Here is a 56,513-nt window from a genome sequence, read left to right on the forward strand (position 1 = left end):
ACCCGGGGGGTGCGGCTCACTCGCCGGGCGTGCCCCGCCGTCGTCCGGGGTTGACCGTGCCCAGCACCGCCCCGGGGGTGGCGCCGGCGGCGCGGGCGCGTTCCTGCAGCGTGTGCGCCTCGGCCTTGATCATCGGGTTCCGGGCACCGCAGAAGACGCACTCCACCTCATACCGGGTGGACACCGTAACGGTGGGGATGAAGAACAGGGTGAGTTTGCCTATGTCCTCGATCAGCCGGTGCGCCGCCGGATTCTGGCAGTGCCCGCAGATGAGGGTGACCGTGGCCAGCACGGTGCGGTAGGGCTTCACCCCGCCGATCAGAATCATGCCACCAGGGTACGCGCGCGGGCAGAGCCACGGGCCCGCTCGCGGGCCCTGACGCAGGTCAGGTCAGGTGCACCGGCCCGTTCGGGGTCTGCAACCGGGCGTGCAGGGTGGTGCTCGCCCCGGACTCGATACTCAGGTCCACCCCAAGCAGGTCCAGCACGCCGCGCACCCGATCGGGTTCCGGGTGCGTGGCTTGCACGCCGAGCAGTTCCACGGTGGGGAGGTCGCCCAGGGCCGGGTGGTCGGTGCTGCCCCAGTCGATCAGGAACGGAACCGCCGGGGAATGGGCCCGGGGGCGGGAGAGCCGCCAGTGCAACTCGGTGCCCTCCGGGGTGCGCCGCGACAGTGGTTCGATCGGGCCTGGGTCGTACCCATCGGCCCGGGCCCGCTCGATCACCGACTCCAGGTCCGGCGGGTGCACAGCGAAGGTGACCAGGCGGGCGTCGTCCAACGCATCGATGCCGAACGTGGTGATCGGTTCGGTGGACGGGCGGTCCGGGTCCGGCCCGATGATCTCCAAGTAGCCGCGGGTGCGCTGCCCGTCGACGGTGAAGGCGACCAGGTGGTTCGCGGTACCGCGGGGGTGCTTGCCCCCCGGCGCGGGGGCCACGCCGGTGCGTTCGGTGAACTCGGCCACCGCGGCGTTCAGGTCCGGTCCGGCGTACACCAGGTGGTCGAAGTGGGTCGGTACGGGTGCGTTCATAGCGGCCACCGTAGGCAGGGGCCGACGACGACGCACCGGATCCGGCTTCTGTCTCACCTGGCGGTTGGCGCACCCCGGGTTGCCGAGGGGGTCGGGGCGCGGCCTGGTCGCTGGGGCTACCGCAACAGGCTCCGCACCCCGCGCAGGGCCACCGACAGCGGTGCCAGGCCGGGGGAGTCGATCGCCAGGATGTCCGTCAGGGACTCCTCCACCCGGCCTACCGCGGCACCGATCTGCTCGGCCCAGTTCTCGATCCGAGCCGACGCCTCACCGTCCTCGGTCTCACGCATGATCACCGCGCTGAGCAACTCGGCGGTGGCGTAGAGGTCATCGCGCATCGAGGCCCGGGCCAGGGTGGCCCAGCGTTCGTCTCGCGGCAACCCGGCCACCTCGATGAGGAGATCGTCGATGCGGAACCGTTCCGAGACCGCGAAGTACAGTTCCGCGGACCGCTCCGGCGGGCACCCGGCCTCATCGGCGAGCTGGACCACGTCCAGCAGCGACAGGCTGGGCAACAACCCGGCGAACTGCTCGGCCAGTTCCTCCGGGACCCCCGCTTGCCGCATCTCCTCGGCACGGGCGTGGAAGCGCTCCAGTTCCGCCCCGCGCAGGAACTGCGGCAACTGGGCGCGCAGCGCCGTGACCCGCTCCGAGAAGCGTTCGACCTCCGCGGCCACGTCCAGTTGGTCGTGCCGCTGGTGGGCGAACCAGCGGGTGGCCCGGTCCAGCAACCTGCGGAAGGACAGGTACAACTCCGCCTGGGTGCCGGCGTCCACCTTGGTGTCCAACGCCTCAACCGCGCTGGTGAACTCGACCAGATCGAAAATCTCCCGGCTGGCTGCGTAGGCCCGCGCCACCTGCTCGCTGCTGGCGCCGGTCTCATCGGCAGCCCGGAACGCGAAGCTGATGCCACCGCGGTTGACCATCGAGTTCACCACCGTGTTGATGATGATCTCGGAGCGCAGCGGGTGGGCCTCGATCGCCTCGGCGTACTTCTCGCGCATGGCGGTGGGGAAGTACTCGGCCAGGGTCTTGCTGAACCAGGAGCCATCGGCGATGGAGGTCTGGGCCAGGTCGTCCTTCAGGGCGATCTTGGAGTAGGCCATCAGCACGCTGAACTCCGGCTGGGTGAGCCCGTGCCCGGCCTCGGCCCGGGCGTCCAGTTCCTCCTCATCGGGTAGGAACTCCAGCTCCCGGTCCAAGTCGCCACGCTTCTCCAACCACTGGATCAACCGGCGGTGCACCCCGAGCATCTGCGCGGACTGGGCGCGGGAGTTGGACAGCAACACGTTCTGTTCGTAGTTGTCCCGCAGCACCAGCTCGGCGACCTCATCGGTCATCGAGGCCAGCAGTTCGTTGCGCTCGGATCGGTCCAGACCCCCATCGCGCATCACTTCCCGCAGCGGGATCTTGATGTTGACCTCAAGGTCCGAACTGGACACGCCCGCAGAGTTGTCGATCGCGTCGGTGTTGATCTGCACCCCGTTCATCGCGGCCTCGATCCGGCCCAACTGGCTGGCCCCGAGGTTGCCGCCCTCGCCCACCACCTTGACGCGCAGGTCCCGCCCGTCCACGCGGATCGCGTCGTTGGCGCGGTCGCCGATGTCGCTGTGGGACTCGGCCGAGGACTTGATGTAGGTGCCGATCCCGCCGTTCCAGAGCAGGTCCACCGGCGCCAGGAGCATCGCCTTGATCAGCTCGGTCGGGGCCAGTTCGGTCACGTCCTCACCGAGTCCCAACGCGGCGCGTACCTGCGGGGTGATCTCGATGGACTTGGCGGTGCGCGGGTACACCCCACCCCCGTCGCTGATCAGGTCGGTGTCGTAGGACTCCCAGGTGGTGCGGGCCTCGGAGAACAGTCGCCTGCGTTCGGCGAAGGAGGTGGTGGCATCCGGGTCGGGGTCCAGGAATATGTGCCGGTGGTCGAAGGCGCCCACCAGGCGGATGTGTTCGGACAGGAGCATCCCGTTGCCGAAGACGTCCCCGCTCATGTCCCCGATGCCCACCACGGTGAAGTCCTCGGACTGGGTATCCATCCCCCGCTCGCGGAAGTGCCGCTTGACCGACTCCCAGGCGCCCCGCGCGGTGATGCCCATCGCCTTGTGGTCATACCCGGCCGAGCCACCGGAGGCGAAGGCGTCGTCGAGCCAGAACTCGTACTCGGCGGAGATCTCGTTGGCCACATCGGAGAAGGTGGCGGTGCCCTTGTCCGCAGCCACCACCAGGTAGGGATCGTCATCGTCGTGGCGCACCACCCGCTCCGGTGGCACTACGTCGTCGCCGCGGCGGTTGTCGGTCACGTCCAACATGCCGCGGATGAACGCCCGGTAGGAGGCCTCGCCCTCGGCGAGCCAGGCGTCCCGGTCTGCTGCCGGGTCGGGTAGTTGCTTGGCGTAGAAGCCGCCCTTGGAGCCGCCGGGCACGATCACCGCGTTCTTGACCATCTGAGCCTTGACCAGCCCGAGCACCTCGGTGCGGAAGTCCTCCCGGCGGTCGCTCCAGCGCAGCCCGCCGCGGGCCACCTTACCGAATCGCAGGTGCACCCCCTCCACCTGGGGGGAGTAGACCCAGATCTCCGCGGTGGGCACCGGGCTGGGGATGCCGGGCACCTGGGCGCAGTCGATCTTGAAGGAGATGTGCCCGACCGGGTTGCCCTCGGCGTCGGTGCAGAAGTAGTTGGTGCGCTGGGTCGCGCCGATCACACCCATGTAGGCGCGCACCATCCGGTCGTGGTCCAGACTCGGCACGTCGTCCAGGGCGGTGATGATCTCGGAGGTCAGTGTCTCCTCGGCCTGCCGCCGGGCGGTCATGTCCGTGCCCGCGGGGTGGTCCGGGTCGAACCGGGCCTCGAACAGGCGCACCAGTTTGGTAGCCAGTTCGGGGTTGGCCACCAGCCCGGCCTCCAGGTACTCCACCGAGAAGATCGAGCCAACCTGGCGCAGGTAGCGGGCGATGGTCCGCAGGACCACCACCTCGCGCCAGTCCAGCCCGGCGCTGAGCACGAGATGACCCAGCACGTCGCTCTCGGCCAGCCCGGCTCGCGTCGCCAGGAACGCCTCGGTGAAGCGGTGTTCCCGGTCATCGGTGACCCAGAGATCCTCGCTGCCGGCCCGCAGGCCGAAGTCGTACACGAACGCCTCCGCCTGGGTGTCGGTGGCACGGACCCGGAAGGGGCGCTCGTCCAGGACCTCCACACCAAGGTCGGTGAAGGTGCCCAGCACCTCGGTCAGGGACACCGGGCTGCGACGGTACACCTTGAGGCGTCGCTCACCCGGGTTGGCCTCCTCCGGGCGGTACAACGCCAAGGCGGTGTCGTCGTCGTCGGCCAACCCCTCCAGGGCGAGCAGGTCCGAGACCGCCGCGTCCGGGGAGACCATCTCCTTGTATGCCTCGGCGAACCGGCCGGTGTAGGTCGCGACCAGGTCGTAGGCCTGTTCTTGCGGTACCCGGTCCAGGGCGGCCTCGAGCACCTTCTCCTCCCAGGTGCGGGTGGCCCGCACCAGTTCGGACTGGATCTGCTCCACATCAACCTCGGGCAGCGCCCGTCCGTGCCGCACCCGCACCACGAAGTGCAACTGCGCCAGCGGGGAGTCGGCCACCCGGGTGGTGAACTCCACCGTCTCGGCCCGGTAGGCCTTGCGCAGCACGTGCTCCATCGCCAGGCGCACTGCGGTGTTGTACCGATCGCGCGGGATGAAGACCAGGGCGGAGACGAACCGGCCGAACTCATCGGTGCGCAGGAACAGTTTCGAGCGGCGCCGTTCCTGCAGGTACAGGACCTCCTGGGCGACCTCGGCCAACGTGGCCACGTCGGTCTGGAAGAGCTCGTCGCGCGGGAAGTTCTCCAGCACCTGCAGCAGATCCTTGCCGGAGTGGGAGTGGGCGCTGAACCCGCTGCGGTGCAACACCTCGCGCACCTTGTCGGCAGCGATCGGCAGGCGCAGCACCGACTCGGCGTAGGCCGATGAGGTGAGCATGCCCAGGAAGCGCCGCTCCCCGGTCACCGCACCGGATTCGTCGAATGTGCGGATACCGATGTAGTCCAGGTAGGTGGATTTGTGCACGGTGGCACGAGAGTTGGCCTTGGTGATCGTGAGCAACCGGGGCTCGCGCGCGGTGGCCTGGGCCTGCGGCTGCAGCCGGGTGTAGGGCTTCTCCGGTTCCCCGCGCAGGATGCCCAGCCCGCTCTCCGGTACCGGGCGCAGCACGTCCTCACCGTCGACGGTGTCCAGGCTGTACTCGCGGTAACCCAGGAAGGTGAAGTGGTCATCGGCGAGCCAGGTGAGGAACTCCCGGGTGGGCCCGACCTCGGCGGAGTCGACGGTGTGCGGCACACTCCGGACCAGGTCGGAGGTGATCTGCTGGCACTTCTGCCGCATCGCCTGCCAGTCCTGTACCGACTTGCGGACGTCCTCGAGCACCTCCTCCACCCTCTGCTGCAGGCGGTCGAGGCGGTCGGCGTCGGTGATCCGGTCCACCTCGAGGTGCATCCAGGACTCGGCGATGCCCTGATCCGCGGGCGGGCGTTCGCTGAGTACCTCGGTCAGGTTCCCGTCCCGGTCGCGCCGCACCATCAGTTGGGGGTGCACCACCAGGTGCACGGAGAGGCCCTCCCCGGCCGCGGCTGCGGTGAGGGAGTCGACCAGGAACGGCATGTCGTCGGTGCACACCAGGACCGAGGAGTGCGGGGAGGTCCACCCGTTGGCCTCGCGCTGGGGGGACAGCACCCGCACCAGGGTCTGCCCCTGCCGGCGGGTGCCGGCGAGTTCGTACATCGACTGCACCGCCCCGGCAAGGTTCGCCGGCTCACGTTCTGCCAGGTCCTCCGGAGCCACGTGCTCCAGTACTCGCGGCAACACCTCCGCTACGTGGTCCTGCCCCTGCTCGGCCGCCAGATCAGCAGCACCGCGAAGGATCTCGTCCCGATCGGGACTAGGTTCGCGCAGGATCGACTGGTTCATCTTCTACCCCTGATCGGTGTACTTCGGTGTACCTGTGGAGCCTATCGCTGATCAGCATGTCGGCAGCCCGAAGGGGGTGGCGGCGCCGGCGGAGGCCGGCGACGGCTGCCGTGCTCAGGTGCCGGGGTTGCGGGCCGCCGGCCAGGACGCTTACTCAGGCAGGGGTGTCCACCCAGGTGGAGCCCGCCGGCACCGGTTCCACCGTTCCACCGGTGAGCTCGGCGACCAGGGCGCCCAGCCCCTCGGATCGCTCCCCTGGCACTCCCAGACGCAGCGTGGCCGCGGCGGAGTAGGTGGTGTCGAGTACCTGCACACCCCGGGCCCGCAGGTCCGCCTCCACCTTCCCGGCGGTGGCGTGGTCCAGCTCCAGGGTGTACTCCATGAGCAGTTCCCGGGCCACCAGCCCGGCCTCGTCCAGGCCCGCCCGGACGGCGTCGGAGTAGGCGCGGATCAAGCCTCCGGTGCCCAGCAGCACCCCGCCGAACCAGCGGGTCACCACCGCCACCACGTCGGAGACCTCCCGGCCCCGCAGTACCTCCAGCATCGGTGCCCCGGCGGTTCCGGCCGGCTCGCCATCGTCGGAGGACCGTTGCACGCCCGCATCGGGACCGAGCACGAACGCCGAGCAGTGGTGAGCGGCATCCCAGTGCCGCTTGCGCAGCCCCTCGACGACGGTCCGGGCCGCCTCCTCGGTGCTCACCCGGGCCAGGGTGCACAGGAAGCGGGAGCGCTTGACCTCGATCTCCGCCTCACCGTCGGTGGCGAGGGTCAGGTATCGGGTGGTCACCGTTCCATTATCGCCCGTCCGACGCCCGAGCTCTGAGCCCCCGTGTTCGATCGGGATGCGCAGCGGTCGGGAGTTGTGCGCTGCTGCCGCCTACCGTGGTGCCGGCGCCGGGATGAGTTCCCACCGACCGTCGCGAAACTCCAGCCGGGCCTGGCGGCGGCCGAAGGGCTCCGGCGCGATCACGGCCAGCCCGTCCCAGATCTCCATGGCCGTGGGGGTGCAGACCACGTTGACGTAGTCCGGTCCGGGGCCACCGGGCCAGAACGCCCGGAAGAAGTGGCGGAACCGGATGGGTGCGTCCGCACCGACGATCTTGGCGTCGCATTCCAGCGTCACGCACGCCCGGCGCCGATCGTCCTGGAACACCAGCAGGCACCTCGCTGACCGCCGGATATGGGAGACCTTGCGGGAACCGGGATCGGTGCCGAACCAGAGCGTGCCGTCGGCAGCCCGGGCGACCGGCTCGATGACGCGGGCGACCGGGCCGCCGGGGGATTCGGTGATCATGAGGCAGTAGCGCTTGGCACGCACGATGCCCCACGCGCGGTCCACCATCGCCCGCGGGTCGGTGACCATCCGCCGCCTGGCCCAGCGCCGGTACAGCAGCCCGACCCGCCCGAAGAAACGTCGCCTCAGCCCACGCATGGTGACAGTGTCTCGCGCGTGGCCGGCCCCGTCCGCCTCGTCATCGGCCGGAGCCGCGACCGACTCATCACCGGAGTTCGCGCAGCGCGGATGTCATCACTCCGCCGGCATCACCGGTGTTCACCGTGCCCCGGGGTTCGATGAGCATGGCGAGCACTTCCTGCTCCGCGTACGGGCGGTGCTCCACACCGGCGGGGACGACGAAGGTGTCGTGCGGCCCCAGACGCACGTCGCCATCGCGCAGACTGATCGTCAACTCCCCGGACAGGACGTAGAACAACTCGTCCGTGGCGGGATGACTGTGCCAGACGAACTCCCCCATGATCTTGACCACTTTGAGGTCGTAGTCATTGATGCTGGCGAGCCGATGGGGCTGCCAGGGCTCGGCGATCTGGACCAGCGCGGTCAGCGCATTGCGCACCCCGCCGGCGAGATCTGGTTGCGGGACGTTCTCCACCACGTTCGCCTCCGTTGCGTCGCGCCGCGGCCACGGGGCCGGCGGCTGTGCCTCAGGTGATGCCGCACCATGTGTGCCGCGCCCCACCGTCCCATGCTATTTGCGGCGTTGCCCAAGGTTTGTACGACCGCTGGCGCCGGTGGGGTTGGTCGGGTCCGCCTCAAGGTGTGGGTTCTCCAGATCGGCATCGAGGGCGATCTGCAACCCCACGGCGGGCCCCATCGCCTTCCGGAACCGGGTGAGCAGCATGAACACCGTGAAAACCCGAAACTTCATGCCGTACTTGCCGGCCGGCGCTCGATTTGCGTGGTGGCGGTTCTTGCCGGCCACACCGGCCTGGTCACCGGTGTGATTCTGCACGCGATCGCCGGGGCCGGCCCTGCGACTCAGTCGCTCAGCACAGTTCCAAGGTGCGCGCCAGCGCCGCCACGCAGTCGGCCAGGAGCATCCGGTGCAGCCAGGCCCGCCAGATCTGCCAGGTCCGCACGCACCATCAGAGCCTCAGCCCTCCCGGCCCATCGGGGCCAGCGGCACCCGCTCGGGTGCCTGGGTGCGGGCCCGGACGGCGTCGTCGTCGGCCAGGGTGGACAGCGCCTCCTCCTCGGCCCGGGCCAGTGCCCGGTAGGAGTCGATCTCGGCGGCCCTGGTCTCGGCGTCCCAACCCAGTAACGGGGCGGCGATGTCGGCGATCTCGGGCAGCGCCGCCAAGCCGCGGTCGCGGGACTCATAGAACAGCCGGACCCGCCGCTGCAGGATGTCCTCCAGGTGCAGGGCTCCCTCGTGGGTGATCGCCCAGGCCACTTCCGCGCGCAGGTACGCAGGCGCGGCGGCCAGGGGCTCACCCAGGCCCGGGTCGTCCTGCACCGCTGCGCTGATCTGGGCCAGTTCGGTGCCGTAACGGCCCAGCAGGTGCTGCAACCGGTCACCGGTCCACCCGTGCCGGGCGCCGATCCGGCCGGCCTGGGCGGTGATCGCCTCCAGCCCGCTGGCGCCCACCAGCGGGGTGCGGGCGGTGACCGAGGGGCGGGCCTTGGCACGCTCGGGGCCGATCGCGTTATCCACCGCGTGCTCGGCCATCAGCCGGTACGAGGTGAGTTTGCCACCGGTGATCACCGTCATCCCCGGTGCCACCTCCAGCACGGTGTGGTCGCGGGAGATCTTGGTGGAGGCGGCGTCCTCGCTTGGCTGCACGAGCGGGCGCAGCCCGGCGTAGACACCGATGATGTCCTCGAAGGTCAACTCCGAGCGCAGCACCCCGTTGGCGTGCTCGAGCAGGTAGTCCACGTCCGGGCGGGTGGCCACCGGCCGCAGCGGCTCCTCGCTCCAGGGGGTGTCGGTGGTGCCGATGATCCAGTACCGCTGCCAGGGGATGATGAACAGCACCGACTTCTCGGTCCGCAGGAAGATCCCGGCCCTGCCCCGGATCCGGTGGCGCGGCACCACGATGTGGATGCCCTTGGACATCAGCACCCGCACCTTGGCCTCATCGGTGGCCAGGGCCTCGGTGTCCTCGGTCCACACCCCGGTGGCGTTGATGACGTGCTTGGCGTAGACGCGGTGACGCTGACCGGTCTCCAGGTCCACCACCTCGGCGCCGACCACGCGGGGGCCGTCCTTGATCAGGTCCACCATCTGGGTGCGCGAGGCGGCGTGAGCACCGTAGGACTGGGCGGTGCGGACCAGGGTGGTGACCAGCCGGGCGTCATCGACCCGGGCGTCGTAGAAGCGGATCGCACCGATGAGTTCGTCCGGGCGGATGTCGGGGAACAACTGCAGCGCGCCCCGCTTGGAGTAGTGCTTCTGCAGCGGCACCGCCCGCCCGCGGAATCCGGCCACGGCCATCGCGTCGTACATGCCCACCCCCACCGCGGAGTAGGCCCGTTCGATCACCCGGCGCTTCAGCGGCCACAGGAACGGTTGGGCCTGGACCAGGTGCGGGGCGGTGGTGGTCAGCAGCAGCGCGCGCTCCCGCAGCCCCTCGGCAACCAGTTTGAAATCCAGGTTGTACAGGTAGCGAAGCCCGCCATGTACCAGTTTCGATGACCAGGCGGAGGTACCGCCGGCCCAGTCCTGCATATCCACGATCCCGGTGCGCAGGCCCCGGGTGACGGCGTCCACCGCGACCCCGGCGCCGGTGACCCCACCGCCGATCACCAGCACGTCCAACTGCTCGGTACCCAGCGCGGCCAGAGCATCAGCCCTGCTTCGGGGGGTCAAGGCTGAGAACAAGGCAGTTCCTCCACGGCTCGCACGGACACGAGCCCGGGGTACACGCAACCCCGGGCCGGACTGTGCCCTATGTTTCTCCTAATCGCACCCTTTGTGCAACGCGGCCGCCCTGCCGAGCAACGTGGCCACCCCGCCGACCAAGGAGTCCCATGCCCGGCCCAGTCCTCCCCGGACCCGCCCCCACCGGCCTCTTCGAGGCCTACATCTTCGACATGGACGGCACGGTCTACCTGGGTGAGGAGATGCTGCCCGGGGCCACCCGGTTGATCACCGAACTGCGCCGGCGGGGACTGCCGGTGCGGTTCCTGTCCAACAACCCCACCAAGGACCCGGGGCAGTACGCCGAGAAACTGGACCGGCTCGGCCTGCCCACCGCCGAGGACGAGATCGTCAACACCGTGGTGACGATGACACGGTGGCTGCAGACCCATCACCCGCAGGCGAAGGTCTTCCCGATCGCCGAGGAGCCACTCGTGCGGGCGTTGGGTGAGGCCGGTATCGCGATCACCGACGATCCGGCCCAGATCGACATCGTGATCGCCTCCTACGACCGCACCTTCACCTACGCCAAACTGCAGATCGCCTTCGATGCGCTGTGGTTCCACGGCCGAGCGATCCTGGTCACCACCAACCCGGATCGGTACTGCCCCTTCCCGGGCGGACGCGGGGAACCCGACGCCGCCGCGATCGTCGCGGCGATCGAGGCGTGCACCGGGGTGAAGCTGAGCAAGAACGTGGGCAAGCCGGATCCGGACATGCTCACCGCCGCGCTCGCCGGCCTCGATGTGGACCCTGTCAACGCCCTGATGGTGGGGGACCGGTTGCACACCGACATCCGGATGGCGGCCGACGCCAGCATGCCTTCGGCGATGGTGCTGACCGGGGACTCCACGGCCGACGAGGTGGCCGACACCGAACCCGCCCACCGGCCCACGTATGTGCTGGACCGGGTGGACCACATCCTTCCTGCCGCCCTGCGGGCCGAACTCGGCTGGGTGGAATAGCCGGGTAGGGGGTGGTCGGCCTGCCGGCAGCACGGACGACGACGAGGTGCACCCCGCGTGCAGGATGCACGACGGCGGGGCTCACCTGAGGTCGCCTGTGCCGGTCTGGCGGCATGCCCGATCCCTGGCAGACTGTGGGCGTGCCTTCCTCGCCCGCGGTATCGGACCCCGATGGTGACCACGGCTCCACCGATATCGAGGCGGACGTGCGTCCTCGCCGCGACGGTGATCGGGTGACCGCGTCCGGTTACGAGGGTACCGACCGTGCCGGGAGCGCCGACGGTCGGCCCGCGACCGCCGCCGATGCCGTCCATGACATGGACGTGGTACCGCCGGGCTGGCATCGCAAACTGCTTCCGGCATTCGGGGTGAGCCTGTCGGCGTTCCTGCTCTTCGGCGTCGAGGTGGGTTGGCCCGGCCATGCGGTGCTGATCGCCAGCCTGGGGGCGGCCTACCTGGTGGACCGCGGCCTGGCCAAGGACCTGCTGCTGATCGGCGTGGGTATCACGATCGTGTCCACCACATCGGTGGCGGCCGACGTGAGTTGGGACCGGTTCTTCACGATCGGGATCGTGCTGGCGCTCGCGGTGGCCACCCCGTTCCTGATCGACCGGCTGATCTACCGGCGCAAGGCGATCCGGTTCCCCTGGCGGGGCCACCGCAAATGGACCCCGGTGCAGAAGGGATACATGCTGCTGGTCCCGTTCCTGGGCTGGCTGATCCTGCCGTTCTACTTCATCCGATCCGGGGCGTACCAGAACTGGCCGGCCATCACCGACACCAGCGAGTTGGTCCGCTTCTTCATCGGCGTGAACTACGTGGGCACCTGGGATGAACTGTTCTTCATCTGCACCTGCTTCGTGCTGCTGCGCCGCCACTTTCCGATGTGGACGGCCAACATCCTGCAGGCCATCATCTTCGTCTCCTTCCTCTACGAACTGGGCTACACCCACTGGGGCCCGCTGCTGACCGCACCGTTCGCGCTGCTGCAGGGCTACATCTTCACCAAGACCCGCTCGCTGACCTACGTGGTGATCGTGCACCTGCTCTTCGACGTCATCGTTTTCCTCGCGATCGTGCACTCCCACAACCCGGACTTCTTCCCCTACTTCCTGTACTGATCCCGCGTCCACCGCGCCGGGGTCCCCGGGATGAGCCACCGGATCACCAGCCGCTCGTTCGACAGCGGATTCGCCGGGGACTTCGCCGGCGGCGATGTCACAGTTGGGGCATACGGTCGATCTCGTTGCTGACGAAAGCCGAGGAGTGTCGATGACCGCTGTGTCCTGCCCGCCCGGGGGGAAGCGTGAACGGGCGGAGGCTGCGCCGTCGTCGGGTGTCGTGGGCGTGGGCGAGCCGGGACCGGCCGTTGAGCGGGGTAAGCTGGCCAGCATGCTGGGCGGTAGTGGTGAGGCGGCGTTCGACTTCGTCGACCTCTTCGCCGGCGTCGGCGGGTTCCACGCCGTCCTCGGCGCCCTGGGCGGGCGGGCCACATTCGCCTCCGAGATCGACCCGGGGGCCGCCCGGGTGTACCGCGACAACTGGAACATGGGCGTGCACGGGGACATCATCCCGCTCACCGCCGAACGCATGGACGTGCCCGACCATGACGTGCTGGCCGCCGGCTTCCCCTGCCAACCGTTCTCCAAGTCCGGCTTCCAGAAGGGGATGGAGGAGACCCGCGGCACGCTGTTCTTCAACATCGCCCGGGTGCTGGAAGAACGCCGGCCCACCGCGATCCTGCTGGAGAACGTGCGCAACCTGGCCGGGCCGCGGCACCGCGACACCTGGGCCACCATCATCCGCACCCTGCGGGACCTGGGCTACCAGGTCTCGACCACCCCCACGATCTTCTCCCCGCACCTGCTCCCACCCGAGCTGGGCGGACGCCCGCAGGTGCGTGACCGGGTCTTCATCACCGGAACCTACGTGGGGCCGCGCCGGGCGTGGGCGCAGTCCTGGGACGAGCCCGTGGTGCCCAACCGGCCGGTGGCCCGGCCCGACGGCGGCCTCTGGGACCCGCACCGGTGGGATCTGCGGTCCGATCTACCGCTGCTGAGCGAGGAGGAGATCCCGGACCTGCAGCGCTACCGGCTCAGCCCCACCGAGACCGAGTGGATCAGCGTGTGGGATGAGTTCGTGCAGATCATGCGCCCGCGGGTGGCCACGCTGCCGGGCTTTCCGATCTGGGCCGATGCGTTCCTGCCCGAGCCGCAGATCACGCAGGGGACCCCGCTGTGGAAGGCGAACTTCCTGCGGAAGAACGCCGAGTTCTACCGCAGCCACCAGCGGGTGCTGGACGGCTGGCTGCAGCGGCATCAGCACCTGGCCCACTTCCCGGCCTCGAGACGCAAACTCGAGTGGCAGGCCCAGGACGCCGAGTCGCTGGGGTCCACGATCATGCACTTCCGGCCCTCCGGGATCAGAGCCAAGAAGCCCACCTACGTGCCGGCCCTGGTCGCGATCACCCAGACCACCATCCTGGGGGACAAACGGCGCCGGCTGACCCCGCGCGAGGCCGCCCGGTTGCAGGGCCTGCCCGATGAGTTCACCTTCGGCGACCAGCCAGCAGCCGCCTCCTACCGGCAGATGGGCAACGGGGTGAACGTCGGGGCCGCCTACTACGTGCTGCGCCAACACCTGCTGCGCACCATCGATGACGTCGAGGACCGCTCACCCGGCCTGGCCCGCGCGGTGCGGCAGGCGCCGGCCAACCCCGATGTGGCGATGGCGCCCGGCTCGGCCCTGGCGCAGTCCGGCGTCGCCTGAGAACCAGGCATGGGCGCACAGGTGGTCGACCAGCTCGGCCCGGACGGCACGGTGGTCCAGGACACCGACGCCAGGATCCGCCCGGCCGAGCGCGTGGCGATCCTGGGGCGGTATCTGCCGGAGGTCTACGTGCAGCAGGTGGGCTCCGAGAAGGTGCTGATAGCCGGGGACAACGCGTTGCTGGTGCGGCAGGTGCACCATCTGGGCCATCCCTGGCCAGGGTTCAAGAAGCGGATCCAGATACCGAACCAGTGGATCGGCATCCATCACCTGCTCCGGGAAGGTGGGCTGCGGCCGCGCTTCGTCGGCCTCTACCACTACGAAGGCACCACGATCTTCGTGGACTTCGACCCCGACACCTACGTGGCGCGGAAGGCGAACAACTCCGCCGCGCACGTGTCCTCCAATGATCTGTTCCAGGCCCAGGCGCGTGGCTCCTTCAGCCGTCGGGACCGGAACGGTAACCGGCTCACCAGCGTGCGCGCGGACTCCTTCGCGCACTATCTGCGCACCGGCGACGTGGGGACCGATCCGCATCTGGAGGTCCTGCAGCAGTTCAACGAGGTATTCATCGACGGTCAACTGACCATGTCCAGCACCGCGGTGCAGCGGATGCACCGGGCCGCCTGGCCCGACAGGTTCCAGGGCGAGTGGCCCGGCTTCTACCTGGAGTACCGGCTGGAGGAGTTCCTCCACGCCGGCGGCCACACCGACCGGGTGCGGCACCTGAAGAACAAGACCCCCGGCGGGTTCGACTACGACCTGCAGTTCCGTGACGGTCCCACCGTCGCCCACTACGGGGACCTGAAGGCCTCCGACCATGTGCAGAAGGAGGCCCCGGGTAACGACGCCGCCTCGGTGCGGGCGTGCGTGCAGGAGTACGGCAAGTTCTGGTTCGTGCTCTATGAGCACCAGACCTGGAAGGCCAAGGACAACCAGAACGCCGCCACGATCGAATGGAACAGGTGGCGCCGGGACGCCGGGTACGTGGCCCGGAAGGGGTTCAACGAACTGTCCTACGCCGGCCGGTTCAAGGAAGCGGTCCGGTTCTTCTCCATGAAGGTGCTGGAGGTCAACACCGGCAACTTCCACACCGTGCTCGGCGACTTCGCCCAGGGCCGCCAGCCCAGCGGCGATGCCCGGGCGCTGAAGGTGATGATCCGTAAGGACCGGATCGACAACTTTCTGGTGCACAGCCACCAGGTGGAGGTCCCCGAACCCGAACCGCTCGCCCCGGGTCGGTTAACTCCCCGCGCCGACACCACGTTGTGGTGAGGCCGGCGGCCCGGTGCTGTCCCGGTCCCGGCCCATGATCACCGCGGCCGGGCCGCTGTCGCCGTACCGGAAGTCCGGCAGGAGCTCGACGAACCCGGCCCGCCGGTACAGCCGGCGTGCCGGGTTCGTCGGGGCCGTGGCCAGCAGGACGCGTTGGTGCCGGGTGGTGTGCAACAGGTGATGCAGGAGCATGCCCCCGGTGCCCCTGCCCTGGTGCTCGGGGGCCACCACCAGTTCGGCGAGTTCGAAGGCGTCCTGCATCCAATCCGCATGGTCGGCCGCCTGCAGGGTGGGACCGATCTGTTCGGGCCACCAGTGCCCGCGTTCGAAGGTGAATCCGAAAGCGAAGCCCACCGACCCTCCGTCCACCCGGGCCAGCAGCAGCCGCGCGCCGTGGTACTCGCGCATACACCGGGTGTAGGTGTCGGTGAACTGCCGGGTGACCGAGGCCGGGTAGCCGAACGCGGCGGCGTAGAGGGTGGTGACCTCGTCGGCGCCGGTCACCGCCTCGGCGCGGGTCAGGTCGACGATCACCTCCCGAACCCTAGTCCCATGTGGTGGGTGGCTCGCGGTCCCCGGCTTACCCGCGCCTGGACATGCCGCTCCCGGCACCGGGGAATGTCGCATTCCTGCACCGGCCACGCTTGTGCACACCTCGCCCCGTGGTGCCACGGCAGGGCATCTGGGCACGTACCCTCCTTGCGGGAAGGAGTGTGCATGGAAGCGATCGAACGGGAGCAGCGCACCGGGGATGCGCCGCTCGTGATCCGCAGGGTGCGGTTGCCAGGGCCGGTGGCAGCCGACGACGGCGTACCCGGCCGGGCCGGGAATGGTCACCCTGCCGTGGCGGGCGGCCCGGGCGAGCAGGTGTGGGACGCCGCGATCGCGGACGGTCGGGTCGTACGGATGGTCCCCACCGGGCACCTGGAGGCACCGGCCGGGTCCGACCAGATTGACGCCGAGGGCCGCTTCCTGCTGCCGGGCCTGTGGGATGAGCACACCCACATGGTGCAGTGGGCCCTGGCGATGTCCCGGTTGGACCTGAGCGGGGCGACCTCGGCGGCACAGGTGATGGACCTGGTGCGCACCGCCCTGCCTACGGACCGCCCCGTGGTGGGTTACGGATTCCGTGACGCGCTGTGGCCCGACGTTCCGAGCCGGGATCTCCTCGATCAGGTAGCCGGTTCGGTGCCCGTGGTGCTCGTCTCGGGTGACCTGCACTGCGCCTGGGTGAACACCGCCGGCGCGGACCTGCTGCAGGTTACGGTCGGGGCCGACGGGCTGGTCCGTGAGGGCGCGTGGTTCGAGGCGATGCCCCGGCTGGACGCTGCGACCGTAGCCGGGGCGGAAGGCGCCCTGGCCAAGGCGTTGCCGCTGTTGGCGGCCCGCGGTGTGGTCGGTGTGGTGGACCTGGAGTGGGCGGACAACATCAGCGACTGGCGCACCCGGCTCAGCGCCGCCGTGCCGGCCCTGGTCCGGGTGGAGGCCGGGATCTACCCCGACCGGCTCCCGGCGGCGCTGGCCGAGGGTTGGCGCAGTGGCCAGGTGGTGCCCGGAACCGGTGGGCTGGTGCGGGTGGGACCGCTGAAGATCCTCTCCGACGGGTCGCTGAACACCCGCACCGCGCTGTGCCGCGACCCCTACCGGGGATCAGCCCAGGTGGACCGGGCTCCCGGCGGGGGCTATGGGTACCGGGAGTACGACGTGAGCGAGATGGTGGAACTGGTCCGGCGGGCAGCCGGTGGAGGCATCACCGCCACGGTGCACGCGATCGGGGATCTGGCTGTCACCGCCGCACTGGACGCCTTCGAGGCCACCGGCTCCGGCGGCCGGATCGAGCACGCCCAGTTGGTGCACCCCTCCGATCATGCGCGGTTCGCCGCCCTGGGCGTGGTGGCCGGTGTGCAACCAGAGCACGCCATGGATGACCGGGATCTGGCCGAGCAGTACTGGCCCGAGCGCACAGGGTGGTGCTTCCCGCTGGCGGACCTGGCCCGGGCCGGCGCGACGATCCGCTTGGGTTCGGACGCGCCGGTGGCGCCACTGGACCCGTGGGTGACGATCAGCGCCGCGGTGACCCGCAGCCGGGACGGCCGGGAGCCGTGGCACCCCGAGCAGGCGCTACCGGTCTCGACGGCGCTGGCAGCCAGTACGCGCGGGAAGGGGAGTGTGCGCGCGGGCCAGGACGCCGACCTGGTGCTGACCGACGTCGACCCCCACACCGCGGACGGTCAGGCGCTGCGGACCATGCCGGTCTGGGCGACCATGGTCGCCGGTCGGTGGACATACGGTCCCGCCTGAGCCGGCGGGCACCGGCCGGCCGGAGCCCGCCCGAGTGAGGCGTCCCGGGCCAGGCGCGCACTCGGCGCGTGCGCGTCAGTCAGCGCGCAGCGCGGGAGGCGAGCAACCAGCGGATCCCGGCCACCACCAGGACCAGCAGCAACACGAACATGATGGTGCTGGCGATGATCGCCCCGGGGTTGTCAGCATCCCCGGCGAACAGGTCGCCCAGGTCCATGAGGTTCGGCAGGGAGCCCAGCGCCCCCAGCAGCGCCAGCACCAGGACCACGACCAGGGCGGGTTTACGGGCCTTCGTCCCGCGTGCGATCAGGGCACAGACCAGCAGCAGCACCCCCACGAAGGCGGGGATCAGCGCGGTGATGCTGGCGGCAGCGGTGGCGATGTAGGCCACGGCGCCGGTGGCGATCAGGGCGATGGACACGAGCAGAGTCAGGGTAATCACGGATCTTGCCTCGGTTCGGGGCTGATGGCCGACTTGATCCTACCGGCTGTAGGAGTCGATTCCGCCACACTCCGACCCGGGGCGGTCGCCGCCGACTCAACCCCCGGCGTGCTCACCCCACTCCAGCGTCCGAGCCAACGGCACTCCGGGCCGGTAGGCCAGGTGCGTCCGGGTCGGGGCGTCCAGCACCGCCAGGTCCGCCCGCGCCCCGACCCCCAGGTGCCCCACGTCCTCGCGCCGCAGCGCTGCCGCGCCACCGGTGGTGGCCGCCTGGATCGCCTCGTCCACGCTCATCCCCATCTCCCGCACCGCCAGGGCGATGCACAGCGGCATCGAGGAGGTGAAGGAGGTGCCGGGGTTGCAGTCGGTGGACAGTGCCACGGCGACCCCGGCGTCCAGCAACCTGCGCGCATCGGGGTAGGGCGACCGGGTGGAGAACTCCACCCCGGGCAGCAGAGTGGCCACGGTGTCCGAGCCGGCCAGGGCCATCACGTCCTCATCGGACAGGTACGTGCAGTGGTCCACGCTGACCGCCCCCAGTTCCACCGCCAGTTGTGCCCCGGGCCCGTACCCGAGTTGGTTGCCGTGCACGCGCAGACCCAGGCCCGCCCGGGCGCCCGCCTCCAGCACTGCCCGGGACTGCTCACCGTCGAAGGCCGAGGCCGCCGCCGGTTCACAGAACACATCCACCCACCGGGCGTGCGGGGCGCACTCGCGCAGCATCGGCCCCCTGACCAGGTCGACGTACGCGTCGGCCCGCCCGGCGAACTCCGGTGGTACCACGTGCGCACCCAGGAAGGTGACCTCCGGGGTCACCTCCGCCGCCAGTTGCAGCGAGCGCACCTCGTTGGCCACGTCCAGGCCATAACCGGACTTGACCTCCATCGTGGTGGTGCCCTGGGCGCGGGCCTCGGCCACGAACGCCCGGAGCCGCTCACGCAGCACTCGCGTGGAGGCCTCCCGGGTGGCCGCCACGGTCACGGCGATCCCGCCGCCGTCGTAGGACTGCCCGCTCATCCGGGCGGCGAACTCCGCCGAGCGGTCCCCGGCGAAAACCAGGTGGGTGTGGGAGTCCACGAACCCCGGCAGCACGCATGCCCCGTCGACGTCGATGCGGGCGTCGGCCGCGGGTGTCGCCCGGCCCCGGCCAACCCAGGCGACCCGCCCGCGCGGGCGGCTGACGCCGTCACCGGCCACCGGAGCAGACCCGCCGGGCCCGGGCAGACCGCCCGCCGAGGCTGCGTCGTCGTCGGTCTCGATGACGAGGGCGGCGTCCTCGAGCACCCCCAGCGGGCCGGTGCCCAGCGCCGGGTCACCGGTCACCAGTTCTGCGATCCCGGTGATCGCGATGGCGGCCATCAGGTCTCCGAACCGGGCGCGGTGTGCATCGGGATCGGGACGCCGTGGTCACGGGCTACCTGCTCGGCGGGCTCATACCCCGCGTCCACGTGCCGGATGATGCCCATCGCCGGGTCGTTGCTGAGCACGCGCGCCAGTTTCCGGGCGGCCAGGTCGGTGCCGTCGGCCACGCTGACCTGGCCGGCGTGGATGGAGCGCCCGATGCCCACCCCGCCGCCGTGGTGCAGCGAGACCCAGGTGGCCCCGGAGGAGGCGGCGACCATGGCGTTGAGCATCGGCCAGTCCGCGATCGCATCGGACCCGTCGGCCATCGCCTCGGTCTCGCGGTAGGGGGAGGCCACCGAGCCGCAGTCCAAGTGATCCCGGCCGATCACGATCGGAGCGCGCAGGGTGCCATCGGCCACCATCTCGTTGAACCGCAGGCCCGCGCGATCGCGTTCGCCGTGACCGAGCCAGCAGATCCGCGCGGGCAGCCCCTCGAAGCTGACCCGCTCCTGGGCGGCGCGGATCCACCGACGCAGGTGGTCGTTCTCGCCGAAGAGGTCCAGGACCGCCTCGTCGGTCGCGGCGATATCGGCGGGGTCCCCGGACAGCGCCGCCCACCGGAAGGGGCCCTTGCCCGCACAGAACAGCGGACGGATGTATGCCGGGACGAACCCGGGGATCTCGAAGGACCGGTCGTACCCGCCCTTGCGGGCCTCGTCGCGGATGGAGTTGCCGTAGTCGAACACCTCCGCGCCGGCATCGGCGAAGCCGACCATCGCCTCCACGTGCGCCGCCATCGATTCCTGGGCGCGGACGGTGAACTCCTCGGGGTTGGCGGCGGCGTAGTCGTGCCAGTCGGCCAGGTCCACACCCTGGGGCAGGTAGGAGAGTGGATCGTGCGCCGAGGTCTGGTCGGTGACCACATCGATGGCCACGTCCCGGCGGAGCAGTTCGGTGAACACGTCCGCGGCGTTGCCCACCACACCCACCGAGACCGCCTCGCGCGCAGCCCGGGCCGTCTCCACCCGGGTGACGGCGGCATCGAGGTCCTCTGCGACCTCATCCAGGTACCGGGTGCCGACCCGACGGCGCAGCCGAGCCCCGTCCACGTCCACCACCAGGCACACCCCGCCATTGAGCGTCACCGCCAGGGGTTGCGCACCGCCCATCCCGCCGCACCCGCCGGTCAGGGTCAGTGTCCCGGCCAGGGTGCCGCCGAACCTCTTTGCGGCCACCGCGGCGAAGGTCTCGTAGGTGCCCTGCAGGATGCCCTGCGTTCCGATGTAGATCCAGGAGCCGGCCGTCATCTGTCCGTACATCGTGAGCCCGAGCTGCTCCAGGCGCCGGAACTCCGGCCAGGTGGCCCAGTCGCCCACCAGGTGGGAGTTGGCGATCAGCACCCGCGGTGCCCATTCGTGGGTGCGCATCACACCGACGGGTTTACCGGACTGGACCAGCAGGGTCTCATCGGCCTCCAGGCCGGTCAGCGTGGCCACGATCGCGCGATAGCTGGGCCAGTCGCGCGCCGCTCTACCGGTGCCGCCGTAGACCACCAGGTCCTCGGGGCGTTCGGCCACCGCTGGGTCGAGGTTGTTCATCAGCATCCGCAGGGGTGCCTCGGTCTGCCAGGACTTGGCGGTCAGGGCGGTCCCGGTGGGGGAGCGGACGACGTCGTGACTGCTCATGGCCACGACGGTACCGAAGTGGGCCGCGGCGCACCCGGGATCGAACGGCCTGAACCGCCGGCCCCGGGACGCGGCCCGGGGTGTCAGTGGTACTGCGGCTGGGCGGAGCCGGAGGTGCCGGCATCGCCGGCGCCGGGCGCGTCATGTCCGGTGGGATCCCCGACGACGGGTTCGGCCCCGGTCTCGGAGTTACCGGCGTAGCACCGGGCCTTGCCCAGCACCGCCACCGTCACGGGCGTGCCTGGTTGCAGTGCCGCCTGGGGGCCGTCGACCACCCGGGAGAGCACCGTGGTGTGATCCCCGGCTCGTAGGATCACCAGGGCGTCGTGGCCGTAGTAGTCCACCGACACCACGGTGGCCGGAGCGCCGGGACCCTCGGTGGGGTGGATGGTGACCTGCTCGGGGCGCAGCATGACCTGGGTCTGCCCCGGACCGGGTGTCCCGGTGACACCCAACCAACCGAGCACCGTGCGCACCCGCTGCCCGTCGCGCTCCAGGACCGGCAGCAACTGCGCCTCGCCCACGAACCCGGCCACCCAGGGGTCCACCGGCGCGCGGTAGATCTCAGCGGGACGGCCCGCCTGCAGGATCCGCCCGGCGCGCATCACCGCGATCTCATCGGCCATCGACAACGCCTCGGCCTGGTCGTGTGTGACCATCAACGCGGTGGCCCCGTCCTCGGCCAGCGCCTGGCGGACGACCTGGCGCACCTCGGTGCGCAGGGTGGCGTCCAGGGCGCTGAACGGTTCATCCAGCAGCACCAGCGGAGGCCGGGGCGCGAGTGCCCGGGCGACCGCCACGCGCTGCTGTTGTCCGCCGGAGAGCTCGTGCGGCATCCGGCTGCCGAGGCCGGACAGGCCGACCAGGTCCAGGCATTCAGCGACCCGGTCCCGGGTGCCGCGACGGCCCAGTTTGCGCCGGCCCAGGCCGAACGCGATGTTGTCCGCCACCGACAGGTGCGGGAACAGGCCGCCGTCCTGCGGCACGATGGCTGCGTGGCGCCGGTGCGGCGGCAGGTGCACCCCGGGCAGGGACACCGCCCGACCTTCCAGGGCGATGCGGCCGGCGTCGATCTCCTCGAACCCGGCGAGGACTCGCAGCAGTGTGGTCTTGCCGCAGCCGGAGGGCCCGAGCACCGCGAGCAGTTTGCCCGCGCCCAGGCTCAGGTCCACGCCGTCCAGGGCCCGCACCTGGCCGAAGGCCTTGTGCACCTGGACTACTTCGACAGCACTCACGGTTCCACCCTCACACTCTCCGGCGCCACCTGGGGGTGAGGTTTCTCACTGCTCACGCCGGCCCCGCGGATCCCGCTGCGGACCGTCAGCAGCCAGGTGGGCAGCGCGGCGACCAGGACCAGCAGCACGGCGTAGGGCGCGGCCTCGGCGTAGCGCTGCACCTCGGTGGCCGACCACAGCCGGGTGGCCAGGGTCTCCATCCCGGTGGGCCGCAGCAGCAACGTGGCCGGCAACTCCTTCATGCACGCCAGGAACACCAGCGCGGCTCCGGCGCGCACACCCGGGAGCGTGAGCGGGAGGGTCACCCGTGCCCAGGTGCGCCCCGGGCCCTCCCCGAGGGAGTGGCTCACTTCCTCCAGTCCGGGCGGTGCCTTCGCGGCGGCCCCGGCCACCGCGGCCAGGGCCAGGGGCAGGAACAACGTGGCATACCCCACGGCGAGCAACCAGACGCTTTGGTAGAGCGGGAGCAGCACGGCCACGCCCAGGAACACCAGTGACAGACCGACCACCACTCCGGGCAGGCCGTGCGCGAGATAGGCGGCGTGTTCCAGCGCCCGGGCCAGCCGTCCGGGGTGACGGGCCGCGTACAGCCCCACCGGGATCGCCAGCGCCGTGGTCACCAGCGCACCCGCGAGGGCCAGCCCGATAGACCCGGACGCTGCGCTGAGCACCTCCCTGACCGAGCCGGGCTGGGACAGACCGCGGGCGGACCAGCGAGCCATCGCGACCGCCGGGACCCCGAGGGCGACCAGTGCGGTGCCCATCATGGTGGCGTAGGCGACCCAGCGCCCGTACTTCCCGAGTTGGTGCATGGGGGCGGAGCGACGCACCCCGCTGCCGGTGCGGGCGTACCGGGCGCCACGGCGGCGGGTGCTGTGCTCGATCGCCAGGATCAGCAGCGTGAGCAGCACGAGCATGCTGGCCAGGCTGAGTGCGCCGATCCGGTCGAAGCCCGAACCCAGGGCGGTGAAGATCGCGCGAGTGAAGGTGTCCACCCGCAGCAGCGACACCGCTCCGAAGTCCGACAGCGCGTAGAGCACGGCGAGCAGGCCACCGGCGGCGATGGCCGGGCGCACTTGCGGGAGGGTGACGGTCATCAGGGTCTGCCACGGGCCCCGGCCCAGGGAGCGGGACACCTCCTCCTGCCCGGCGTCTGTCGCGGCCAGCGCCGCGGCCACCGGCAGATACACGTACGGCGCGGTGTAGAGGGTCAGCACCAGGGCGGCGGCCCAGAACCCCTCGAACCTGGCGGTTGAGGACCACAGGTCCGCCACCGCCGACCAGCTGAACGCGGCGACGTAACTGGGCACCGCCAGCGGCAGTGCCGCCACCACCGCCCAGAGGCGCCGCCCGGGCAGATCGGTGCGGGTGACCAGGTAGGCGCTGCCGACGCCGAGCGCCAGGCACCCGATCGCCACGACCAGGGCGAGCAGCATGGACGTGGCTGCCAGTGTCCCCACCCGCGGGCGGGTCACCGCGGCGAGCCAGGCATCGGGCCCGGCCCCGGCGACGCGCGCGATCAGATAGGCCAGCGGCACCAGTGCCACCGCGGTGGCGACCAGGGCGGCCGCGGTCAGTGCTGGGTGTGCGCGCTGGGTCAGGACAATCCCGCCTCACTGATCATCTCGACGGTGGTCTGCAGGTCGTCGAGGTCGTTCAGGTCGATCCCGGGCTGGTCCAGACCGGTCAGGGGCGGCAACTCCTCGTCGGCCTCGATGCCCTCGACCATGGGGTACTCGTGGGTCTGGTCGCGGAAGTACTCCTGCCCGGTGGGGCTGAGCAGGTAGTCGATGAGTTCCTGGGCGGCCGGTGAGGGCTCCCCACCCAGCGCGCCGATCCCGGAGATATTCACCAGGCCGCCGGCGTCACCGCCGGCGAAGAAGTGCTGGGCCACATCCAGGTCCTCCGGTTCCACGCCCTCCTCCTCGGCCTGTTCGAAGAGGTAGTAGTGGTTGACCAACCCGACGTCGAACACCCCCGCGTCCACGTCCGCGACGATCATGCCGTTGCGTTCGCGGAGCTGCGGGTCGTTCGCAGCCAGGTCCGAGAGCCACTGCCGGGCCACGTCGTCGCCCTCCATCAGGCGGATCGCGGTGACGAACGCCTGGAAGGAGGCGTTGGTCGGTGCGATGCCCACCCGGCCCCGCCATTGCTCCTCGGTCAGTTCGAAGACGGACTCGGGCAGTTCCTCGGCGCTGACCGCGTCCTTGTTGTAGACCAGCACCCGGGAGCGGCCGGTCAGCCCGACCCAGGTGCCGTCGGCGGAGCGGTAGGCGGAGGGGACCAGGTCGAGCGTGTCCTGTGGCAGCGGCGCCAGCAGTCCATCGGCAGCGAGCGCCCCGAGCGCGCCGGCATCCTGGGCGAGGAAGGCATCGGCGGGGCTGCGGTCCCCTTCCTCCAGGAGTTGGGCAGCCATCTCCGCAGTCCCGCCGTACCGCACCGAGACCTCGATCCCGGTCTCCTCGGTGAAGGAGTCCAGCACCGGCTGCACCAGGGCCTCGTTTCGGCCGCTGTAGAGGGTCAGGGACTCCTCGTCCGAGCCGTCACCGGAGCCGCACGCGGTCAGCCCGGCCAGGACCAGTCCGGCGATCGCGGTCGGTGCCAGCCATGTGCGCATCATGGGTGCTCTGAGAGGCATCGCGTCTGTTCTCCTGAGATCGGGGGCCCGACTGGTCATGTCTTAAGTAAGGCTAACCTTACTAGACGGTGGTGGGAAGCCGTGCCGGAGGTGCTCAGGCCAGGGAACCGGTGACCTCGCTCACTGCGGTGAGCAGGGAACCGTCCAGGAGCACCTGGTGGGCCGCCTCGATCTGGGGGCTGAGATGCTCGTCCGGGCCGGGCTCGCTGACGCCGGCGGCCCGCAGTACGCCTCTGGCTGCACCGGTGGCCGGGCCCGGCTGCAGCGGCCGGCGCAGGTCCATGCCGCGTGCGGCGGTGAGGATCTCGATCGCGAGCACCCGGCGCAGGCCGTCCACGGCGCGGCGCAGTTTGCGGGCCGCGGCCCATCCCATCGAGACGTGATCCTCCTGCATCGCCGAGGAGGGGATGGAGTCCACGCTGGCCGGGACGGCCAGGCGTTTGAGTTCGGAGACGATCCCGGCGGCGGTGTACTGGACGATCATCAGCCCGGAGTCCACGCCCGGATCCTGGGCCAGGAACGCCGGCAGGCCCGCGTTGCGGGCGGTGTCGAGGAAGCGGTCGGTGCGCCGCTCGCTCATCGACGCGACGTCGGCGGCGGCGATCGCCAGGAAGTCCAGCACGTAACCGACCGGGGCGCCGTGGAAGTTCCCGTTGGACTCCACCCGCCCGTCCAGGGTCACCACCGGGTTGTCGATCACCGAGGCCAGTTCCACCTCGAGGACACCCCGCGCGTGGGACAGGGTGTCCCGGGCGGCCCCGTGCACCTGGGGAACACATCGCAGTGAGTAGGGGTCCTGCACGTGGGAACAGTCCGGGCCGCGGTGGGAGGACACGATGCCGGAGCCGGCCATCAGGGTGCGCAGGTTCGCGGCCGAGGCCGCCTGTCCCGGGTGCGGGCGCAACGCCTGCAGGTCCGCGGCGAAGACTGCGTCGGTGCCCAGCAACGCCTCCACGCTCATCGCCGCCGCGACGTCGGCGACCTGGAGCAGGTGCCTCAGGTCGGCACAGGCCAGGGCCAGTGTGCCGGTCATCCCGTCGGTGCCGTTGATCAGCGCCAGGCCCTCCTTCTCGGCCAGTTCGACCGGTGCCAGACCGGCGCGCAGAAGTGCGGTGCGTGCCGGATGGGCGTGGCCGTCCCGGGTGCGCACGGTGCCTTCGCCCATCAGGGCCAGCGCCGCGTGGGCCAGCGGGGCGAGGTCGCCGGAGCAGCCCAGCGACCCGAACTCGTGCACCACCGGCGTCAACTGGGCGTTGAGCAGGTCCGCGAAGGCACGCACGGTGCTCTCGCGCACGCCGGTGCGGGCCGAGGCGAGCGTGGCCAGGCGCAGCAGCATCAGCGCACGGACCACCTCGGTCTCCACCTCCGGTCCGGTGCCGGCCGCATGGGAGCGGATCAGCCCTTGCTGCAGCCGGGTGCGCCGTTCGGGTGGGATGTGGGTGGTGGCCAGGGCCCCGAACCCGGTGGAGACCCCGTAGTGGGGCCGTTCGGCGTCCACCAGTGACTCCACGTGCCGGCGGCTGTCGGCGACCTCGGTCAGGACCTCGGGCGGCAGGTGGACCGGGGCGCCGTCGCGGGCCACGGCCACCACGTCGTCAACGCTCAGCGGGATGGTGCCGAGCGTGACCGCGTTCGCGATGGGTGCATCGTGCATGGGCTTATCCCATCACGCCCGGCCACCTGCGTGGGCGAGTCCGCCGCTCGCCGGCCCGGGCGGCCGGTCACTTCGCCTACTCTCCCGCCGGACCGGGCTGCCCGGCCGCGAAGTAGTCGACCAGTTCGGCATCGAGGGCGGGCACCTCCACGACGCCGCTACCCTCGCGCAGCGACCGGGTGGCCATGATGCCGGCGGCCACCGCATCGCGGGCGCCGACCGGGGAGGTGGAGGTGATGCCACCCTCGACGGCGAACCGGAGGAACTCATCGACCAGCAGGCGGTCCGCCCCGCCGTGACCGCCCCCGGCCGCGGGCACCTCGAACGTCTCATCGGGTGGTGCGCTGCCCTGGTGGCGTCGATTCCACAGATGCACCTGGGAACCAGGTGTGTCGCCCATGTTCTCGATGCGTCCGTGCGTGCCGATCACCGTGTAGTTTCGCCAGTAGTCGGGGGTGTAGTGGCACTGGTCGTAGGTGGCCAGCACCCCGTTGCCCAGTGCGAGCTGGACGTGCGAGAGGTCCTCCACATCCACCACCGGGTTCAGTCCGGTGTGGGCGGTGGCCGGCCAGTTCTCCAGGGACCACCAGTCGGTCATCCGTTGCCCGCTGCGATCGGTGCGGTCGGGGTTGTGTGCGTACACGCTCATCGCCCCCATCGCCTGCACCCGGGTGGCCGGTGCGCCGGCGAGCCAGTGGATCACGTCGATGTCGTGGGCGCCCTTCTGCAGCAGCAGGGAGTGGCTCCTGGACCGGTCGGCATGCCAGTCCTTGAAGTAGTAGTCCCCGCCGTGGCCGACGAAGTGCCGGCACCAGATCGCCTTGACCGCACCGATGCGGCCCTGCTCGATGAGGGAGCGCATCAGCGTGATCACCGGCAGGTGTCGCATGTTGTGTCCCACGTACAGCCGTGTCCCGGTGCGGCGGGCGGTCGCCAGCATCTGATCGGCCTCGGCCAGGTCCACCGTCAACGGCTTCTCGCAGAACACCGGCAGCTTCGCCTCCAACGCCGCCAGCACCGGGGCGGTGTGCAGGTGGTCGGGGGTGAGCACCATGACGGCGTCGACGTCGGAGGTGAGCAACTCCTCCAGGTCCGCCGTCAGCAGCACCTCGCCGAACGCCTCGGCAGCCTCGGCCAGCGCGCGCTCACTGGGGTCGCATACCGCGGTGACGACCGAGCCTGCACCGGGGCGGTGGGCCTCCCTGGCGATGCTGCCCCGCAATCCGTAACCGACCACGCCTACGCGGACGACCATCCATCTCTCCTTCGCTGCGTCACTTCTCCTGGCGGCGACCGGCCCGGTTCCTTCGTGATGCTCCAACCGCCGTGCGATGATCTCGGCCCGGTGCTGCAACCGGCGTGCTCGACGCGCAGAAGCCGATCACCTCGGCCGCCTCCGGTGGTGCGCCCGGGCCGCGGCGGCCGCTGGTTCGCCGGTGCTGGTCCTGGCACGCTGGTCCCATCGCCGACAGTACCGGGAGGTCGCTCACCATGCTCAGTGCACATCACGGGGACATCACCGCGCAGGACGTCGACGCCATCGTGAACGCAGCCAACTCCTCACTCCTGGGCGGTGGTGGGGTGGACGGCGCGATCCACGCCGCAGCCGGGCCGGACCTGCTCGCCGAGTGCCGCCGGCTTCGCGACACGGCTCTCCCCGACGGCCTCGGGGTGGGGGAGGCGGTCGTCACCGGTGCCGGGAACCTGGCCGCCCGGTGGGTGATCCACACGGTGGGCCCGAACCGCCACCGCGGCCAGCGGGACCCGGATCTGCTCGCCGCCTGCTTCACCAACTCGTTGCGCCAGGCGGCGGGCGTGGGCGCCACCTCGGTGGCCTTCCCGGCGATCAGCGCCGGTGTGTACGGGTGGGATCCGGAGCAGGTGGCCCGGGTCGGCGTGAGCGCGGTGCGAGCGTTCCTGGCCGACGACGACGCCATCACCCAGGTGCGGTTCGTGCTGTTCAGCCGGGACGTCCTGGGGCACTTCGAAGCCGCCCTGGCGGGCGGCTCGACCTGAGCCGGTCCGTCCGGGCCGGGCACGCAGCGCGGTTACGCCGAGACCCCCCGCCGTCGGGCGGCCAACCCGGCGGCGGACTCCAGCACGCACAGGGCCGCCAGGCGCACGGTGCGCTGGTCGGTGGTGTCCGCGGTCGCATCGACCTCCGTGATATCCACCGAGCGCACGGCTGGGTGGGCCCCCGCCGAGCGGGCCGCGACGCGCAGGTCGTGGGCGCTGATACCGCCGGGCACCGAGGCGGGGCACGCTGGTGCCACCGACCGGTCGCACACGTCCACGTCCAGGTCCACGTGCACCGGACCGGCGCCACCGGAGGCGATGGTCAGCGCCCTGTCCATGACCTCCGCCATCGGGGTGTGGTGCAGTTCGTCCCGGTCGATCACGGTGATGCCGTACTCCCTCGCACGCGCTCGGTAGTAGGCGGAGTTGGCGAAGTCGGAGATACCGATTTGGACCACGCGCCGCCCGTCCAGGCCACCCTCCTCGATCAGGCGCCGCACCGGGGACCCGTTCGAGACCCCGTCGCGCAGGTCGTGATGGGCGTCGAGGGTGACCAGTCCGGCGCTTCCGGCCCGGCTGCCCCACGTTCCCAGTGCAGCCGGGACGGTGGCCGCGTTGTCCCCACCCAGGGCGATCAGCAGGCGTGCCTGCCCGGCCGCCACGGACACCGCGCGCACCGCCTCGGCCTCCCCCTCGCCGTCGGGCTCGGGGACGTCGCCGGCGTCGGCGATGCGCAGTGAAGCAAGGTCGGTGCCATCGGCCAGGGCGGTGCTGTAGCGCTGCAATGCGGCGCGGACCGCTGCCGGGGTGGCGTGCGCACCGGTAGGGGAGAGGGACGTGCGGTGGGTGCCCAGGCCGAGGATGACGACGTCGCAATCGCCCTCGGGCGGGCCCCACCGGCCGGCCCTGGGCCAGTGGGGGTCGTGGGACAGGTTCATCCGGCCAAAGTACCGGCCGGCGCCGTAGCCGGCCCGGCGCCGGGTGCGCTCAGATCTCCGGCCGGGGGTTGAGTTCGCGTCGGTGCAGCGGCTCGCGGCCGAAGGGTTGGCGCACGGGCTCCACCCGGGGTGGGGGCGGGACGGGCAGGGTGACGGGGCGCCCCGCCTCCAGGCGGACCTTCTCCCCGTGGTGCCAGGTGCGCATCGCCGGGCCCTCGAGCAGTTCATATGTGGTCTCCTCCGGGGAGGATGAACCGTTTCGACGGGTGTCGAGTTGGATCACCCGCCCGGCGAAGGTCATCTGGAACCGGATCCGGGTCAGCTTCTCCGGCAGCCGGGGCGCGAACGTGAGTTTGCCGTCGTGATCGCGCATCCCCCCGAAACCGGCCACCGCCACCTGCCACGCCCCGCCCATGCTGGCGATGTGCAGGCCTTGCTGGGCGTTCCCGTGCAGGTCCCCCAGGTCCACGAACGCCACCTCGGACCAATAGGTGTAAGCCAGTTCCAAGTGGCCGGTCTCGGCGGCCATGACCGCCTGCGTGGCGGCCGACAGCGAGGAGTCCCGGGCGGTCCGCGCCTCGTAGTAGGCGAAGTTCTTCGCCTTTTCCTCCGGGGTGAACAGGTCACCGCGCAGGTGCATGGCCAGCACCAGGTCGGCCTGCTTGATGACCTGCTTGCGATAGAGCTGGAAGTACGGGAAGTGCAGCATCAGGGGGTACTGGGACGCCTTGGTGCCCTCGAAGTCCCACTCGTCACCATCGGTGAAGCCCTCGGACTGCTCGTGCACGCCGGCGTCCTCGGAGTAGGGCAGCGCCATCTGGTCCGCGGCGCGGCGCCATGCCTCCCGCTCCTGCTCGGTCACCCCGAACAGGGCGCTCACTTCCATCCGGCGCTCGCACGCCGAGGCGGCCTCACGCAGGTTGCGCTGGGCCATGGCATTGGTGAAGAAGTTGTCGTTGACCACCGCGGTGTACTCATCCGGCCCGGTGATCCCGTCGATGTGGAAGCCGTCCTCGCTGAAGTGCCCCAGCGAGGCCCACAACCGTGCCGTCTCCACGAGCAGTTCCACACCGAACTCGGCCTCGAAGTCGACGTCCTGGGTCGCTGCCAGGTAACGGGCGGTGGCATCGGCGATGTCGGCGTTGATGTGGAAAGCGGCGGTCCCGGCCGGCCAGTACCCCGAACACTCCCGCCCGGTGATGGTGCGCCAGGCGAATGCTGCCCCGTCCAGGTTCAACTCCCGGGCTCGTTCCCGGGCCTGGTCCAGCATCGTGTGCCGCCATCGCAGGTGGTCGCGCACCGCGTGCGGCACGGTGTAGGTCAGCATCGGTAGCACGAACGTCTCGGCGTCCCAGAAGGTGTGCCCGTCGTAGCCCAGGCCGGTCAAGCCCTTGGCCGCGATGCCCTGCCCCTCACCTCTGGCCCCGGCCTGGAGCACGTGGAACATGGAGAAGCGCACCGCCTGCTGCAGGCCGGTGTCCCCTTCGATGTCGACGTTCGCCCGGTTCCAGAACTCATCGAGGTACTCCTCCTGCTCGGCGAGCAGGCCCTTCCAGCCGGTCAGCCGGGCCACGGACACCGCGGCTTCGACCTGGTCGCGGAGCGCCGGCGCGGAGCGGCGGTGGGACCAGCCGTAGCCGAGGAACTTGATCAGCCGCAGGGTGGAACCGGCGGGCAGGCGGGCGGTGACCGAGTAGCGGGCCAGATCCCCGGCTGCCTCAATGGTCTCGTGGGACTCGTCGGGCACCTCGATGATGTGATCCATCGCTGTCGCCAACGTCAGTTCCGAGCGGTTCGTGGTGTGCACCAGCGTGGCCCGGGCCTGACGGGCGGCGGCGAGCACCCCGGTCAACGGGCGCTCCAGCAGTGCACCGGCGCGCGGGTCACGGGAGGCGGTGGCGCCGGGCTCGTTGGCCAACAGGTCCGACTGCAGCGCGACCACCAGGTCCTCGTCCAGGGCGGTGACCTCATAGCAGATCGCTGCCACCGAGCGCTGGGTGAAGGACACCAACCGCTGGGAGTTGACCTTGACGGTGTTGCCGTTCGGGGACACCCAGGTGGTGTTCCGGTTCAGTGTGCCGGCGCGCATGTCCAGGGTGCGCTCGTGGTTGAGCAGGTGCCCGTAGCGGATGTCGAACGGGGCGTCCCCCAGCATCAGCCGGATCAACTTGCCATCGGTGGCGTTGAGGAGAGTCTCACCGACCTCGGGATAGCCGTATCCCCGTTCGGCGTAGGGCAGCGGGATCTCCTCGTGAACGCCGTTGATGTAGGTGCCCGGCAGGTGCTGGGGTTCGCCCTCGTCGAGGGACCCGCGCAACCCGATGTGCCCGTTGGACAGGGAGAACAGCGACTCCAACTGGCCCAGGTTGTCCACGTCCAGGCCGCGGTAGGTCACCCGCCACGGGTCGATCTCGTACGGGTTCGGCGCGGTGTGCTGAATCATGCCTGCTCCATCAACTCGGCCAGGTCGGACACCACCACGTCGGCGCCGGCCCGGGACAGCTGGGCCCGCTGGTTCAACCGGTCCACCCCGATCACGTAGCCGAAGCCACCATCACGCCCGGCCTGCACTCCGGCGATGGCATCCTCGATCACCACGGTGTGCTCGGGCGCGACCCCCAGCAGGTCGGCACCGGCCAGGAAGGTATCCGGAGCGGGCTTGCCGGGCAGGTTGCGCTCCGCCGCGATCACACCGTCGATGCGTCCGTCCAGCAGTCCGCCCAGCCCTGCGGCCTCCAGTACAGCCTGCCCGTTCGCCGAGGCGGTGACCACAGCCGTGGCGAGCCCGGCGGCGCGCACGGCCTCGAGGTAGGCCACGGTGCCGGGGAAGGTTTGCACACCCTCGGTTGCCAGGGCACGGGTGACGGCAACGTTCTTCCGGTTCCCGACGCCGCAGACGGTTTCCGCCACGGGAGGGTCGGCGGGGCTACCCTCGGGCAGGCTGATGCCGCGGGAGCTCAGGAACGCGCGCACCCCGTCATACCGTCGCCGTCCGTCCACGTGCGCGGCGTACTCCCGCTCGGTGAACTCCTCCTGCCCAGCCGCGGCCAGGATCGGGTCGAACGTGGCCTTCCAGGCGCTGCGGTGCAGGGCTGAGGTCTGGGTCAGCACGCCGTCCATATCGAACAGGGCCGCGCGAATCGACACCGGTAGGCCCAACCGAGCCAGCGATGAGGGGGAGACTGCCATGTCCCTGACGCTATCGCCCACCACGGGTGGTTTCGAAAGTGGGCCCGGCGTGCCGGTGCCTCGGCGTGTCGCCGCGGCACTGACGGGCGCCGCGGCGCCGGTCAGGCCGTGCGCGGCGCGAGGGGATACTCCGGAGTGACCCGGTCGGATCAGGAGCCGGGCTGGACCACGCCGGACTCATAGGCGGCTACCACGATCTGGGTGCGATCGCGTAACCCTAGTTTGGTGAGGATCCGGCTGACGTGGGTCTTCACTGTCTGCTCGGCGACGAAGATCTCGGACGCGATCTCGCCATTGGACAGACCGCGCGCCACCCACCTCATCACCTCCAGTTCCCGGTCGGTCAGATCGGCCAGTTCCTTGACGTCGGGGCCCGAGGGCGCCGGTCGGGAGACGAACTCGGCGATCAACGATCGCGTGATCGAGGGAGCCAGTAGGGCCTCCCCGCCGGCCACCACCCGCACCGCGTGGATCAGATCCTCGGCCGGGGCGTCCTTGAGCAGGAATCCGCTGGCACCGGCCCGCAGGGCGTCGAAGACGTACTCATCCAGGTCGAACGTGGTCAGGATGATGATCCGGGGTTGGTGGTCGGTCAGGGCGGCGATCTGCCGGGTGGCCTCCAGACCATCGACCCTGGGCATCCGAACATCCATCAGCACCACGTCCGGGTCGTGCTCGCGGACCAGGTCGGCGGCGTAGATCCCGTCATCTGCCCCACCGACCACCTCGATCCCGTCCTGGGCATCGAGTAGGGCGCCGAAGCCTGCGCGCACCATCGCCTGGTCGTCGATGATGAGCACGCGAATCGCGGCGGTGGCCATCCGTCCTCCGATCGGTTGGGATGGGTCGACTGTATCCGGCGATCACCCCAGAGGATGAGCAGGGATGTGGCTCCGTAGGGTGATGCCATCGACGCCCCCTACTCGTACGTTCGGTATGTGCAGACCCTTCAGACCGAACTTCCGCTCAGCCCGGTACACGGCACCACTCCGGATGCGCCGTCACCGGCAGCCCGTCCGGCGTGGGCGCGGTTCTCGTGGACGGGGACGTTTCGGGGCCTTGCCCACCTCCTGACCGCCTTCGTCCTGTCGGTACTGGGCTTCGTCCTGCTGGTGCCGCTGTTCGCTCTCGGATTGGCCACCGCGGTGACCTGGGCCGGGGTCCCCATCCTGGGCTTCACGCTGCTTCTCGCCAGCGGCTTCGCGCGGGAGGGGCGCGACTTGTTGGACCGGACCACCGGGGACTCGTTCCCCGCCCCCCGGTACCGGCAGTCGGCTACCGGGCCCGTGCGGCTGGTCCGGATGGTGGCCGACCCGCAGTTATGGCGGGACATGACGCATGCGGTCGTGGTGGCGTTGCCGCTGCGGACGGCGACCGTCGTCGTCGCCGCCTCGTGGTTGGCGGCCGGCGTCGGCGGGGTGACTTCCTGGCTGTGGTCGGTGTTTGTGCCCGGTTATCAGGGTCTGGCCTCGCTACTGTTGCCGCTCCTGGCGCCGCAGGTGCCCTTCCACGCACACCTGGCCGATTCCCTGGTGCACGGCGTGCTGGGCGCAGTGCTGCTGCTGACCACGCCGGCCCTGGTGCGGTTGTTGGTGTCCCTCGATGCGGTGAGTAGTCGGGCGCTGCTGGTTCAGCGGTAGCGTAGAGCGGCCATGACTGAGCAGGAATCGGCGTCCCAGCGTTCCCTCGATGACGGGTGGACGGGCACGCGTGAGCCCAACAAGGACCGGGTGGTTCCGCGGTGGTTCGACAGCGCGATCCCGCACCCGGGCTCGCGCTTGCTCTCCAGCCAGTGGCTGACCATCTTCGTGTGGCTCTCCGGGTTGGTGGCCCTGGCGGTCAACGCGGCGACGATGCCCACGCTGTACCGTGCATTCGTCCCCCTCACCCTGGTGGCCTCCATGTTGCACGCGGTGAGCCTGCCGGTTGCGCTGAAGCGCCCCAAGGTTGCGGTGGCACTGTCCACCATCGCCCTCGGCGGCACCACAGTGCTGACGATGGGCCGGGAGGTGTTCCCCTGGCCGATCCCGGTGGTTTCGCTGGTGATCACATCGCTGCTGTGCGCAATCCTGGCGCTGCGGGAGCGCTGGCCCTACGCGATGGTGGGCAGCTTGCTCGCCGTGGTGGTGCCGGGACTGTGCGCGACGGTCGTGGCGCTGGTGCGCGACGAGTGGCGACCGATCCTTCCGAACCTGCTCACCGCTGCCTCGGTCCTGGCCCTGGTGACCACCTTCGGGGTCCTCATCCGGGAGTCGTTGATGAGCCGGGCCGAACTGCTCGCGCAGCAGGAGCGCACCGCTGCGGAACAGGAACGGCGTCAGTTGGTGGAGGAACGCACACGTATCGCCCGGGAGTTGCACGACATCGTGGCGCACAGCCTGTCCATCATCTCGATCCAGGCCTCCACCCTGCGTTACCGGGTCGAGGGAGTCACCGAGGAGGTACGGACCGAACTCGATCAGATCACCGAGTCCGCCCGCACCGCCCTGGTCGAGATGCGCGACCTGCTCGCGGTCCTGCGGCAGGAGGACGCCGAGCAGGAGTTGGCACCGCAGCCCACGCTGAGTCGGGTCCCCGAACTCATCGAGAACGTCCGGCGCAGTGCCGCCGTCGTGTCGTTCGACGTCCAAGGTGATCTGGACGATGAGGCGGTCCTGGACGTGACCGGAATCAGTGCTTACCGCATCGTGCAGGAAGCCCTGAGCAACGCCGTGCGGCACGCTCCCGGCGCGCCGGTGGACGTGCGGATCGAGGTCGGGCAGGACGTGCTGGTGATCGATGTGCGCAACCCCGGATCGGTGGTCCACGGTCCTCGGCCCGGTACTTTCGCCGCATCGAGTCCTGCTCCGTCCGATCCGCCCGGCGATGGTTCGGCCGACGTTCGTGCGGGTGGCTTCGGGCTACGCGGGATGCGCGAGCGGGCCACCTTCGCCGGCGGCCGGTTGCACGCCGGCCCGTTGTCCGATGGAGGCTTCAGCGTGCACGCCGAACTGCCGCTGCACGGCGCAGGAGCGCCCGACGCGATCGAGGGCCAGTCCCCGCCTGCGTGAGGTGGCTCACGGCCTCACGCGAGCCCTGGAACGCCGGGTGCCTAACGGAGTGCGCCGGACCAGGTGGGTGTGGCCTCGATGGCGAACGGGTGCCGCTCCCAGGTGCGCCACCACTGGTCGGCGGACGGAGGCAGGTGCGCCGACCCGGGATCGGCGATCAGGTCCCGTAACTGGATCTTCAGTTCCGCGATGTCCTCGATGGTCGGCTCGCCGGTGGCGTCGGGTCCGAACGCCTCGTCCTCACTGGTCCAGATCAGTCGGCGCAGTTGGATCACGTTGCGGGTGCGTTCCTGCCGGGCCGGTTCCGCCGCCTCGCAGACGTCCGCAGCGCGCAGGTAGCCGTAGTCGATCGCGATGGAGACCAGCCCTGGGTCGATCGTGACCATGTCGTGGATGTCCAGTTCCGGTTGGATCACCACCGCCCCGCGTTCGCGGGCGTACCGGACCTCGTCACGCTGGATCTCATCAGGACCGATCTGCGCGGTGGACCGCATCAGGATCTCCATCAGGTCCTTCTGCGCGAAGTCCGACATGGTGGCCACCCCTTCGGGAGCGGCGACGACGACGAAGCACTGGTCCACGTCCCCGCGGTCCAGGACGATGGCGGCCGGCACGTTCTCGCGTACCCCGCCGTCGATGTAGTGCTCACCGGCCAGCGGGACCGGGGGGAAGACCCCGGGGATCGAACAGGAGGCCAGCACCGCCTCGAACATGCCCACCGGCTGCAGGTCGGCCAGCACGGCGTCGGACCTGTCCCGAAGGCGCCCGTGCTGGTCGATGTACCGCAGTTCCCCGCTCTCCAGGCCGACCACCGCTACGCGCAGGTCCAGTGCGGATCGGCCCAGCCGCTCGGCCGAGAACACCTCCGGGTCCAGCAGCCGGTCCACGATCGTGCCGGGGCGGAAGGCGGAGCGTTGCTGCTGGGCGCCGCGCAGGATGAACTCCAGATCGGTGCTCGAGCGGCCGGCCTCCCATAGGGTGCTCAGGGTCTCCAGTGCGTGCGCGGGGCTCCAGTGCCGTTCGTGCTCAGGTGGCGTGTCGGTACCGGTGTTGATCTCGGTCGCCGGTGCGGCCTCCTCCGTGCCGGCCGCGGGCGTGATCCTCGCCGCAGCGGCCACCTCCACGGCCGCAGCCTCGGCGACCTGGCCGCGGCCGGGACCGTGGGTGCCGTGAGCGTGCGACGGCTGTTCCCCGTTCTCGCGGTCTCCGGTGATCCGGGCCACCGCCTCCCGTGGCTTGGCGAGCAGGTCCGCCAGGCCCGCGGCCAGGGAGGCGCGGTTGGCCCGCCGCTGACGCAACTCGACCACCTTGCGCCAGGTGGGGATGTGCTCGCGCAGAGCGGTGAACCACTCCTGCTCGGCGAACATGTCCGAGGACTGACGCATCTGCGCCCAGATCTCCTCCATCTGTTCCAGCGCCCGGAGTTGGTCCGCGGCGTCTGAGTGCTGGGCCAGCACCGCGGCCAGGATAGAGCCGGCAGAGGTGCCGCTGATCACCACGGGGTCCAACTGCTGATGCCGGTACAGGTACTTCAGTGCGCCGATCTCGAAACTGGACCGGGCTCCACCGCCGGCAATGACCAGGGCGGTGCCGGTGCCGGCGGAGCCGGGGGATACGGTCCCCGAACTGCTCGGAGCGGGAAGGGTGTCCGGGTCGATCCACCGAGCAAGCCGGGTGCGCAGGCGGTACATCGCGGAGTCACTCACACGGTCCAGCGTACGGAACCGCCGCCACCGGCGGCCCGGACTTTTTCAAACCCCCGCCTCTCCGGCCCGCGCGGATCGCCCACCGGCGGTCACTCGTCGCTGTTCCCGCACGTGGTGGCGCGGCCGGGCTCGCCGGCCGCGCGGATCGTGCCGGTCACCCGGGTCAGCACCGGGGTCGCCCCGACGCGGCTGGGGATACGGGAACCGACCTCCACGCCGGCGACGTTGACCACCACGACCCACCCGCCGTCGTCGGCCCGGCCCAGGCCCAGCCCGCACACACCCGGTTCATCGGCCAAGGCGGCCCCGAGCGCTTCCTTCGCTTCGTGCGCCTGCGCTCGAGGGACCCCGGCCGGCGCCTCGTCGCCTCGGGGCGATCCGGTAGTCACGGTCCCGCTCCCTCTCCACGGTGCCGGTCCGGGGCCGCTGGCTGTGCGCCGTCGTCCCTGGCGAACAAGGAGACATCCAGACGGGTCAGGACCTCCTGGATCGGGTTCAGGAAGGTCAGCCCCTGCCCGGCGCTCCCCCCGCCGGTGCTGCCGGCGAACAGCAGCCCCACCGCTGAGGTCTCCTCGATGAGGTAGACGAGCGATCCGGAGTCCCCGCCGGCGGAGAAGGCGTCCGCCCCGGTGCCCTCCACCTCGATCTGGCCGTCGAAGGCCAGCGTGCCCAGGCCGGGGCCGAAGTCCACCAGCAGACCATCCAGTTCGATCGCGGTGACCACGCCGTGGGTGAGCCCGGTGGTGCGCCCGATCTTAGCCACCTGCTCTCCGCCGTCCACCTGCGTGGTGCCGGTCAGCTCACCACCGGGGTAGGCGGTGACAGCCTCTGCTGCGAGGTCCGGCTCGAGGGCGGCGATGGCGGCGTCGACCGTGGCGACCTGACCGGGCACCAGGTCGACCAGCCCTGCCAGGGCGCCGATCCGGTCGGCCGGATCCGTGCCGCCGTCGGCAGGGCCGGGCTGCACGACCGGATCACCGAGCGTTCCGGCCTCCCCGACCAGCACGTGGTGGTTGGACAGCACGTGCACAGCCCCCTCGTGGCGCACGAACGCCCCCAGCGTGCCGGCACTGACACCGGTGTGCGCAACCGACAGTCCGGGCCGTAACGGCCGGGTGCGCTCGGTCAGTTCGGCTGCGATCGACCGGGGCAACCCCACCCCGGCCAGTGCGGGACCGGGCCACGCACGAACCCTGCCGGTGTGCCGCACGTCCAGGTCCGGCCCGAACTGCTCGCTCAGGCGGCGGGCGGCCATCCTGGCCGTCGGGGTGCCCAGCCGGTACCGCAGCGCCAACCGGTAGGAACCGTCGGCGGCCGGGGCCAGGCCGAGTGCGATCCCCACGGTGGCCGGCCCCGGGATCGTCCCGATCGTGGACCCTCCGTAGCGGTGGGCCATCGTCACGTCCAGATGGCCGACCAGGTCGGTCACGTAGTCGGCTGCCTGCGCCTTGACCTGCCGTGCCTGCTCGCGGTCCCAGCCCATGGATCACTCCGTCCTGCCTCGGTGCGGCGCTGCTTCCCCTACCCAGCAGTCTGCGTGCCGCGGCCCCGGACTGCTACCCGGGGTCGCGACATCGGTGCGCCGGCCATCCCGGCGGGCTTCGGCGCTCACAGCAGGTCTGCGAACCGTTTGCCGAGGCGGCTCCAGGGCCGGCGACGACGGTGCCGGCGGCCGGTCAGCACGCGTTGGTCATGGTCGAGCCGGCGCAGCCTGATGTTGCCCGCTAGCCCGAGGAGCGTGGGGAAGGAGGTCGCGAACGGTAGCGAGAGGCCTACCGAAGCCCCCAGCATCAGCAGGCTCATCACGATGTACCGGGTCCATGACGTCTGCCGCGGGTGGCGGTGGTGTTCACCGTCCACGGCTGTCCAGGACATGACCTGGATCGACTCACCCGGTTCCACCGGGGTGGTGCCCTCCGCCAGCCACACATGTGAGGCGTCCGGCAGGGCGACCTGCGGGCGCCACGTCGAGTTGTGCCGGATCCCCAACTGTTCCAACAGTCCGTCGGAGCGCTCGGTATGGACCACATCGACCACCTCCGCCCACGCGGGGCCCTCCTCCCAGGCCCATGCGGTGCGTTCAGCGGGCAGGACACCCAGGCCCTGGTAGGTCCCGGGGAGGGTGACCAGCAGCGCGATGATCACGCGGGCGCTGGGACCCAGCAGGGACTCGATCGGGCGCAGGTCGGGGACGCGCCGCCAGTTCGGTGTGCTGGGCCCGACCTCGGGCAGGGCGGGATCATGGCTGCCGGGCTCGGCCCGGACACCGGCCGAGACGGGCGCGGGCATGGCGCGGCGGAACCGGCGGGGCAGCAGCATCCCGGTGACCGCGCCGAGCACCCGAGCAATGAGGTACCCGGTCAGGGCCAGCGGCGACAACAGCAGGAGCGGGAACAGGTACAGGCGTAGGTCCGTGCGCACGCCCTTGCGGAACGGGGTGGCCATCATCCGCAGGACCACCCGCCAGTCGGTGACCGCCAGATCGAAGGCCCACAGCAGCACCCGGATCCTGGCGGTGCCATCGCGCAGGTCGGGGCCCACCTGATGGACCAGGTCCCGCGGGTCCACCCCGGCAGGGGTGAGAACGAAGCACCAGCGCCATCCGCGGATGGTCACGGGATCCTGTGCGCGGTCCGACCGGCCTTCCAGGTGGAGCACAGTGGGCACCGGCAGGCCCTGTGCACGGGCCTCCTCGGCCACCTGCACCACGTAGTCGTCGTCGGGAAGGGCCTGGTGGTCGCCACGATCCAGCACGGCTGCGCGGGCCGCCGAGACGGTGTGCACCACCAGCACCACGCCGACGATCACCACCAACGTCCCCGCCACCCGGTAGGGCACGGCGACGAGCGCGAACATCAGCGCGATCGGGGCGATCCGGGCCACGGTGAGCGCCAGTGCCAGCCACACGGCCAAGGCGGCATTGCCGATGCTCCGTACCGTGCGCATGGGAACGCACTGTAGCGATCGCGGTGCTGATGGGTACCTCTCCCCATTCCGCGCCGGTAGCGCCCGCAGTAGCGTGCGAACCATTGTGGCGGGGAGTTCCCTGTGGTGACCGGAGGTTTGAATGACGGAGTTCATGGTCGATCCCGACACGCTCGAACTCATCAGACAACTGGCCGAACGCCAGGGTGAGCACGTTGACGCGATCAGGGGCCACCTGGAGAGCCACACCACGCTGAACGACGTAGGCGGGCTGATCATGGCCTTCCTGGCACCGATGTATGACTCCGGGCGGGAGAACGCGGTACAGGGATTCGCCCAGGGTAAGGCGGTGTGCGAAGCCGTCGCCCAGGTGGCCGAGGAGTCCAGGCAGGCCTACCTGGACGCCGATGAGGAGTGCCGGGCCGGACTGGAGGATGCGTGCGCGGGCTCCGGAATCGACGTCCCGGCCGCACCGCCTCCGGGCTCCGGTGTGGAGTTGCCTCCGGCCACCGGAGTGATCGGCCCCGGTGAGGCGCCGGAGGGCTCCGGCATCTGGTCCAATCTGCGCGAGCACACCGTCAGTTCGATCGACACCACGCGTTCCCTGGTCGACGGTGCCGGTAAGACCGGTGCCGACGGCTACGCCAACCGGGTAATGCCGCGCACTGAGTTACCCGGTGGGGTGCAGGCTTTCGACAACTTCCGGGTGCGCCGCCCCTTCGACGTCATGATGAACAACGCCGTGGATTCTGCCTGGGAGGCCGCGGACGACCGCTGGGGCCAGCACGGTGCCACCTCCAGCCTGCGGGACCGGTTCGAGCAACGCCAGTACGCCGCGTGGGGGGAAAGTTACGACAGCGGCCTGACCACCACGAGCAGGGCCCCGGAGGCCCCGTACGCGAGTTCCTGGGTGGACAACAACATGAGCGTGCGTACCTGGCAGGCGGGTCAGGACGTGGCCGGGCTGTACGGACAGAGTCGGGGGGCCTACGACGCGGTCAATGCCGCGATGGAGACGGGGGAGTCCCTGCAGACGGTGCGCGCTACGGCCGGTGGGCCGGACAACACCGCCTCTCACGATTGGGCACAGGACCGATGACGGTACGCGAACTCGAAAACGCCTCGTTGGGCCTGGTCAGCCCCACCCCCTCCACGGATGACTTCGGCGAGGGGCTGCGGTGGAAGGCCGGACCGTTGCTGGGCGGGTTGGACTGGTTGCTGGAACAACTCACCGGGACCTCGGCGATCCGAAGTCTCGTGCAGCCCATCGCCGGCGACTGGGTGGGTCTCTCCTCGGGGGAGCAGGCGTGGAGCCACGCCCAGCACGCTTCGGAGGCGGTGGGCCGCAACTTCGCCGCGGCGGCGAACCCGGCCGGCTGGACGGGGGAGGCCGCTGAAGCCTATTCCGGGCGTATGCAGGAGATCGGGGACAGTTTCGCCCAGTACGGCGAGGGCTGCGCGGCGATGGCCGAGGTGACCGGGGCGCTGGTGGAACTGACCAAGTCCACCGCCGAGGCCATCGCCGGCATCCTGGGCTTCCTGGGGGACTGGCTCACCCGCGCGGCCGCCCAGATGGCGGTACCGGTGGTGGGCTGGGCAGTGGGGGCCATCGATGGCGTGATCAGCTCGGCCACCGCTATCCGCAAGATCAACCAGGGCATCCGGCTGATCCAGACGGTGGTGGACACCGTGGAGCGGTTCCGCAGCGTGATCGTGGTGCTCACCCGCCTGGCCTACCTGATCAAGCTCATCGCGCAGAGCATCTCCCACGTCAACCGGGTACGCACGGTTGCCGCCGGAGACGCGGCCACCGCCACGGCATTCGGAGTCCAACCATGAGTTTCGACCGCAGTGAGATCGACGAGTTGCTGGCCGACATCCGCGCGGCCACCGAGGACGCCCGCCAGACCGCGCAGGAGCAGGCCGCCGAGCGGGAGCGGTTCGCCCAGGAGAGCAGGCAGATGGATGCCGAGCGGGCGGCTGCTGCCCGGCGTGGGGAGCACGGGCGTGACTGGCAGGACTTGCAGGGCCGGATCGACCGGGGGGAGACCACCCTGGCCGCGGTGCTCTCCGGAGAGGACGACTCCCCACTGGCCCAGCGGATCCAGGACGTGACCGCCCAGAACCTGGTGACGATCACCGCCGAGATGGCCGAGCACGATGAGGCCACCGGTGGCGAGCGCTTCTCCGAACTCAACGAGGCCTTCGCCGACCTGCGCGCCAGCATGGAGCGCGCCGCCGACGCCGCCGAGCAACTGCGCGGCCTGGGCCCGGAGTGAGGAGGAGCACGGAATGAGCGAGCCGATCGTCGTCACCTTCGATGTGGTGCACCAGGCGGCGGACGACCTCGAGGCCGCCACCACCGCGATGCGCGAACTCCTCGACGGGATGGTGGCGCAGCTGCGTCCGCTGGAAACGGAGTGGACCGGTGCCGCCGCGCAGGCCTACCAGGGGCGGCAACGAGAGTGGGACATCGAGATCACCGAGATGGTGGATCTGCTCGGGGTGCTGGCCGGGAGGGTGGAGGCCTCCGCTCAGACCTACCAGTCCACGGAGGGTGACGTGCGCTCGGCCTGGGCCTGAGTCCGCAGCATCTGCGCACCGGACCTGGTCCACATCCGGCGGTTCGGCGCAAGCACAGGCAGTAGGGTCCCCCTGTAGGCAGACAAGCGCATACCGCCGGGCCGGGCGGTCCGGCCCAGGCCGACGGGATGAGTGGGGTGAACGATGAAGATCACGAAGTACGCACACGCCTGCGTCGCGCTGGAGGATGAGGCCGCCCGACTGGTCATCGACCCGGGTTCGTTCACCACGCTTCCCGAACTCACCGGCGTGGTCGCGGTGATCCTCACCCATGAGCACCCCGACCACGCGGGCACCGACAATCTGCAGGCACTGCAGGAGGCGAACCCGGGCGCACCGATCCTTGGTCCGGAAGGTGCCGCCCAGGCCCTGCCCGCGGTCGAGGTGCAGGTGGTCCAGCCCGGCACCAACGGCCGGTTCGGGCCGTTCGACGTCACCTTCGGGGGCGGGCTGCACGCGCCGATCCACCACAGCATCCCGCAGGTGGACAACCTGACGGTGCGGGTCGGCCAGGACTTCTACCACCCCGGAGACAGCCTGGAGGCACCCACCGGGCCGGTGGCGGTGCTGGCCGCGCCGATCAGCGGCCCCTGGCTGAAGTTGGGTGAGGTGATGGACTACGTGCTCGCCGCGCAGGCGTCCAGGGTGATCCCGATCCACGAGGTGCATGCCTCAGAGCCCGGTCGCGGCATCGTCTATGACCGCCTCGGTGAGGTGGCCGCCCAGCGTGGCGGGGAGTTCATGGTGCTGGCCCCGGGGCAGAGCCTGAGCACCTGAACCCGGGGCAGACGACGTTACGTCGGACCGCGGAAGGTGTCAGGTGGCCAGCGCGTCGGTGACCACGCCGCGCGCGGCCTGCTGGACCTGCTCCAGGTGGTCGGCGGAGACGAAGGACTCGGCGTAGATCTTGTACACGTCCTCGGTGCCCGAGGGGCGGGCGGCGAACCAGGCGTTCTCCGTGGTGACCTTCAACCCCCCGATCGGGGCGTCGTTGCCCGGGGCGCGCACCAGTCGGGCCGTGATCGGGTCACCGGCCAGTTCCGTGGCGGTGACCGCCTCCGGGCTGAGCCGGCCGAGCGTCGCCTTCTGGTCCCGGGTGGCCGGGGCGTCCACGCGCGCGTACCAGCTCTCCCCGAACATGGCCGCCTGTTCCTCGTGCAGTTGGGACGGGGACCGGCCGGTGACCGAGTGGATCTCCGCGGCCAGCAGCGCCAACAGGATGCCGTCCTTGTCCGTGGTCCACACCGAGCCGTCACGGCGCAGGAAGGAGGCGCCGGCCGACTCCTCCCCCCCGAATCCCAGCGAGCCGGCGAGCAGGCCGGGCACGAACCACTTGAACCCGACCGGAACCTCCACCATGTCTCGTGCCAGGCTCGCAGCGACCTTGTCGATCAGGGCCGAGGAGACCAGCGTCTTGCCGATCCCGGTGCCCGCCGCCCAGTCGGGGCGGTTACGGTACAGGTAGTCGATCGCCACGGCAAGGTAGTGGTTGGGATTCATCAACCCGCCGTCGGGGGTGACGATGCCGTGCCGGTCGGCGTCGGCATCATTGCCGGTGGCGATGTCATAGGGGGCAGAACCCCCACCGGCGGCCATGGTGTGCAGCAGGGAGGCCATCGCGTCGGGTGAGGAGCAGTCCATCCGGATCTTGCCGTCGGTGTCCAGGGTCATGAACGCCCACCGCGGGTCCACCTGGGGGTTCACCACGGTCAGGTCCAGTCCGTAGCGCTCGGCGATGGCGCCCCAGTACTCAACTGAGGCACCACCCATCGGGTCAGCCCCGATGCGTACTCCGGAGGAGCGGATCGCCTCCATATCCAGCACCGATTCCAGGTCGTCGATGTAGGCGAGCATGAAGTCGTGCCTGTGCACCCGCTCGCCGGCACTGGCCTGCTCGTACGGGACGCGGGGGACGCTGCCGATACCGCTGCGAAGGAGTTCATTGGCACGATCGGCGATCCAGCCGGTGGCATCGGAATCGGCGGGCCCGCCATGCGGTGGGTTGTACTTGAAGCCGCCATCACGCGGCGGGTTGTGCGAGGGGGTCACCACGATGCCGTCCGCCCGTCCCGGGCCGCGGGTCCGCACCCCCTCGGAGCTCCCGGCACCGTTGTGCCGCAGGATCGAGTGCGACAGCGCCGGGGTAGGGGTGTAGGAGTCGCGGGCGTCGATGTGCACGTCTACCCCGCCGGCCACCAGCACCTCCAGCGCGGTGCGGGCCGCCGGATCCGACAGGGCGTGGGTGTCCCGGCCCAGGTAGAGCGGGCCGTCGATGCCCTGGTCGGCGCGGTATTCCACGATCGCTTGGGTGATGGCCACGATATGGTCCTCGTTGAAGGCACCGTCGAGGCTGGAGCCGCGGTGCCCGGAGGTACCGAAGGACACCTGCTGGCTCGCTTCGCCCGGATCGGGGGTGACGTCGAAGTACGCGCTCACCACCGCGTCGACGTCGATCAAGTCCTCGGGAAGGGCCACGGTTCCGGCGCGTTCATGCATGGATCGATCCTGCCACCCCCGGGCGGGCGCGGGCCAGCGCTGCTCTAGGGTGTGGGGTTATGGCGAAACGCTCCAAAGGACGGTCCAAGGAAGTCAACCCCAAGGTGGCTGCGCGGCGTGCTGCGCGCAAAGCCGCGCAGGAAGCGTTCCAGCAGGGTGAGGTGAGTCGCCCGCTGCGCGCGTTCGAGGGACTGCCCGGTGAGGTCGACTGGGTGGCGCTGCGGGAGGTGGTGCCCGCGGCCACGGCCACGGCGCGCACCACCGCCGAGTACGGGTCCCGGGACGTCACGGTGGTCACGTTGCTGCCCGGCCTGCTCGCCGCGATGCACCGCAAGGACGGGCAGATCCTGGTCGCGCTGCAGACGCCGTCCAGTTCCGCCGACGCCAGCCGCGACGTGGCCACCGCGCTGCTGGCTGCCCTCGAGGCCGAGCCCGGCACCGCCCTGACCCAGGTGGACCTGGATCCCGAGGGTCCCAGGCTGCAGGACGTGCTGGACCCCTCGGTGGACTTCGAGGTCACCCTGCACGACAACTTCGATTACGCCCTGGACCCCGAGGAGGAGATCACCGGCGAGGTCAAGGACGCGCTGGAGCAGTTCGCCGAGTCGATCGTGCCCACGGTCAAGGTGGCGGGTGTGGAGGGTGCCTACTGGTGCCGGATGAGCGGGCGGGAGTACCTGCGCTGGTCCCGGCCGGAACCGGAGGAGGAACTGCTCGATGCGCTCGCTCGCCTGCACGCCACCGGGGAGTCGGTGCTGGAGGAGGGCACCCGCCTGATCGGTACGTTCCGTTCCTGTGCTCTGGTGATCCCGGTGTGGGAGCTGGTGCGGGGCAGCGAAGCCGATGAGCTGGGGCCACTGCTGCCCCCGTTCCAGGAGCGGCTCACCGAGGCACTGGCCCGGACCGGTGAACTCGGACCGGATGAGCGCCGCGCCCGCGCCTCCCTGGTCTCGCGCCAGGTCACGCTGCGGTAGACCCGGCTCGCACCACCGCACCCGGGCGAGCCGGCCCGGCACCGACGTACGCCGCGGAATCGCTGATGCCTACCGGGCATTCCAGCGACGCTACCTTTTCGTTCCGTTGACCTTTCCATGGTGTGCGGCACGCGCGCCTTTGAACTCCCGCCCCCCGGCAGGTCATCCTGCATTGCCTGCCCTAGCCCATTAGGCTGGTATTCGTGAGCGGGGAGCAACCATCGAGCGAGCGCCGACGGCCCCTGCGCGTGATCCGACGACGCACGGCCGGACGTGCCGCGCGTGCAGAAGCCTCCGGTCAAGCCCGCGAGCAACGCGTCGCGGTGGTGATCCCCGCCAAGGATGAGGCGGAGCGCATCGCCGAGACCGTCTACGCGGTGCGGGCCATCCCGTACGTGGACCTTGTGCTCGTGGTCGATGACGGCAGCGAGGACGACACCCAGCATGCCGCTCGCGCGGCCGGGGCGGTGGTGGTGCGGCACTCCCAGAACCGGGGCAAGGCCTCGGCGATGGAGACAGGTGCCTCCGTGGTCGCGATGCGCGACCTCGAGGACGGGCCGGCCCGGTTGCTGCTCTTCGTCGATGCGGATCTGGGTGCCACCGCTGTGAACGTGGCGCCCCTGGTGCCCCCGATCGTGGCCGGTCGGGCGGATATGTCGATCGCGGTGCTGCCGCCGCAGGCCGGGGCCGGGGGTCGGGGGTTGGTGACGGGCCGGGCCCGCAAGGCGATCCAGCGCGCCACCGGGTGGACTCCCCGGCAGCCGTTGTCCGGGCAACGCTGCATGACGCGTGAGGCCTTCGACGCCGCCACCCCGTTGGCCCGGGGCTGGGGGGTGGAGGTGGGGATGAGCATCGACGTGCTGATGCAGGGCTTCGCCGTGGTGGAGGTGCCCTGCGACCTACGTCACCGCCCCAGTGGGAACGATCTGCGCGGACAGTTGCACCGCGCGGCCCAGTACCGGGACGTGGCGGTGGCGATCGCCACCCGCCGGTTCCGGCACTACAAGCAGAAGGTGGTGCGCGAGATCGACACCGCCGAGACCGCTCAGGGCGGGATCGTGACCGCCACGTCGGTGCAGTCGGGGCCGCGCCCGGAGGAGGCCGTGGTGGCCGACGTCTCCGAACCAGCCGAAGGTGACGGCGAGATGACCGAGCATGTCGGTGAGACCGCGGCGGACGCCGCTCAGACGGCCGGTTCTTCCCAGGCCGAGGGCACGGACCGCGCCGACGACGGCGCGCCGCAGAGCGTCGATGGCGCGGCGCACGGGGATGAAGGCGCGAAGGCCGAGTAACCCCGGAACCGGTCACGGCGGGCCCGGGCAGAACTGAACAGCCCACCCCCGGTCCCCGGGAGCGCCGCCCCGGTCGGGTGAGGCCTTCGCCTTCGCCGGTTACGTCGTCCTCGGGCGTGAGTCCGGCGTGAGCGCGTCGCGGGTGCCGCCGGCGTCCTCCTCGGCCGTCGTGGCGGGTGCGGGCACTCCCACGTAGGCACCGAGTTTCACGCGCGAGGTGCTGGACAGGCCCAGCATCCAGGTGCAACTCGCCGCGACCAGCAGGGGCACGCTCACCGCCACACCGACCGCGGGAATCGCCACACCGGAATCGTTCACGGCCATGCCGATACCCAGCCCGACCGCGATCGCGATGATCCCGGCGGGCAACATCGGGGCGGCCTTGGCCATATGCGCCAGCGGGGTGCCGCGGGAGAGGGAGTCGGGGATCCCCGGGTCGCGGATCGCTCCGCGGATCGGGCGGGCGAACACGAACACCACCGTGAGCACCCCGCTCAGGGCCAGCAGCGTCAAAGGGGTGTTTCCGAACAGGATCGCCAGGTTCTGGCCCAGCTTGCGCCAGACCACGTCCCACAGGCCGCCGTCGAGCACTGTCTGGAAGAAGGCGCCCAGGTGGGTCCGGTCCTGCACCGGGCGCAACCAGTCCACGAACGCGAAGGCCATCGTGGCCACCGCCGAACCTCCCAGCACCACCCCCACCCGCAGTACCGACAACCGGATCCCGGCAGCCATCAGCGCCAGCAGGGCGAAGGCCGGGAGGAGTGCCGGCGGTCCGCCGAAGTCCGCGCCCAGGCCCGGTGCGCCGTCGAAGATCGCCGCCGCCACTCCGAGGACGCCGGTGATCACCCCGGCCAGCACCCGTCGGTCGCGTTGGACCAGGTGATTGGCCAGTGTGATCGTGACCATCAGCGTGGACACCGTGAACAGTGTGAAGGCGGTGTTGTTCATCCCGTACATCCGCCCGGCCACCAGCGTGGAAACCCCCATCACCGCATCCACCTGCAACCGGGCGCCGGTCGCGATGTCCACGGTGAGCACCGCCGCGGTGATCCCGGCCACCACGGTGGGGGCGCCCAGCACGTGCCGGCGCCACGGCCCCACCAGGGCGATCGTGACGATGGCGGCCACGAACAGGGCGATGTAGGCGACCAATCCGAGTGCCGGTGGGGTGCTGCGCCACCACGGCATCATGTTCGCCAGGAACGAGGACACCGGGAGAGCCGCGATGCTCAGGGCTGCGATCCGCAGACCGCGCAACACCTTGCGCCGGTGCACGGTGAAGGCGGTGAGCCGGGCGGCCACCGCGGGTACCCGGCGCTGCAGGAACTCGCGCACCCGTTCGGCCGCGGGACGCTTGAGGCCCACGGCAAGGGCCGCGAACAGTGCCAGGTTCATCAGCACCAGCACCAGGTAGTAGGTGGGGGTGATCGGGCGCACGGCCTGGGCGTGGACGGCCTGCTCGATCAGCTGCTCGCGGCGCTCGGTGGCATCCAGGTCCGTCGGCTCGATGCGCAGTGCCGAGCCGATCACGTCCCCGCCCACCGGTTCGCCGTCGAGCATCGACAGCAGCGAGGGGAACACATCGGTGACCATCACGTAGCCGCTTTGCCGGGTGGCCGCGCTGATGCCCAGGCCCACCTCGCCGTCCGCCCCGGTGATGGACAGCACCCGCAGGCCCGCCGAGCCGTCGTCGGCCAGGCCGGCCAGAACCACGATCGGGTCCACCCCGGCCCGGTCCAGTCCGGTCAGCACCGAGCCGACCCGCCGATCGAGCAACTCCAACTGCTCAGCCCGGTACACCTCCGGGTCCATCGGGTTGATCATCGGCTGGTTCTCGTCGGTAAAGCGTTCCCTGCGTTCGGTCGGCAACGGTCGCAGCGACCCGGCGTCGATGACCAGCAGGTCCGTCGCGGCCACCGCCTCGCTGACCTGGTCGATCAGGTCCCCCCCGGCGCCCGCCCGCGCCCGGTGGTCAGCGGGGACACCCTCGGGGTCGGCCAGCGCGATCGCCGCGCCCGGGCCGATGCCGGTGGCCGTGATCTGCTGGTCGGCCAGCGCCTGACCGAACGTGCCCGGGCGGGCCCGGTAGCTGAGTTCGGCGGCCGAGTCCAGGTAGTCCTGCCAGCCCGGCACCACGCCGTCCTCCCCGGGCTCGGTGAGGATGCGGCAGCGGCCGTCGAGGTCCCCGGCCCGGTTCCCGGCGGACAGGCCCAGCCACCCATCGGCCGGGCAGGCGCTGGCGCGCACCGAACGCACGATGAGGGAGGCCTTCGACTCCTGCGCAAGCAGGCCAAGGTTCGGGGTGGTCGAGGTGATGTCCTCCCATGCCAGGCCGGCCACGCCGAGCAGCACCACCGGGCGATGGGCGACGTTCTCCGGGGTCTCGCCCTCGAGGTCCTCCTGCGAACCGGGGTCCTCAGGTGCCTGGGCCAGGGGGGTGGCCGGCGTGCCCGAGGCGACGGCCGGGAGGCCGATGGAGAGCACCAGGACGGCGACCAGGACCGCCAGTGCGGCCATGATCGTCCGCGGCAGCGCCCGGTCCGTTCGGCTCATCACTGTTCAAGCCTAAGCGCGGCTAGGCTCGGCATCGGCCGCTGTGGGGCGATTTCACAGGGGCCACACCCGTTCATCACTTCATTGATCCGCACGGAGGAACGTGATGCGTTACGCCTACCTCGGCCCGGCCGGTACCTTCACCGAGGCCGCGCTGCTGCAGGTTGCCGACCCCCGCACCGATGAGTTGCTGCCGCGGGCCGGCGTGCCCGCCGCACTGGAGGCGGTGCGCAACGGAAGCGCGGACCGGGCGATGGTGCCGATCGAGAACTCCGTGGAGGGCGGGGTCAGCGCCACCCTGGACGCACTCAGTTCCGGGGTTCCGCTGGTGGTGGTCGGCGAGGCGCTGGTGCACGTGGAGTTCGTACTGGTGGCGCGTCCGGGAACCACACTGGACCAGGTGCGCCAGGTCGCCACGCATCCCCACGCCTGGGCCCAGTGCCGGCGCTGGCTGGAGCAGAACCTGCCCGAGGCCGTTCACGTGCCGGCCACCTCGACCGCCGCCGGGGGCGCCATGCTCGCCGGGGAGGAGCCGGTGGACTTCCAGGCCGCGATCACTGCCCCGCTGACTGCCCAACAGTACGGCTTGGAGGTGCTGGCCGCCGGGATCGGCGACAACCCGAACGCTGTGACCAGGTTCGTGCTGGTTTCTCGCCCCGGGCCGATCCCGCCCCGTACGGGTGCTGACAAGACCACTCTGATGGTGCACCTGCCGGACAATGAGGCCGGCGCGTTGCTGACCATGCTGGAACAGTTCGCCGCCCGCGGGGTGAACCTGTCCCGGATCGAGTCGCGCCCGATCGGGGACGCCCTGGGCCGGTACTCCTTCTCCATGGACGCCGAGGGCCACATCGACGACGAACGTATCGCTGCCGCGTTGGTCGGGTTGCACCAGGTGTGCCCGCTCGTGCGGTTCCTCGGGTCCTACCCCCGGGCCGACGGCGGAACGGCGGGTAGCGTGCCGGCCGGCTTCAGCGACGAGAAGTTCCGCGCGGGCCGCGAATGGGTGGAGCAGTTGCGGTCGGGTGTGCACCCCACCGACTGAGGTACCGAGTTGACCTCAAGTAGGGTTGAGGTTCTACGGTCACAGGTGTCTGTGTCCGTATGTGGTGAGGTGGAGTCATGACCTACGTGATCGCGCAGCCGTGCGTGGACCTGAAGGACAAGGGCTGCATCGACGAGTGCCCGGTGGACTGTATCTACGAAGGCGACCGGATGCTCTACATCCAGCCCGATGAGTGCGTGGACTGTGGGGCGTGTGAGCCGGTGTGCCCGGTGGAGGCGATCTTCTACGAGGATGACGTTCCGCAGCAGTGGGCGAACTTCTACGAGGCGAACGTGAACTTCTTCGACCAGATCGGCTCCCCCGGCGGCGCCGCGATCACCGGTCCCATCGCCGGGGACCATCCGATCGTGGCCGCGCTGCCGCTGCAGGTGACCGAGTGAACAGCCGCGTGGACCTGCCCGCCCGTGCGGAGACAGTCGCCGGCACCGGGCTGCCGCCCCCGGACGACCAGGGTGCGTCGGCCCCGACCGCCCGGGACTTCAAGGACATCTTCCGGGTGCACCCCGCCGGGGTCGCCCTCATCACCGCCGCTACCCCCACCGGTCCGGTGGGCCTGACCGCATCGAGCGTGGCCTCGGTCAATCCCGATCCGCCGGCCCTGTCCTTCTCCCTCACCCGTGCCGGCACCAGTGCCGCAGCGATCCTGTCCGCCCGCACATTCGTGGTGCACCTGCTCGACCGGCACGACGTAGAGATCGCCACCGTCTACGCTCGCTCCGGCACCGAGCGATTCACCGCCGGGCAGGGCTGGTCCGAGCTCGCCACCGGGGAGCCCTACCTACCCAGCGCGCGTGCGGCACTGCGCTGCCGTCCCATCCGGACCGTGCCGGTGGGTGGTTCCGAATTGGTGGTCGGCGAGGTACTCGAGGTCCATCGCGGGCGCGCCTCCAGCCCGGTGGTGTACTACGCCCGCCGCTTCCATCCGCTGGGCGAACCCTGAGCCGGTCCACGCCCCCCTGTTGCCCAGCAGAGGCGCCCGCCCGTGCCCCGGCTCACCGCTCAACTGCGGATCCGGACGACCAGGGCCTTGTGATCCACTCGCACACTCAACGCCTGCGCCTCACCGATGAGGTCCCCGTCCACCTGGAGTGGTCCGGGCCGCTGCAGCCGAACGTGGATATCGCGCCCCCGCCAGAACGTGATCGAGGACGGGCTGCCGGGCAGGTCCCGGCGGAACCCGATGCCCTGCAGTACCACCTTGCCGAACAGCGAGGCCCACCCCAGGATGCCCTGGCGGGTGTCGATCGCCGCCACGTCCAACCAGCCGTCGTTGATCTCGGCGTCCGGAAAGAGCACCATCCCCCCGGGTAGGCGCCCACAGTTGGCGAACAGCAGGGTGCGCAGCCGCAACTGGTGCCAAGGGGCGTCCCCGATCTGCATCTGCACCCGGATCTTGCGCCCGTGCAGGTGTCTCACCCCCGCCACGAAGTAGGCGAACCAGCCCATTCTGGCCTTCAGGTTGTCATCGGCCCCGGCCACCATGGCCGCATCGAACCCGATCCCACCCATCACCAGGAACAGGTGCTCACCGCGTCTGGTGAGGGCATCGGGGGGCTGCTTCTGCGCGGAGCCGGCCGGCTCGTCGTCGGCCGCCTTTGGTTCCTGGCCGCTTGCGGCGCGCACCTGCGCTGCCTCGGTGTCCCCGATCGCCCCCCTGGCCCGGGCCTCCTCGGCCGAGAGCAGTTCCCGGGGCCGGATCCACCCCACGTCCATCGGATGGTCCACGCCCGTCAGGGCCGTGTGGATCAGCGCCTGGGTGCCTTCCACCGGCAGATCCACGTTGCGGGCCAGCAGGTTCCCGGTCCCCATCGGCACCAGGCCCATCGGCACACCCGAACCGGCCAGGGCGGTCGCCACCGCGCGCACCGTGCCATCGCCCCCGGCGGCCACCACCACGCAGGCACCCTGTTCGAGTGCCTGCTCGGCCTGCCCCAGTCCGGGATCGGTGACCGTCGTGGTGAACCAGAGTGGCTCGCCCAGACCCAGTTCCCGGCAGATCTGGGTAGCGGTGGTCCGGAACCGCTCCGGGTTGGGTGTCTTGATCGGGTTCACCACGAACGCGGGCGGGCCGTCCTGGGCGTCGTCGGAACGTTCGGTCGACTCCCCCAGGGAAGGTACCTTCGCACCACGCGCCCGGATGTGCCGCAGCACGATCACCCCGACCACTACGGCCCCGAGGGCGAGCACCAGAGCGATGATGCTGACCCACTGCTCCCATGTCATAGCCGTCAACGTAGCGCCCGGGACGGGCGATAGCACTCCCGGCGGCATTAGGGTCTGAGGTGTGATTGATCTCAAGCAACTGCGTGAAGATCCCCAGACCGCCCGGGACAGCCAGATCGCCCGGCAGGCCGACCCCATGCTGGTGGACCGGGTGCTGGCCGCTGATGAACAGCGCCGCGCCCGGCTGAACGAGTTCGAGTCGCTGCGCGCAGAGCACAAGGCGCTCTCCCGCACGATCGGTCGAGCGAACCCGCAGGAGCGTCCGGCGATCCTGGCCCGCGCCAAGGAACTTGCCGAGCAGGTCAAGACCGCCGAGAACACCGCCGCGGAGGCTGCGAGCGAATTGGACCGGTTGCTCGATGATTTCGACAACATCGTCCACCCCCGGGTGCCCCCGGGTGGTGAGGCCGATTTCGTGGTCCGCTCCACCCACGGCAGCCCGCGGGACTTCACCGCCGAGGGCTTCGCGCCCAAGGACCACCTGGACCTGGGGGAGGCACTGGGTGCCATCGACACCGAGCGCGGTGCGAAAGTCTCCGGGTCCAGGTTCTACTTCCTCACCGGTGTGGGGGCGCGGCTGGAGCTGGCGATCCTGAACGCCGGGATGGACAAGGCCATCCAGGCCGGATTCACCCCGATGATTACCCCGACCCTGGTGGGGCCGGACGTGATGGCCGGCACCGGGTTCCTGGGCGATCACGCCGCCGAGGTGTACCACCTGCCGGCCGAGGACCTCTACCTGGTGGGCACCAGCGAGGTGGCCCTGGCCGGATACCACGCCGATGAGATCCTGGACCTGTCTGCCGGACCCAAGCGGTACGCCGGCTGGTCGGCGTGCTACCGGCGAGAGGCCGGTTCCTACGGTAAGGACACCCGCGGGATCATCCGGGTGCACCAGTTCCACAAGGTGGAGATGTTCACCTACACCACCCTCGATCAGGCCGAGGCCGAGCATGAACGGCTGCTGGGCTGGGAGCAGGAGATGCTGGACCTGATCGAGGTGCCGTACCGGGTGATCGACGTGGCCGCCGGGGACCTGGGTTCCTCGGCCGCTCGCAAGTTCGACTGCGAGGCGTGGCTGCCCAGCCAGCAGCGGTACCTGGAACTGACGTCCACCTCGAACTGCACCACGTTCCAGGCCCGGCGCCTGGCTGTCCGCGAACGGGGACCCAACGGGACCCGCCCGGTGGCCACCCTGAACGGCACCCTGGCGACCACCCGGTGGATCGTGGCGATCCTGGAGAACCACCAGCGCGCGGACGGTTCTGTGCACGTGCCCGAGGGGCTGCGGCCCTACCTGGGCGGGATGACCAGTTTCGACCCGGTGGCGTGAAGGTGGCGGGTATGGGCTCGCAAGCCCTCGGGCCGGTCGGTGCCGTCGGCTTCGACGGGTCCGCGGTGGCGGAGCGGCCGGCCTTCGAGAACCTGCCCGCACACCTGCCGCGAGGCTCGGACCTGCTCGTGGCCCTGGACATCGACGGCACCCTGCTCGGCCATGACGGGTCCCTGTCCGAGGGGGTGCGGGAGGCGGTGACCGACGTGGACGCCTCCGGCGCCCACGTGGTGCTGGCCACCGGCCGTTCGATCATCTCGGTGACCCCGGTGCTGGAACAACTGGGCCTGCGGCACGGCTGGGCGGTGTGCTCCAACGGAGCGGTCACGGCCCGGCTGGACCCGGGCGCGGCATCAGGGTACGAACTGGCCGAGGTGATCACCTTCGACCCCGAGCCGCCGCTGCGGACGCTGCGCGGGCACCTGCCCGACGGGCTGTTCGCGGTAGAGGACCTGGGCCAGGGGTTCAAGGTCAGTGCCCCCTTCCCCGCCGGGGAGCTGCAGGGCTCGGTGCGGGTGGTGGACTTCGAGGAACTCTGCGCGGCACCGGCGTCCCGGGTCACCCTGCGTGCCCCGGATCTTGATGTCGACCACTTCCACGAGTTGGTCGCCCGTACCGGGCTGCACGGGGTCTCCTACGCCATCGGTTGGACCGCCTGGCTGGATATCAACCCCGAGGGGGTGTCCAAGGCCAGCGCGCTGGAGCAGGTGCGGGCGCACCTGGGGGTGGCCCCCGGTGCCAGCGTTGCGGCCGGTGATGGACGCAACGACATCGAGATGCTCGGTTGGGCCGGCCTCGGGGTGGCGATGGGAGGGGCCGACGGCGACACCGTCGCGGCCGCCGACGTCACCGCCGCGGGGGTGAGTCAGGACGGGGTGGTGCCGCTGTTGCAGGCGGTCGCCGGTCCGGGTGGGCGCTGAGGGTCCGGGGTGCGCGCCCGGCGCTCGGCCGCGTTGCGCGCGGCCCGCCCCACCACACGGGACGTGCGGTGAGGCGGTGTTGACGGTAAGGGTTGCTCAGGCCAGCCGGGCGGCGAGCATCTGCTTGCCGAGTTCGGCGCCCTTGGTGCTGTCGGCCTGGGCCTTGCGGAAGAACTCGGCGAGTTCGTTGTCGCCGTCGCGTTCGGCGTCGGCGATGTACTGTTCCAGACGCAGGGCGTTGGACAGGCAGGCCTCGGTGAACCAGAGAAGGTTGTAGTCCTTGTCCTTGGTTCCGGTCACGTCACCGGTCTCTGGGCGGATATCCGTCATCGTGTCCTCCTCGGGTGATCGATCGACACGGGCTCTCCGTGCGGTGTGATCCACGGTAGGTCGGTCCCAGCCGATGTGCGCGTTGAGTCCGAGACCTTGCGCAGGGGCCCGAAGAGTAGAGTCGGCGGCAGGCTTAGAGGTACTGACCGGTGCCGCGGTGCTCGGAGTCCTCCGACGGCCGGTTCACCACCAGGCCCGGGGGCATCTGACCGGGAGCCACACCCGGCGGGAGCGCCTTGCGCATCTGCGACAACTGGCTCTGCGCGGCCATCTGCTGGGCCACCAGGGCGGTCTGGATGCCGTGGAAGAGCCCCTCCAGCCACCCGACCAGCTGCGCCTTCGCGATCCGCAGTTCGGCGTCGGAGGGGGTCCGATCGTGGTCGAAGGGCAGCGCGATCCGGTGTAGTTCGCCCACCAGTTCCTCACTCAGCCCGGACTCCAACTCCTTGAGCGACTGCTCGT

At 70.5% G+C, this 56,513-nt stretch carries 50 protein-coding genes (1 of these 50 running past the window's edge); 20 read left to right on the forward strand and 30 right to left on the reverse strand.

Features of this window, described 5'->3' with window-relative positions; all coding sequences use genetic code 11:
• Positions 1 to 16: 16 nt before the first annotated feature.
• The 8 genes from ACPL7H_RS13680 to ACPL7H_RS13715 all read right to left on the reverse strand — a co-directional run bounded on the left by ACPL7H_RS13680 (position 17) and on the right by ACPL7H_RS13715 (position 10,110).
• Positions 17 to 328 (reverse strand): hypothetical protein, encoded by a 312-nt coding sequence (locus tag ACPL7H_RS13680; RefSeq protein ID WP_424797435.1) that lies wholly within the window; start codon positions 326 to 328, stop codon positions 17 to 19.
• Positions 329 to 386: 58 nt separating this feature from the next.
• Positions 387 to 1,031, reverse strand: a complete 645-nt coding sequence (locus ACPL7H_RS13685) for a VOC family protein (protein WP_424797436.1) — start codon at positions 1,029 to 1,031, stop codon at positions 387 to 389.
• 116 nt (positions 1,032 to 1,147) lie between these two features.
• Entirely contained in the window at positions 1,148 to 5,992 is a 4,845-nt protein-coding gene (locus ACPL7H_RS13690) for an NAD-glutamate dehydrogenase (RefSeq protein WP_424797437.1), read from the reverse strand.
• Between the two features lie 154 nt (positions 5,993 to 6,146).
• The gene (locus ACPL7H_RS13695) at positions 6,147 to 6,779 is read right to left on the reverse strand and encodes a YigZ family protein (protein WP_424797438.1); all 633 of its coding nucleotides are present in this window, start codon (positions 6,777 to 6,779) and stop codon (positions 6,147 to 6,149) included.
• Between the two features lie 90 nt (positions 6,780 to 6,869).
• Positions 6,870 to 7,424: a pyridoxamine 5'-phosphate oxidase family protein gene (locus ACPL7H_RS13700; RefSeq protein WP_424797439.1), complete on the reverse strand. Its 555-nt coding sequence runs from the start codon at positions 7,422 to 7,424 to the stop codon at positions 6,870 to 6,872.
• Between the two features lie 67 nt (positions 7,425 to 7,491).
• The gene (locus ACPL7H_RS13705; RefSeq protein ID WP_424797440.1) at positions 7,492 to 7,884 is read right to left on the reverse strand and encodes a cupin domain-containing protein; all 393 of its coding nucleotides are present in this window, start codon (positions 7,882 to 7,884) and stop codon (positions 7,492 to 7,494) included.
• A gap of 93 nt (positions 7,885 to 7,977) precedes the next feature.
• A complete protein-coding gene (locus ACPL7H_RS13710; protein ID WP_424797441.1) occupies positions 7,978 to 8,211 on the reverse strand; it encodes a hypothetical protein in 234 nt (77 codons plus the stop codon).
• Positions 8,212 to 8,382: 171 nt separating this feature from the next.
• The gene (locus tag ACPL7H_RS13715) at positions 8,383 to 10,110 is read right to left on the reverse strand and encodes a glycerol-3-phosphate dehydrogenase/oxidase (protein ID WP_424797442.1); all 1,728 of its coding nucleotides are present in this window, start codon (positions 10,108 to 10,110) and stop codon (positions 8,383 to 8,385) included.
• Positions 10,111 to 10,259: 149 nt separating this feature from the next.
• On the opposite strand from ACPL7H_RS13715, the gene ACPL7H_RS13720 reads away from it, so the two are divergent.
• From ACPL7H_RS13720 to ACPL7H_RS13735, 4 genes are all read left to right on the forward strand, one after another.
• Positions 10,260 to 11,114 (forward strand): HAD-IIA family hydrolase, encoded by an 855-nt coding sequence (locus ACPL7H_RS13720; protein ID WP_424797443.1) that lies wholly within the window; start codon positions 10,260 to 10,262, stop codon positions 11,112 to 11,114.
• A gap of 140 nt (positions 11,115 to 11,254) precedes the next feature.
• On the forward strand, positions 11,255 to 12,235 hold the full coding sequence (locus ACPL7H_RS13725) for a type II CAAX prenyl endopeptidase Rce1 family protein (RefSeq protein ID WP_424797444.1): 981 nt from the start codon (positions 11,255 to 11,257) through the stop codon (positions 12,233 to 12,235).
• Between the two features lie 151 nt (positions 12,236 to 12,386).
• Positions 12,387 to 13,883: a DNA cytosine methyltransferase gene (locus tag ACPL7H_RS13730; protein WP_424797445.1), complete on the forward strand. Its 1,497-nt coding sequence runs from the start codon at positions 12,387 to 12,389 to the stop codon at positions 13,881 to 13,883.
• Between the two features lie 9 nt (positions 13,884 to 13,892).
• On the forward strand, positions 13,893 to 15,158 hold the full coding sequence (locus ACPL7H_RS13735; RefSeq protein WP_424797446.1) for a hypothetical protein: 1,266 nt from the start codon (positions 13,893 to 13,895) through the stop codon (positions 15,156 to 15,158).
• Here ACPL7H_RS13735 and ACPL7H_RS13740 read toward each other — a convergent pair.
• Positions 15,126 to 15,692 (reverse strand): GNAT family N-acetyltransferase, encoded by a 567-nt coding sequence (locus ACPL7H_RS13740; protein WP_424797447.1) that lies wholly within the window; start codon positions 15,690 to 15,692, stop codon positions 15,126 to 15,128. The two genes, ACPL7H_RS13735 and ACPL7H_RS13740, sit on opposite strands and share 33 nt — an antisense overlap.
• A gap of 183 nt (positions 15,693 to 15,875) precedes the next feature.
• Between ACPL7H_RS13740 and ACPL7H_RS13745 the strand changes: the two genes are divergently transcribed.
• Entirely contained in the window at positions 15,876 to 17,459 is a 1,584-nt protein-coding gene (locus ACPL7H_RS13745) for an amidohydrolase (protein ID WP_424797448.1), read from the forward strand.
• 79 nt (positions 17,460 to 17,538) lie between these two features.
• Here the strand turns inward: ACPL7H_RS13745 and ACPL7H_RS13750 are convergent, their stop codons facing one another.
• The 8 genes from ACPL7H_RS13750 to ACPL7H_RS13785 all read right to left on the reverse strand — a co-directional run bounded on the left by ACPL7H_RS13750 (position 17,539) and on the right by ACPL7H_RS13785 (position 27,712).
• Complete coding sequence (locus ACPL7H_RS13750; RefSeq protein WP_424797449.1) at positions 17,539 to 17,901, reverse strand: hypothetical protein; 363 nt, start codon at positions 17,899 to 17,901, stop codon at positions 17,539 to 17,541.
• Between the two features lie 96 nt (positions 17,902 to 17,997).
• Positions 17,998 to 19,260, reverse strand: a complete 1,263-nt coding sequence (hutI, locus tag ACPL7H_RS13755; RefSeq protein WP_424797450.1) for an imidazolonepropionase — start codon at positions 19,258 to 19,260, stop codon at positions 17,998 to 18,000.
• Positions 19,260 to 20,930 (reverse strand): urocanate hydratase, encoded by a 1,671-nt coding sequence (locus ACPL7H_RS13760; protein WP_424797451.1) that lies wholly within the window; start codon positions 20,928 to 20,930, stop codon positions 19,260 to 19,262. The genes hutI and ACPL7H_RS13760 overlap by 1 nt, the downstream gene beginning before the upstream one ends.
• 83 nt (positions 20,931 to 21,013) lie before the next feature.
• Entirely contained in the window at positions 21,014 to 22,165 is a 1,152-nt protein-coding gene (locus ACPL7H_RS13765; protein ID WP_424797452.1) for an ABC transporter ATP-binding protein, read from the reverse strand.
• Entirely contained in the window at positions 22,162 to 23,712 is a 1,551-nt protein-coding gene (locus ACPL7H_RS13770) for an ABC transporter permease (protein ID WP_424797453.1), read from the reverse strand. The genes ACPL7H_RS13765 and ACPL7H_RS13770 overlap by 4 nt, the downstream gene beginning before the upstream one ends.
• Before the next feature lie 50 nt (positions 23,713 to 23,762).
• Positions 23,763 to 24,782: an iron ABC transporter substrate-binding protein gene (locus tag ACPL7H_RS13775; protein ID WP_424797454.1), complete on the reverse strand. Its 1,020-nt coding sequence runs from the start codon at positions 24,780 to 24,782 to the stop codon at positions 23,763 to 23,765.
• 115 nt (positions 24,783 to 24,897) lie between these two features.
• On the reverse strand, positions 24,898 to 26,457 hold the full coding sequence (gene hutH / locus ACPL7H_RS13780) for a histidine ammonia-lyase (protein ID WP_424797455.1): 1,560 nt from the start codon (positions 26,455 to 26,457) through the stop codon (positions 24,898 to 24,900).
• Positions 26,458 to 26,533: 76 nt separating this feature from the next.
• Positions 26,534 to 27,712, reverse strand: a complete 1,179-nt coding sequence (locus tag ACPL7H_RS13785; RefSeq protein WP_424797456.1) for a Gfo/Idh/MocA family protein — start codon at positions 27,710 to 27,712, stop codon at positions 26,534 to 26,536.
• 236 nt (positions 27,713 to 27,948) lie between these two features.
• Here ACPL7H_RS13785 and ACPL7H_RS13790 point away from each other — a divergent pair, with 236 nt between their 5' ends.
• Positions 27,949 to 28,473 (forward strand): O-acetyl-ADP-ribose deacetylase, encoded by a 525-nt coding sequence (locus ACPL7H_RS13790; RefSeq protein WP_424797457.1) that lies wholly within the window; start codon positions 27,949 to 27,951, stop codon positions 28,471 to 28,473.
• A gap of 32 nt (positions 28,474 to 28,505) precedes the next feature.
• Here ACPL7H_RS13790 and ACPL7H_RS13795 read toward each other — a convergent pair whose 3' ends face one another.
• The 4 genes from ACPL7H_RS13795 to ACPL7H_RS13810 form a co-directional block, all read right to left on the reverse strand.
• Positions 28,506 to 29,411 (reverse strand): arginase family protein, encoded by a 906-nt coding sequence (locus ACPL7H_RS13795; protein WP_424797458.1) that lies wholly within the window; start codon positions 29,409 to 29,411, stop codon positions 28,506 to 28,508.
• Positions 29,412 to 29,460: 49 nt separating this feature from the next.
• Complete coding sequence (locus ACPL7H_RS13800; RefSeq protein WP_424797459.1) at positions 29,461 to 31,854, reverse strand: glycoside hydrolase family 65 protein; 2,394 nt, start codon at positions 31,852 to 31,854, stop codon at positions 29,461 to 29,463.
• Positions 31,851 to 32,600 (reverse strand): HAD family hydrolase, encoded by a 750-nt coding sequence (locus ACPL7H_RS13805; RefSeq protein WP_424797460.1) that lies wholly within the window; start codon positions 32,598 to 32,600, stop codon positions 31,851 to 31,853. Before ACPL7H_RS13805 ends, ACPL7H_RS13800 begins: the two co-directional genes overlap by 4 nt.
• Positions 32,601 to 32,749: 149 nt before the next feature.
• Entirely contained in the window at positions 32,750 to 33,421 is a 672-nt protein-coding gene (locus ACPL7H_RS13810) for a response regulator (protein ID WP_424797461.1), read from the reverse strand.
• A gap of 117 nt (positions 33,422 to 33,538) precedes the next feature.
• Here ACPL7H_RS13810 and ACPL7H_RS13815 point away from each other — a divergent pair, with 117 nt between their 5' ends.
• Both ACPL7H_RS13815 and ACPL7H_RS13820 read left to right on the forward strand, forming a co-directional pair.
• A complete protein-coding gene (locus ACPL7H_RS13815) occupies positions 33,539 to 34,240 on the forward strand; it encodes a sensor domain-containing protein (protein ID WP_424797462.1) in 702 nt (233 codons plus the stop codon).
• Between the two features lie 12 nt (positions 34,241 to 34,252).
• Positions 34,253 to 35,650: a sensor histidine kinase gene (locus tag ACPL7H_RS13820; protein WP_424797463.1), complete on the forward strand. Its 1,398-nt coding sequence runs from the start codon at positions 34,253 to 34,255 to the stop codon at positions 35,648 to 35,650.
• Positions 35,651 to 35,691: 41 nt separating this feature from the next.
• On the opposite strand, the gene ACPL7H_RS13825 is transcribed toward ACPL7H_RS13820, so the two are convergent.
• The 4 genes from ACPL7H_RS13825 to ACPL7H_RS13840 form a co-directional block, all read right to left on the reverse strand.
• Positions 35,692 to 37,356, reverse strand: a complete 1,665-nt coding sequence (locus tag ACPL7H_RS13825) for a patatin-like phospholipase family protein (protein ID WP_424797464.1) — start codon at positions 37,354 to 37,356, stop codon at positions 35,692 to 35,694.
• Between the two features lie 89 nt (positions 37,357 to 37,445).
• A complete protein-coding gene (locus ACPL7H_RS13830; RefSeq protein ID WP_424786550.1) occupies positions 37,446 to 37,745 on the reverse strand; it encodes a hypothetical protein in 300 nt (99 codons plus the stop codon).
• Complete coding sequence (locus ACPL7H_RS13835) at positions 37,742 to 38,839, reverse strand: hypothetical protein (RefSeq protein ID WP_424797465.1); 1,098 nt, start codon at positions 38,837 to 38,839, stop codon at positions 37,742 to 37,744. The genes ACPL7H_RS13830 and ACPL7H_RS13835 overlap by 4 nt, the downstream gene beginning before the upstream one ends.
• A gap of 125 nt (positions 38,840 to 38,964) precedes the next feature.
• Positions 38,965 to 40,302, reverse strand: a complete 1,338-nt coding sequence (locus ACPL7H_RS13840; RefSeq protein WP_424786548.1) for a hypothetical protein — start codon at positions 40,300 to 40,302, stop codon at positions 38,965 to 38,967.
• A gap of 121 nt (positions 40,303 to 40,423) precedes the next feature.
• On the opposite strand from ACPL7H_RS13840, the gene ACPL7H_RS13845 reads away from it, so the two are divergent.
• The 5 genes from ACPL7H_RS13845 to ACPL7H_RS13865 all read left to right on the forward strand — a co-directional run bounded on the left by ACPL7H_RS13845 (position 40,424) and on the right by ACPL7H_RS13865 (position 43,641).
• A complete protein-coding gene (locus ACPL7H_RS13845; RefSeq protein ID WP_424786547.1) occupies positions 40,424 to 41,380 on the forward strand; it encodes a hypothetical protein in 957 nt (318 codons plus the stop codon).
• Positions 41,377 to 42,120 carry a hypothetical protein gene (locus tag ACPL7H_RS13850; protein WP_424797466.1) on the forward strand — a complete coding sequence of 248 codons (744 nt, stop codon included), beginning with the start codon at positions 41,377 to 41,379 and terminating at the stop codon, positions 42,118 to 42,120. Before ACPL7H_RS13845 ends, ACPL7H_RS13850 begins: the two co-directional genes overlap by 4 nt.
• Positions 42,117 to 42,560 carry a hypothetical protein gene (locus ACPL7H_RS13855; RefSeq protein ID WP_424786545.1) on the forward strand — a complete coding sequence of 148 codons (444 nt, stop codon included), beginning with the start codon at positions 42,117 to 42,119 and terminating at the stop codon, positions 42,558 to 42,560. The genes ACPL7H_RS13850 and ACPL7H_RS13855 overlap by 4 nt, the downstream gene beginning before the upstream one ends.
• A 13-nt stretch (positions 42,561 to 42,573) precedes the next feature.
• Positions 42,574 to 42,864, forward strand: a complete 291-nt coding sequence (locus tag ACPL7H_RS13860) for a WXG100 family type VII secretion target (RefSeq protein WP_424786544.1) — start codon at positions 42,574 to 42,576, stop codon at positions 42,862 to 42,864.
• 144 nt (positions 42,865 to 43,008) lie between these two features.
• On the forward strand, positions 43,009 to 43,641 hold the full coding sequence (locus tag ACPL7H_RS13865; protein WP_424786543.1) for an MBL fold metallo-hydrolase: 633 nt from the start codon (positions 43,009 to 43,011) through the stop codon (positions 43,639 to 43,641).
• 39 nt (positions 43,642 to 43,680) lie between these two features.
• On the opposite strand, the gene pgm is transcribed toward ACPL7H_RS13865, so the two are convergent.
• A complete protein-coding gene (gene pgm / locus ACPL7H_RS13870) occupies positions 43,681 to 45,360 on the reverse strand; it encodes a phosphoglucomutase (alpha-D-glucose-1,6-bisphosphate-dependent) (protein ID WP_424797467.1) in 1,680 nt (559 codons plus the stop codon).
• 59 nt (positions 45,361 to 45,419) lie between these two features.
• On the opposite strand from pgm, the gene ACPL7H_RS13875 reads away from it, so the two are divergent.
• Both ACPL7H_RS13875 and ACPL7H_RS13880 read left to right on the forward strand, forming a co-directional pair.
• On the forward strand, positions 45,420 to 46,334 hold the full coding sequence (locus ACPL7H_RS13875; protein WP_424797468.1) for a DUF5926 family protein: 915 nt from the start codon (positions 45,420 to 45,422) through the stop codon (positions 46,332 to 46,334).
• Positions 46,335 to 46,537: 203 nt separating this feature from the next.
• The gene (locus ACPL7H_RS13880; RefSeq protein WP_424786540.1) at positions 46,538 to 47,626 is read left to right on the forward strand and encodes a glycosyltransferase family 2 protein; all 1,089 of its coding nucleotides are present in this window, start codon (positions 46,538 to 46,540) and stop codon (positions 47,624 to 47,626) included.
• Between the two features lie 99 nt (positions 47,627 to 47,725).
• Here the strand turns inward: ACPL7H_RS13880 and ACPL7H_RS13885 are convergent, their stop codons facing one another.
• The gene (locus ACPL7H_RS13885) at positions 47,726 to 50,179 is read right to left on the reverse strand and encodes a hypothetical protein (protein ID WP_424786539.1); all 2,454 of its coding nucleotides are present in this window, start codon (positions 50,177 to 50,179) and stop codon (positions 47,726 to 47,728) included.
• 106 nt (positions 50,180 to 50,285) lie between these two features.
• On the opposite strand from ACPL7H_RS13885, the gene pheA reads away from it, so the two are divergent.
• The 3 genes from pheA to ACPL7H_RS13900 all read left to right on the forward strand — a co-directional run bounded on the left by pheA (position 50,286) and on the right by ACPL7H_RS13900 (position 52,185).
• The gene (gene pheA / locus ACPL7H_RS13890; RefSeq protein WP_424786538.1) at positions 50,286 to 51,224 is read left to right on the forward strand and encodes a prephenate dehydratase; all 939 of its coding nucleotides are present in this window, start codon (positions 50,286 to 50,288) and stop codon (positions 51,222 to 51,224) included.
• Positions 51,225 to 51,301: 77 nt separating this feature from the next.
• Positions 51,302 to 51,625: a ferredoxin gene (fdxA, locus tag ACPL7H_RS13895; RefSeq protein ID WP_424786537.1), complete on the forward strand. Its 324-nt coding sequence runs from the start codon at positions 51,302 to 51,304 to the stop codon at positions 51,623 to 51,625.
• A 50-nt stretch (positions 51,626 to 51,675) separates the two neighbouring features.
• Positions 51,676 to 52,185, forward strand: a complete 510-nt coding sequence (locus tag ACPL7H_RS13900) for a flavin reductase family protein (protein WP_424797483.1) — start codon at positions 51,676 to 51,678, stop codon at positions 52,183 to 52,185.
• A gap of 59 nt (positions 52,186 to 52,244) precedes the next feature.
• Here the strand turns inward: ACPL7H_RS13900 and ACPL7H_RS13905 are convergent, their stop codons facing one another.
• Positions 52,245 to 53,468, reverse strand: a complete 1,224-nt coding sequence (locus ACPL7H_RS13905) for a diacylglycerol/lipid kinase family protein (RefSeq protein ID WP_424797469.1) — start codon at positions 53,466 to 53,468, stop codon at positions 52,245 to 52,247.
• 61 nt (positions 53,469 to 53,529) lie between these two features.
• On the opposite strand from ACPL7H_RS13905, the gene serS reads away from it, so the two are divergent.
• On the forward strand, positions 53,530 to 54,801 hold the full coding sequence (gene serS, locus ACPL7H_RS13910; protein ID WP_424797470.1) for a serine--tRNA ligase: 1,272 nt from the start codon (positions 53,530 to 53,532) through the stop codon (positions 54,799 to 54,801).
• An 11-nt stretch (positions 54,802 to 54,812) separates the two neighbouring features.
• Positions 54,813 to 55,721 (forward strand): HAD family hydrolase, encoded by a 909-nt coding sequence (locus tag ACPL7H_RS13915; RefSeq protein ID WP_424786534.1) that lies wholly within the window; start codon positions 54,813 to 54,815, stop codon positions 55,719 to 55,721.
• 96 nt (positions 55,722 to 55,817) lie between these two features.
• On the opposite strand, the gene ACPL7H_RS13920 is transcribed toward ACPL7H_RS13915, so the two are convergent.
• Positions 55,818 to 56,051 carry a hypothetical protein gene (locus tag ACPL7H_RS13920; protein ID WP_424786533.1) on the reverse strand — a complete coding sequence of 78 codons (234 nt, stop codon included), beginning with the start codon at positions 56,049 to 56,051 and terminating at the stop codon, positions 55,818 to 55,820.
• 133 nt (positions 56,052 to 56,184) lie between these two features.
• Positions 56,185 to 56,513: the 3' portion of a bacterial proteasome activator family protein gene (locus ACPL7H_RS13925; protein WP_424786532.1), read on the reverse strand. It continues 370 nt past the right edge of the window; only the last 329 of its 699 coding nucleotides appear in the window; its start codon lies beyond the right edge, outside the window; the stop codon is at positions 56,185 to 56,187.

The sequence above is a fragment of the Pseudactinotalea sp. Z1732 genome, assembly GCF_049724975.1.
In the GTDB taxonomy this organism is placed as follows: Bacteria; Actinomycetota; Actinomycetes; order Actinomycetales; family Beutenbergiaceae; genus CALKWS01.

Excerpts from the sequence above, each read along its gene's own strand:
- ACPL7H_RS13905 (WP_424797469.1), bottom strand. The coding sequence starts at position 53,468 with ATGACATGGGAGCAGTGGGTCAGCATCATCGCTCTGGTGCTCGCCCTC.
- ACPL7H_RS13810 (WP_424797461.1), bottom strand. The coding sequence starts at position 33,421 with ATGGCCACCGCCGCGATTCGCGTGCTCATCATCGACGACCAGGCGATG.
- ACPL7H_RS13885 (WP_424786539.1), bottom strand. The coding sequence starts at position 50,179 with ATGAGCCGAACGGACCGGGCGCTGCCGCGGACGATCATGGCCGCACTG.
- ACPL7H_RS13680 (WP_424797435.1), bottom strand. The coding sequence starts at position 328 with ATGATTCTGATCGGCGGGGTGAAGCCCTACCGCACCGTGCTGGCCACG.
- ACPL7H_RS13875 (WP_424797468.1), top strand. The coding sequence starts at position 45,420 with ATGGCGAAACGCTCCAAAGGACGGTCCAAGGAAGTCAACCCCAAGGTG.
- ACPL7H_RS13835 (WP_424797465.1), bottom strand. The coding sequence starts at position 38,839 with ATGGGCTGGGACCGCGAGCAGGCACGGCAGGTCAAGGCGCAGGCAGCC.
- ACPL7H_RS13735 (WP_424797446.1), top strand. The coding sequence starts at position 13,893 with ATGGGCGCACAGGTGGTCGACCAGCTCGGCCCGGACGGCACGGTGGTC.
- hutH (WP_424797455.1), bottom strand. The coding sequence starts at position 26,457 with ATGCACGATGCACCCATCGCGAACGCGGTCACGCTCGGCACCATCCCG.
- ACPL7H_RS13800 (WP_424797459.1), bottom strand. The coding sequence starts at position 31,854 with ATGATTCAGCACACCGCGCCGAACCCGTACGAGATCGACCCGTGGCGG.
- ACPL7H_RS13730 (WP_424797445.1), top strand. The coding sequence starts at position 12,387 with ATGACCGCTGTGTCCTGCCCGCCCGGGGGGAAGCGTGAACGGGCGGAG.
- ACPL7H_RS13745 (WP_424797448.1), top strand. The coding sequence starts at position 15,876 with ATGGAAGCGATCGAACGGGAGCAGCGCACCGGGGATGCGCCGCTCGTG.
- ACPL7H_RS13805 (WP_424797460.1), bottom strand. The coding sequence starts at position 32,600 with ATGGCAGTCTCCCCCTCATCGCTGGCTCGGTTGGGCCTACCGGTGTCG.
- ACPL7H_RS13855 (WP_424786545.1), top strand. The coding sequence starts at position 42,117 with ATGAGTTTCGACCGCAGTGAGATCGACGAGTTGCTGGCCGACATCCGC.
- ACPL7H_RS13685 (WP_424797436.1), bottom strand. The coding sequence starts at position 1,031 with ATGAACGCACCCGTACCGACCCACTTCGACCACCTGGTGTACGCCGGA.
- ACPL7H_RS13840 (WP_424786548.1), bottom strand. The coding sequence starts at position 40,302 with ATGCGCACGGTACGGAGCATCGGCAATGCCGCCTTGGCCGTGTGGCTG.
- ACPL7H_RS13775 (WP_424797454.1), bottom strand. The coding sequence starts at position 24,782 with ATGCGCACATGGCTGGCACCGACCGCGATCGCCGGACTGGTCCTGGCC.
- ACPL7H_RS13690 (WP_424797437.1), bottom strand. The coding sequence starts at position 5,992 with ATGAACCAGTCGATCCTGCGCGAACCTAGTCCCGATCGGGACGAGATC.
- ACPL7H_RS13760 (WP_424797451.1), bottom strand. The coding sequence starts at position 20,930 with ATGAGCAGTCACGACGTCGTCCGCTCCCCCACCGGGACCGCCCTGACC.
- ACPL7H_RS13845 (WP_424786547.1), top strand. The coding sequence starts at position 40,424 with ATGACGGAGTTCATGGTCGATCCCGACACGCTCGAACTCATCAGACAA.
- pheA (WP_424786538.1), top strand. The coding sequence starts at position 50,286 with ATGCGTTACGCCTACCTCGGCCCGGCCGGTACCTTCACCGAGGCCGCG.
- ACPL7H_RS13915 (WP_424786534.1), top strand. The coding sequence starts at position 54,813 with ATGGGCTCGCAAGCCCTCGGGCCGGTCGGTGCCGTCGGCTTCGACGGG.
- ACPL7H_RS13850 (WP_424797466.1), top strand. The coding sequence starts at position 41,377 with ATGACGGTACGCGAACTCGAAAACGCCTCGTTGGGCCTGGTCAGCCCC.
- ACPL7H_RS13865 (WP_424786543.1), top strand. The coding sequence starts at position 43,009 with ATGAAGATCACGAAGTACGCACACGCCTGCGTCGCGCTGGAGGATGAG.
- ACPL7H_RS13700 (WP_424797439.1), bottom strand. The coding sequence starts at position 7,424 with ATGCGTGGGCTGAGGCGACGTTTCTTCGGGCGGGTCGGGCTGCTGTAC.
- ACPL7H_RS13790 (WP_424797457.1), top strand. The coding sequence starts at position 27,949 with ATGCTCAGTGCACATCACGGGGACATCACCGCGCAGGACGTCGACGCC.
- ACPL7H_RS13785 (WP_424797456.1), bottom strand. The coding sequence starts at position 27,712 with ATGGTCGTCCGCGTAGGCGTGGTCGGTTACGGATTGCGGGGCAGCATC.
- ACPL7H_RS13795 (WP_424797458.1), bottom strand. The coding sequence starts at position 29,411 with ATGAACCTGTCCCACGACCCCCACTGGCCCAGGGCCGGCCGGTGGGGC.
- pgm (WP_424797467.1), bottom strand. The coding sequence starts at position 45,360 with ATGCATGAACGCGCCGGAACCGTGGCCCTTCCCGAGGACTTGATCGAC.
- ACPL7H_RS13860 (WP_424786544.1), top strand. The coding sequence starts at position 42,574 with ATGAGCGAGCCGATCGTCGTCACCTTCGATGTGGTGCACCAGGCGGCG.
- ACPL7H_RS13720 (WP_424797443.1), top strand. The coding sequence starts at position 10,260 with ATGCCCGGCCCAGTCCTCCCCGGACCCGCCCCCACCGGCCTCTTCGAG.
- ACPL7H_RS13820 (WP_424797463.1), top strand. The coding sequence starts at position 34,253 with ATGACTGAGCAGGAATCGGCGTCCCAGCGTTCCCTCGATGACGGGTGG.
- ACPL7H_RS13920 (WP_424786533.1), bottom strand. The coding sequence starts at position 56,051 with ATGACGGATATCCGCCCAGAGACCGGTGACGTGACCGGAACCAAGGAC.
- fdxA (WP_424786537.1), top strand. The coding sequence starts at position 51,302 with ATGACCTACGTGATCGCGCAGCCGTGCGTGGACCTGAAGGACAAGGGC.
- hutI (WP_424797450.1), bottom strand. The coding sequence starts at position 19,260 with ATGGCCGCCATCGCGATCACCGGGATCGCAGAACTGGTGACCGGTGAC.